The organism is Bacteroides sp. 214 (assembly GCF_010501015.1).
In the GTDB taxonomy this organism is placed as follows: domain Bacteria; phylum Bacteroidota; class Bacteroidia; order Bacteroidales; family Bacteroidaceae; genus Bacteroides.
On sequence record NZ_QVML01000019.1, the window covers coordinates 1 to 57,671 of the forward strand.

The following is a 57,671-nucleotide window of genomic DNA, read 5'->3' on the forward strand; positions in this document are numbered from 1 at the left end:
ACTTAAAAGTTTCACTGTAGCGATGTTGTACGGTTTTATGCATAAATAAGAAAATATTATGCAGCAAAAAGGTGACAACCAAATCCCGTATAAGACAAAATGACACAACAATGCAGTGACAATGCTTCTGCTTGCCACTGTAAAAATGTGAGTTTGAAACAGGCTTATTCGGTTTGTTCCTTGGGGTAATTCACTAAATAGAGCTTACCCGAGGCACGGGTAACGGCTGTATAGAGCCAGCGAAAGTAATCGGGGGTGAGGTATTCGTCTTTCATGTAGCCTTGATCCAGAAATACATTTTTCCATTGTCCGCCTTGCGCTTTATGGCAAGTGATGGCGTAGGCATACTTTACTTGAAGCGCGTTGAAGTAAGGGTCGCTCTTCATTTTCTTCATTCGCTCTCGTTTTTGTGGGATATCTTTGTAATCTTCGAGCACGTTATAGAAGAGTTTGTCGGCTGCTTCCTTGCCGAGGGCAGGAGAGTCGGAGTGCAATGTGTCGAGCAATAAGTTTACCTCTAGCTCCATGTCGTTATGATCGGGGAAAGAGAGGAGGACTTCTGCAAAACGAAATTCGTACATTTCTCTGCTTCGGCGCACACGACGCACCACGGCAATGTCTCCATTAGCAATAAAATCGAGTTCTTTTTCTTTCTCTGTCCAGAAATAATTGTTCTTGGCAATCATCAGAGTATCGCCCGTATTCAGTTCGTCTTCACGATAAAGAATGGCACTTCGTATGCCGGTGTTATACATGTTGGCGCGTTTGTTGGCACGGTTGATAACAATGGTTTCTTCCATTCCGTCGCGTTCGTAACACTCGGTCAATGTTTCGATAAGTTCGTTCCCGGGCAGTATCGCAATATCATTAAATCCGCTGGTTTTGATCTTGGGTAACGAGAAGCAATTACCCTCTGCGATAAGTTGCCTCAGGCGGGTCGCATTCCATAGAATGCCCGATTCTTGTTCTTGGCGGACTACCTGTGTCATACTCACCTCTGTTACGTGTAGACCATATCCTCTCAGAACTTCGGCATTAAGCGCAGGACTTTCTGCCTCGCCTACGGGTGGAAGCTGGGCTGTATCTCCCATCAAAAGTAACCGGCAACCCGTGCCCGAATAAACGTACTGAATCAGGTCGTCGAGCAATCTGCCTGTGCCAAAGACATTGCCGGAAAGCCCATTGTTGGCTATCATCGAGGCTTCGTCCACAATAAAAAGCGTGTGCGTATGCAGGTTTTCGTTCAGATTGAAATTAGTCAGTTCATTAGAGAAGGATTGTTGGCGATAAATCTTCTTGTGAATAGTAAAAGCGGGATGCTTGGCATATGCGCTGAATACCTTTGCTGCCCGTCCGGTTGGCGCAAGCAACATTGTCTTTTGCTTTAGTGTATCCAGTGTCTTTACCAATGCGCCGATAAGTGATGTTTTTCCTGTTCCGGCATATCCACAAAGCACAAAAATGGTATCAGCGTTAGGGTTGCTCAAGAACTCCGCAACTTTTTTTGTCGCTTTTTCCTGGTCAAAAGTTGGAGTGTAAGGGAAATTTTCCTTAATTTGGCGTTCCAAATAGTTATTTATCATTTTTTAAAAGAGAAAAAGTCTTTATAACTATCGCGTTTCAGATTAATTATTTTAATTTTGCGACAACGAATATAAACCAAAAAATAAATATATCTATCATGAAAACAGTTTTTAATGTGTTATTAGGTCTTATTTCTTGTTTGTTGATTTACATCTGCTATGCAAGTGTTATGGGTCCTATTAATTTTGACAAAGAAAAAAAGAACAGAGACAAAGAAGTTGTTGCACGTTTAATAGATATTCGTAAAGCACAGCAAGAGTATCGTATGTTGAACAAACAACAATATACAGCAAGTTTCGATACTTTAATTGACTTTGTGAAAAACGGAAAGATACCTTTCGTTGCAAAAGAAGGTGTTTTGAGCGACAAGCAATTAGAAGACGGAATGACCGAAAGAAAAGCAATGGCTTTGATCAATAAAGCAAAGAAAACAAATAACTGGAGAGATGTAGAGAAAGCTGGTTTGATGAACTTCAAACGTGATACTATGTGGGTATCTGTACTTGATACACTTTTCAATAGAAATTATCCTGCCGACTCAATGAGATATGTTCCTTACGGAGGTGGTGCTCAATTTGAAATGGGTACAAGAAATGACTCTACCGCTTCGGGTGCACCTATCTACTTGTTGGAAGTAAAAACTCCATATTCTGTTTATTTGAACGGATTGGATCCACAAGAAATTATTAACCTGATTGACGTTCAACAAAAACTGAACAGATATCCCGGTTTGATGATGGGTTCTTTGGATACACCTAATAACAACGCTGGTAACTGGGAATAATTCCTGCTTATGTCCGGAACTGTTGTTACTAATCGTATTGATTTTAGTAAATCGGAACAATATACTTTATCCATCCGTTTAGCCACGGATGGATTTTCTTTTTCCGTATACGACCCGATTACTGATTCTATCTTCTTTACAACAAAAGAGGTAGATCCTTTAATATCTTTTACAGCCAATTTGAAGCGGCAATATAAAGAGAATGATTTTCTTATCCATCGCTTCAAACGAACCAATGTGTTGCTGATAAATAAACGTTATACCTTTGTGCCACTCGAACTTTTTGAGGAAGAGCAAGCCGAGGTGTTGTTTTACTATAACCATCCGCGACATGAGAACGAGATAGTGCTCTATAATGTGTTGAAGAAAAACAACATAGTGGTACTCTTTGGTGTAGATAAAAGTGTACATACGTTACTCTCCGAGCGTTTTGAATCAGTTAAGTACTATTCGCAAACAAGTTCGCTTATTGAACACTTTGCGGCGAAAAGCAGATTGGGGAATTCCAAGAAAATGTATGCTTACATGCGTGAGGAGATGCTGGAGCTTTATTGCTTTGAACGAGGAACGCTTTTGCTTGCCAACTCTTTTATCTGTAAAAAGAACAGTGACCGTCTGTACTACTTGCTCTATGTGTGGAAACAATTACAGATGGATCAAGAGCGCGACGAACTGCATCTTGCCGGCTTCTTCGAAGAAAAAAATGCTTTTATGAATGAGCTGAAGAAATTTGTAAAGAAAGCATTTGTCATTAATACCAGTTCGGAATTGAACAACGCAACGGCAGAGAAGGTAGAAGAAATACCCTTGGATATGCAGTTGTTACTCTCAAAAGGATAAAAAATATGCGAATTATAGGCGGTATGTATAAGCGAAGAAGGTTTGATGTGCCACGCACGTTTAAGGCACGTCCTACAACCGACTTTGCAAAAGAAAATCTTTTTAATGTGCTTCAAGCCTATATGGATTTCTCCGAAGGTTTGACTGCGCTCGACCTCTTTGCCGGTACAGGTAGCATTACAGTGGAGTTACTCTCTCGTGGATGCGAACGCGTGGTAAGTATTGAAAAGGAGCCTGCCCACTTTGCCTTTATTAATAAGGTGCTTGCCGAGCTTAAAACAGATAAGTGCATCCCCATTCGTGGAGATGTGTTTAAGTATATCGGTAAGGGAGGCAAACAATTCGATTTTATTTTTGCCGATCCTCCTTACGATCTTAAAGGCATTGAAACTATCCCCGATCTCATTTTCGAACATAGTTTGCTTAATGAAGATGGTTTGTTGGTTTTAGAGCATGGAAAAACAAATACTTTTGAGGAACATCCGCGCTTTGTAGAGAAGCGTGTGTATGGGAGTGTGAATTTTTCCTTCTTTCAGTAGTTAGAGTAGCGGAGCAATAATCCGAACTATAGACTCAATGGCCTTTTGGTACAGTGGCCTTTTCTTCCATTTTTTTAATAAAATCTGTTGGCTCTCTTTCTGGTCTTGCAAGAATAGTTCTTTCAGTTGTTTTGCTGTATTGGCATTGTAGATAAACGCATTAACTTCGAAGTTGTGCTCAAAACTCCTGAAATCAATGTTCGTAGAACCTACTGACGAAAGCATGTCATCCGATACTAATAGCTTGGAGTGCAGAAACCCTTTTTGATAAAAATAAATCTTTACTCCTGCCAGCATCATATCTTTAAGGTAAGAGCGAGAGCCCCAATGAGTAATTCGGGTGTCGGCTCTTTCGGGAATCATAATGCGCACATCCACCCCCGACAAAGCAGCAGATTGTAATGCTATGGAGAGGGTGTCGGTAGGTAAAAAATAGGGTGTTTGTATATAGAAATACTTCTTGGCGTTAGTTATAGCAGTAGTGATTCCCTGCATGATTTCTTTCCATGGACCTACAGGATCGCTGGTAACAATCTGTGTGAGGTTGTGATCCGAACCATTCTCTATGCGCGGGAAGTAACTGGAACTGGTAATCAACGTTTGATCTACAAAGAACCAATCGAGCAAGAATGCTGTTTGTAATCCGTGAGCCGCTCGTCCTCTCAGTTTAATGTGTGTGTCGCGCCATGTGCCCCAAGAGAATCCTTTGAGGTATCTTTCGGCGATGTTCATGCCGCCAATAAAACCAACTTTGCCATCTATCACTACTATTTTGCGGTGGTTTCGGAAGTTTACCTGACTGGTGAAGAGTGGAAAACGAACCTTGAGGAAACTGCGTACCTCGATACCGGCATCGCGCATCTCTTCGAAGAAATTATTGGGAACCCTCCAGCAACCCACATCGTCATAGATAAGACGCACTTCTACTCCTTCGTGTGCTTTGTCAATCAGTAAATCGCGCAGCAAGCGACCCACCGAGTCATCTTTGAAAATGTAAAATTCAAGGTGTATATGATGACGCGCTTTCTTTATTTCTCGCATCAACGCTTGCAGCATGGAGTAACCCTCTGTGTAGGTTGTTACATCATTACCTTTGAAAGGAAAAGCCTGATTGGTGTTCCAGAAAAAACGAATAAGTCCTTCGTAGTCATAAGGAACCTCGGAAAGCTCCTGTGCCTGATACGCTGCCATAGGTTTTTTGAGGAGGCGGTCGTAACTTTTTCGTTCAATAATACGTTCTTTGCGGGTGCTTCGACCGAAGAAAATGTAGAATACTAGCCCAACGAAAGGTAGGAACATCAAGATAAGTACCCACGCCATAGTCTTCACAGGGTTGCGATTGTCGAGAATAATAACGACAATTGTACTTACAATGGCAGCCAAATAGACAAACCGTAAGATAATCCCTATGAGTTGAAGTGTATCCATTTGCTAAACAAATATAGGCAATTACTTTGAATATTAGATAGTTGACACAAAAAAAGGCGCTCTCAGCGCCTTTTTACAATATTGTTTATGTTATAGATTACCACATTCGGTGCCCTCCACCGCCGGGTCCTCCACCGCCACCTGGTCTTGGTCTTCTTTCGCCACCGCTAAATCCTTGTCCGCTGTTTGAGCGCGACTTGCCACCCAGTGTGTTCAGGCGATACACAAAGTGTACCATGAAGTAGCTACCCAATACATTTGATTCCGTATCGGTAATGGCACTTTGGCTGATGCTGCGCGATAGGTTGCTTTGTTGTTTCAGTATGTCGTATATCTTGAAGCGGATTGTACCGTTGTTCTTCTTAAAGATAGTTTTCGAAATCTGTGCATTCCAGATAACTTCATTGTTGTTCAACCCGCTGCTATATCCCTCTTTGATGCGGTAATCAACGTCGGTAGATAGATATAAGCTCCAAGGGAGTGTGATATTGGTGTTTCCGCCAATATAGTAATCGAATGTTTCTCTGTTACTATTTGTTTGTTTATTGTTGTCTGCTTTATTGTAGTTTACAGAACCTTTCAAGGATATGTCGAATTTATCGGTGCGATAGTTGGCTGTAAGCCGTTCGCTCAATGCAAGGTTGTGCGTGGTGTTTTTTTCGGACTCACTAGATTCGCTCGAACGGTCAACACTTGTATAACCAACTACATCGCTGATGTTTGCACCTGTATTCGATGATATCGTAAATTTCTTGTTCTTCAAGGGTGTGTTGAACGAGAAGAATCCGCGTGCACTCCAGTTACCATTGATATTTACTCTTCTATATACCGTAGTACCATTTAGGGAGTTGTACGATTGGTGATTGGTAATATCATTTTGTGTGTTGGTATAGAACAGGTTGAACGAATAACTTCGCATATACTTAGGGATGTAGTTGTTATAGTACATCATTAAGTTATGGGTAAACGAAGGCTTTAGATTAGGATTACCATAGTGAATGTTCAATGGGTCGGTTTGGTTAATAACCTCTTGCAAATCTTCAATATCGGGCTCGCTGCTTCTACCACGATAGCGAAGCATCAATACATGTTGTTTATTGAATCTGTAGCGAAGCATTACACTCGGCGCGTAATTGTTTACCCGCTGTGTGGGTAATTGGTTGCTGGTGTTTGGACCGATTGTTGTTTCGCTGCGCGATGATTGCGGTGTATAAGTTACTCCCGCGCTATACATCAACTTGGGATATATTCCTCGCAGCGATGCCTCAATGTTGTGTGTGTCGTAGAAGTTTTCTACGCGCGAACTTAGCGACTCTACGTATCCGTTTGGCATGATGGAATCGAGGTCTGATACCAATGATTCCGATAACCTTTTGCGATGCGCAAACTCGTAACGAAGTTGCAAGTAGTTATTCTTGAAAATGGGTTCAGTATATGAGGCATTTATGCTCCAGTTGCGATTGTCACCGTTTTTGTCAGTATGCCTCATCAATTCGGTGTTTTCTTCTTCTAAGAACTTTACAATAGATGTCTCCGAATCGCTATTTGTCTCGCTATCACTGTATCCAAAGTTGGCACCAATAGCAACATTTCTACCGTTGGTATTTAATCTGCGGAATGCTGTCAAGCGTCCATTGAATGAGAAATTGTTGCTTTTCCCATTTGAAAAGGCCTGTTTCTCGTTTACCAACTCGTGTGCATTGTTGAGCTCTGTAGAGTAAGAAACTCCATTTGATTTTGTGTTTGAATACGATGCATTGGGACGGAATATAATAGTGGTCATGCTATCCGGTCTCCATTCTAAACGAAAGTCTACACGCACATCGTGGCGTTGTCTTCCGGAGCTTGATTCGCTGTTGTTAAAAGAAGACTCTTCTCCACGAAACTTTTCCGAAGAAGTTCTTGACCAAGAGTCATTGTCCGAATAGCCATATTGCACATTACCTCCTACCTGTAGCTTCTTTGTATCTTTGGCAAAGTTCATACCCAGCGAGCGCGATGTTGTAATACCTCTTCTGCCTCCACGGTTACTCATACCTTGTCCGGCATCGCCAAACTCCGAGAATCCCTGATTGTTAGTATTGTTGGCATTTCCCACAAATGAGATACTGGCATCGTCCTTAAAGCGGCTGAGCATAGCACCCAACTCATGGCGGTCTTCACTACCATATCCGGCAATGAGATTTCCTATCCATCCTTGTTTCATTCCTTTCTTTACGGTAAGGTCGAGCACGGTCTCTTCATCTCCATCGTCAATACCTGTGATGCGGGCATTGTCACTTTTGCGGTCATACGCTTTTACGTTTTCTACCATATTAACGGGGAGGTTCTTCATTGAAACCGATGGGTCGTCCGAGAAAAATTCCTTCCCGTCCACCATAATCTTCTTAACCTCTTTTCCGTTGATAGTAATCTTTCCTTCTTCCGATACTTCTGCACCGGGTAGTTTCTTCACGAGTTCTTCGAGCATAGCACCTTCAGCGGTACGGTAAGCAGATGCTGCATACACAACGGTATCTTCTACCACTTGTACGGGAGGTGCCTCGGCGGTGATTACAGCTTCGGCAAGTAAGATGGCGTCTGCATCGAGTGCAATGGTACCAAGATTGCTGTTGGATTTCTTGTTGCTAAGTTTTAGCGGGATGTATTTAGTTTGGAAACCTATATACGTTATCTTCAATAAATAGTTTCCTTCGGTTACTTTAGGTAAACTGAATACGCCACGGGTATCCGACGCAATTCCAGTAACGAACGTACTGTCTGGTAATGTTAGCATCTGAACACTGGCTTGCAGAATAGCTTCTTTGCTTTCCGCTTCAATAATAGTACCCGATACGGTAATGTTTTTGTTTTGTGCATAGGTCGTAAGGGAGCATACAAACAATAGCATCCCACCTAAAAGGAATTTTTTCATCTGTGATTCTTTTGTTTTTTCGTTGGTTCTTTGACAACGAAGGCTCAAAAAGGTTTAATGTGTGTAGTGTTATCTTTTGAAAATTTTATCTACTAAATCTTTCTTTAACCCAAACTCCAAGCAGATTACATTGATTATTAGGAAGGTAAGGAAAGAAGCAGAGCTAATTAATTCTGCGTCTCGGGTAGCGACTTTTATCAACATATTGAAGAATATAAAGATAAATGTAACGAAAACAGCATTTCGCATCGCTTTGATACGTATCTTTTCTGTCTCGAATGTTTCGTCTTTAGTCAGTGCCAGCAGTATCATCAACGCGCCAATCATCATCAATAGCTTGATGCATTCTTTGTAAAACAGTAAATTGTTGTCGTTAATTATGCCCCACATAACAAATAGGAAAGGGAGGAACAAACAAATAATAAGTATCACATAGCCCATAGGGCGACAAAATATTGGAAGTAGTGCTTTCATTTTTCTCTGTTTTAATGCGCAAAGGTACTAATTCCAGTGATAAATATGTACTTTTGCGCTTGTATTAATGTGATAGAATCATGAATAAACAAGCCGTTGTACTTAGTACGTCTCTCGAGGAGACACTCAGAGAAGTTGTCAGCCAATATGTTTTCGATAAATTATTTATATTGACCGATACGCATACTGCTGCTCTTTGCTTGCCGCGTATTTCCATGCTACCTGCGCTATCGGGTTATACGGAAATCTCGATTGCTGCGGGCGATGTTCACAAAACTCTTGATACGCTTGCCACTGTGTGGCAAAAACTAAGCGACGGTGGTGCCACACGTCACTCTTTATTGATAAATCTAGGCGGTGGCATGGTAACCGATCTTGGAGGTTTTGCCGCGGCAACCTTTAAGCGGGGTATGCAGTACATCAACATCCCCACTACGCTTTTGGCTATGGTCGATGCTTCGGTAGGAGGTAAAACGGGTATTAACTTCAACGGTTTGAAGAATGAAGTTGGCGTGTTTGCACCAGCGAATACAGTGATTCTCTATGCTGGTTTTTTAGAGAGTTTAGATAGAGAAAACTTTTTTTCGGGTTATGCCGAAATGTTGAAACATGGCTTAATAAGTAACAACGAACACTTCAATGAATTGCTCTCTTTTGATGCAGATGCAATAAACTACACAGCATTGGGCAAACTGGTAGCTCATTCGGTACGAATAAAAGAAGAGGTTGTTAATCAAGATCCTTTTGAACGTGGCATCCGTAAGGCGCTGAACTTGGGACACACAGTGGGGCATGCGTTTGAAAGCCTTGCCTTAGCCGAGAATCGTGCGGTATTGCATGGCTATGCGGTAGCATGGGGATTGGTTTGCGAGCTATATTTGTCGTGTGTTAAAACGGGATTCCCTAAAGAAAAACTGCGTACAGTGGTTCAATTTGTCAAGGAAAGCTATGGCTTGTTCTATATTGAATGTGATCAATACGAACAGCTTTACACGTTTATGCAGCACGATAAGAAAAACAGGGCAGGGGTTGTTAACTTCACGTTACTAAAAGATGTAGGTAATATCGTGATAGACCAAACAGCAGATAAGCAACAGATATTTGAGATGTTTGATTTTTATAGAGAGTGTATGGGGATTTAGGATTAAATCTTTTGGCAGTTAAAAAACTTCCCTGTATATTTGCACCCGCAATTCGGGGTGTAGCTCAGCCCGGTTAGAGTACTCGTCTGGGGGGCGAGTGGTCGCTGGTTCGAATCCAGTCACCCCGACTTGAAAAGAAAGGAGTTAAGCAAATCGCTTAGCTTCTTTTCTTTTTTTGTGCCTGTTGAGCACTAAGAGAGTTCCTTTCCCAAAAAACGCCATCGGTATAACCTTGAATAGAATTGTCATTCTCTGCAAGTTGCAAACGCTTTTCGGCCCAAATGCAATACTCTTCATTCATCTCTACACCCACATACTGCCGCTTTAGTTTTTTAGCAACAACAGATGTTGTTCCAGAACCTAGGAAAGGATCAAAAACCACTCCTCCTTCCGGACAAGAAGCCAATATCAGTTTGGCAATAAGTTTCTCTGGCTTTTGAGTTGGATGGTCTGTGTTTTCCGGCATTGACCAATATGGAATGCTGATATCGTCCCAGAAGTTAGAGGGGTATGTCAACCTGAAGTTGCCCTCTTCAGTTTTTTCCCAGTCTTTAGGTTTTCCATCTACTTTGTAAGGAGCAATGACTTTTCTCTTCATTTTCACCGATTCGACATCAAAATAATAATTGTTTTTATCTTTTACGCCAAACCAGATGTCTTCCATCCCATTCTTCCAATTGCTTAATGCGCCTCTTCCTTTTTCTCTTTGCCATGTAATTCTATTCATCACAGTCAAGTTCTCCTCCATTACTTTCTGCAAAGCAGAAGTACATTTCCAATCTCCACAAAGATAGAGAGAACCATTTTCCTTCAATAAGGCAACAATTTTAGGAAACCATGATCTGAGGTACTCCAAATAGCTGCTGCTATCCGAAGACTTAAATTTGAAGCCATGAAAGTCTTTATCAAGATTATAAGGTGGGTCAATAATGATAAGATCGGCAAATCCTTTTGGTAGCTTTTCCAACGCATCAAACAAATCGGCATGTATTGTTTTGTTGATTACTTCATCAATAGCAAAACAATCATCACGTTCAATATTGCAAAGTTGTTCTATATATTGTTTTCGCTCTTCATCCGCAATAGTTAATGTTCTATTTCGTTCGGCTCTTTTCTTTTCTTTATTATCGCTCATGCTTTGATAAATTACTTTTTGTAATCCTGTAGAACCTACCCTTTTGAGGTGGTTATCTTACTATGTACAAAAGTAACATTTTTTTAGTGAGGAGTGGCAGTCTTATCTTTTAATCGTATCAACATATTGTTCTGTATTTGATGTATATGACGGTGTAAATATCATACAAAATAAGGAGGATGTGTGTTATAGGATGTTAATTCGCATTTGGATATTTAATCAGAAAACACTATCTTTCGTATAACAAAGATATACGGGAAGTATATACCAACAGGGGCGGAAATCCAATGGATTTCCGCCCCTGTTTTTTAGCCAATTAGCTAAAACCCGGTTACCACTAATGCACAAAGTGTTAACCATCGGGACCCTTTGTGGTTACCACTGATGCTTGTTCTGGTTACCACTGGCACTAAGAGTGGTTACCACTGCTGCAAAAATGGTTTGAAAAATAGCGATGTTTGTTTTGTTGTAGTTTTTATGATATTACCAAAATAAACAACCTGTTTTTTGCCAAAACAGAAAAGTTAATAGTGTATAAATTGATCAATCTGAGAAGTGTTGCAAATCGGTTATATATTTATACATTCAATCGTTATTGTTTTGTGTTCATTCTATCCATAACAACAGCCAGTAGAATAACGAAGCCTTTAACAACTTGCTGCCAGAAGGGTGAAATGTCCAATAACACTAAACCATTGTTTAGGGTTCCAATAATTAATGCACCGATAACAGTTCCCATAATTGTTCCTTTACCACCACTCAATGATGTGCCGCCGATAACAACAGCGGCAATTGAATCTAGTTCATATCCACTTCCTGCATTTGGCTGTGCAGAATCTAAGCGGGCAGTAACCAATAGTCCTGCTACAGCACACAACACTCCTGTTAATGTGTAAACCAATATTTTTACTTTATTGATATTAATACCCGAAAGTAGCGTTGCTTTTTCATTACCTCCAATGGCATAAATGTAACGCCCGGTCTTGCTTTTTCGAATGAAAAAAATGAATCCTAATATAATAATCAGGGCAATCCAAACAGGCATAGGCACACCTAAGAACCAACCGGTTCCCAGATAAGAGAACTTATCTCCAAGTCCGGTAATCGGATAACCGTTGGTGTAAAGCATGGTTAGCCCACGAGCGATAGTCAGCATAGCCAATGTAGCTACGAAAGGCGGTACTTTGAACTTTGTAACCATCAATCCATTAAAGAAACCGAGGGCACCACCAACCACTAATGCTGCCAATATACACCCCAGAAATGTAAACCCGATAAATGTATCAGTCCCTGGCAAACTAATTCCATTCCGCAAAAACCCGGCAGCAATGGCACCAGAGAAAGCAAGGATAGAACCAACGGAAAGATCTATTCCGCCAGTCAAAATAATCATGGTCATCCCTACGGATATGCACAGGTTAACCGAAACCTGACGAAGAACATTAAAAAGATTATCCGAAGTAGCAAAATTATCCGATAGGAAAGTCATGACCACTACCATAAGTAGCAGGGCGGCTAAAGGTCGTAATACGGCTATTTTTGCAGAAGTTTTAAGAGTGATATTCATAAGTTACTTGTTTTATTGTTATGATTGATGACAAGGTAAGGAGGCCTTTAGAATAGCCTCTTCTGTAAACTGGTCGCTAGTAAACTCTCCGGTAATGCAACCATTGCATATCGTTATAATCCGATCGGAAATAGCCATAATCTCGGGTAACTCGGAAGAAACTACGACAACAGCCAGAGAACGGGCAGCTAATTCATCAATAAGTTTATAAATTTCATTTTTAGCATTAATATCTATTCCACGAGTAGGTTCATCCAGTAGTAAGACCTTGGGGTTGGTGAGCAACCATTTCGATAACACAACCTTTTGTTGATTACCTCCACTCAAATTGCCTACGATTTGTCGGCATGAGTGCGACTTGATGGAGAGCTTTTCTCTAAACGATTCTGCTACTGCTTCTTCGGATGGGTAATGAAGAAAACCAAATTTGAGCACGTGCTTTATGGAAGCCAAACTAATGTTGCAGCCAATATCCATCCCCAACACCAATCCATCGTTCTTCCGGTCTTCGGGAATCAAAGCAATGCCATTTTTAATTGCATCTTTCGGACTTTTTATAGTTATATTCTTTCCAGATACGCGTATCTGTCCACTACATAATTGCTTATGTACGCCAAATATGGCTTCAAAAAGCTCGCTTCTTCCTGCTCCCATCAACCCGTAAATTCCCAGTACCTCACCGGCGGCAACATGTAGATTTACATCTTTAACCTTATATCTGTTTTTATTTTCGGTATCGCGCATTGAGAAGTTAATCAGCTCAAGTGCCTTTTCACCTTTTGGATGTTTCCGCTTTACAAAAAGATCTTTCCGGTCACGACCTACCATCAAACGAATGATTTCGTCAGTAGATACACCGTCTGCCTTGTATTCGCCGATGAATTTACCGTCGCGCAGAACAGTTACAAAGTTTGCCAGACGCCTCAATTCGTCCATCTTATGCGTTATATAAACAATGCCTACACCTTTGGAGGTAAGTTCTTCTATTTGTTCAAAAAGTATCTGGGTTTCATTTTCGGAGAGTGAAGAAGTAGGCTCATCCATGATAAGTACTTTTATGTCAAATGCTAGTGCTTTAGCTATTTCTACAATTTGTTGCTGACCTACGCGAAGTTCACTTACAAGCTTGTGCGTATCTTCGGTAAATTTGAAGCGATTAAGAATTAGTGCTGCATCAGCATGCATTTTCCGATAATCTATCAATCCTAATCTATTCACTGGCTCACGTCCCAGATAGATATTCTCGGCAATAGATAAATGCGGTACAAGATTCAGCTCCTGATGAATCATGGATATACCACAGCGTGCAGCTTCGGATGTATTGCGGAAACATACCTTCACGTCATCCAGCAACACATCACCTTCATATTCGGAATATGTGCCCGAAATGATATTCATTAAAGTAGATTTTCCGGCTCCATTTTCACCGACAATCGCATTTACCTTGCCGGCATAGATGTTAAAGTCTACCCCATCAAGCGCCACAACCCCAGGCCAACGTTTCGTTATGCGTCTGGCTTTTACTAATGGCTGAGGAGTAGAAGGGCAAGTATGAGGTCTTTCGGCTGACTGATTCATGGTTGCTTGATTTGAAGTTGTATGGGTATTATTTCAACAGCTTTCATAGGAAGCTGACGCGGGTTGACATCAGTTGCACCTACAAATTCAACCATAGCACCAGGTATGAACCGACCGTAGAGTGGAGTAATTATATCTTTTACTATGCGGTCATTGATCTCAATGGCAACTAAATTGAAATCCATTGTGGTTTCAAATTCATCAAGGTTAAAATGTCCCGACGCTTCACGTACGGTATTGCTGAAAATAGAGCCAATACGAATCTGATAACTAGTCCTACTATCAGATTGCAAAGTAACAATTTCATTCTCTACCTTTGCAATTATGGCCTCCCCTTTTATCAGTATGGAATAAGGTGCTCCAATACCCAATGTGTTACCATGTTTACCGATCAGCTCTGTTGGATTCAGAGAAAGCAGTTGGTCAAACTCCTGCATGTGAAGCGCTTTTTCCTGCAATTCTTCAACACCGGTCTCCCAAAAAGTGTCGATTGCCCGGGCCGGGTCAAATATCTGTGCTTTAATGGCTTCTTGTCGTTCCGATAAACTGGTTATGTAAACGGAGTTATAAAGAAGAAATGCCGCGACAACGAGACCTGCTCCCCATTGTATAATCTTTTTCATATTCATACTCGTCTATTTTAGATACTCCTTAACGTTGTCAATTGTAACCAGATTTACTGCGATAGGCATTTTCTGCGCGAAATCGGTATCGCCTTTTAAGTATCTGTCGGCAAGCTCGGCTGCATTTTGAGCCATAACAGCAGGCGATTGCATACCGGTAGCTACGATTTTGCCTTCACTAATGGCTTTTACAACATCCTCTTCGCCATCAAAGCCAAATACCGAAATCTGATTGGCTTTTCCAGCCGCCAGTATCGCCTGATAAGCCCCCATTGCCATAGCATCATTTCCGCAGAACACAGCAATAATGTCGGGATGTGCTTGCAGAATAGATTCCAGCACTTCCATTGCTTTATTGCGGTCGAAGTCGGCACTTTGTTGGGCTACCATTTCCAAACCGGGATAATTATCTACCACGGCATGAAAACCTTTTGAACGATTCCAGGTGTTATTGTCGCCAACAAGTCCAAGCAATTCCGCATATTTCCCTTTCTTTCCAACAGTAGCTACAAAATGCTGCCCTAGTTGCACGCAGCCACTAAAATTGTCGGAAAGGATTTGGCAAGTGGCCAGTCCTCGCACACTAATTTCCCTATCCATACAGAATACCGGAATATCGGCCTGCTTGGCAGCTCTTACATTAACAATAGAGCCATTGGCGTCTGTGGGGTTAAATAGAATAGCCCGAAAACCGGAAGCAATGATGTTATCAAAATGCTCAGTTTCTTTCGACGAGTTGTTTTGGGAGTCAAAAATAACGGCTTCATATCCCAGCTCTTGTGCACGGGCTTTAGCTGATTCGCCCAGTACAACAAACCATGGGTTGTTCAGGGTGGATATGACAATGGCTATTCTCTCTTTCTTCTCGCCGCCCCGGGATCCGCAGCCGGATAATAAAAGCAACGGACAGAGAAGGTAAATTAAATAAGATGTAACGTGTTTCATGATATTAAATAAATGCAAACATACATGTTTGTTAAATTCCATACCCGTTGTTTTTGTTAATAAAGTAGGATTTTCTGCCAAAAACAACCTTTTTTGACTCGTCGATGCCCATCGACGACCTAAACTTAGCTCGGTTTGCTCCGTCGTTGCTCATCGACGACGAGAACTTAGCTCGGTTTGCCCCGTCGTTGCCCATCGACGACGTGAACTTAGCTCGGTTTGCCTCGTCGATGTCCATCGACGACGTGAATTTACCTGCAAAACGACCTTTTCTGTGTGTTTACAAATGAAATAAATAAAAAATCCTATTCTTTTGTCAATCCTTCACAGTGCTACTTTTCCTTATCATGTTATATTTGCCCAAGGTATTATTTCCTGTACTTTTGATGAAAATTAAAACTTCATATTATCCATGAAAAAACAATTAATGAAGACGGGCATTACATGTATGCTTTTAGTCTTTCTATGCGTGGCTAATCTAAATGCCGAATCAATGCGTCCGCGTGTGCTTGTTCTCACTGATATTGAGAATGAACCAGACGATGCCATGTCCTTGGTGCGTTTCCTTACTTATTCCAATCAATGGGATGTTGAGGGGCTGATTGCCACCACTTCTATCCATCAAAAGCAAGAAATTGCCGCATGGCGCATCCGCGAAATTGTAGATGCGTATGCCGAAATAAGAGACAATTTGCTTATACATGAGCCTGGCTATCCATCTGCAGAGCATTTACGTTCTGTTATAAAGGAAGGACGTGGAGATTATGGGATGAATGCCGTTGGCGATGGGATGGATTCGGATGGGTCGGACTGGATTATACAATCAGTAGACCGTGACGAGCGTCCTCTTTGGGTGCTTGTTTGGGGTGGCCCAAACTGTTTGGCACAAGCACTGTGGAAAGTCAGCCAGACGCGTACTCCAGAAGAAGTAAAGACCTTCGTTTCTAAGCTCAGAGTGTACACCGTTTCGGATCAGGACGATAGTGGCCCTTGGATAAGGAAGCAGTTTAAGGAGCTGTTCTACATCGTCAGTCCCGGATTTCACCCCTATGGCGGCTATCATTACTGCACCTGGAGTGGCATCAGCGGCGATAAGTTTCATGGGCGTTTCACCGGTGCCGATTTTAGTCTTGTAGACAATCCTTGGCTGGATGAACATATTCGTAGTAAAGGACCTTTGGGTGTTCAATATCCTCACATGACTTTTTTGATGGAAGGCGATTCGCCTACATTCATGTACCTTATCAATAATGGCTTAGGTTCTTCCGAACACCCGGATTGGGGTAGCTGGGGAGGACGTTATGAGTATTACCAACCACGAACCGAAAGGTGGTTTCTCGAACCCGAAACTCGTTCGATATGGGGAGATGCACAAGATGAAGTACTCGGCATAGACGGTAATTGGCATACCAGCAACAAAGCCACCATCTGGCGTTGGCGTGAAGCATACCAGCATGATTTTGCCGCACGTATGGATTGGACCATCAAGCCTTATGAAGAAGCCAATCATCCTCCGCTTCCACAGTTAGGGCACGATTGGCTGATGACGGCTAAAGTAGGCGATCGTATAGAATTAAGTGCAACCGGTTCTACCGACCCCGACGGGGATGAGCTCTCTTACAGTTGGTTTTATTACCCGGAAGCAGGTTCTTATATCATATCTTCGGGCAGAACAGGAAATCCTCTTGAAATAAATGATGCAGATAAAATGAATGCCTGGTTCACCATTCCCAAAAGCTCAAGATTGGGAACTATGCACATCATATTGGCTGTTACAGATAATGGAACTCCCGCATTAACTCGCTACAAACGCGTGATAATACACGTAATTCAATAAACATTAAACACTAAAATCATGACCAAGGTAATTTTCTTTCTTTTTCTTTCTTTTTTTAATGTCGTTGCGTTGATGGCGCAAGCGCCTGTTCCGGTAAAACCCCGTATACTTATAAGTACAGACATAGGAGGCACAGACCCGGACGACAATCAGTCGATGGCTCATTTTTTAATGTACAGCAATCTGTTCGAGACCGAAGGTCTTGTCTCTTCACCTTCTTACGGAACCGGCAATGTGTCGGAGATATTGCGAATGATCGATCTGTATGAGAAAGACCTGCCTAAATTGAAAAAACACGCCAAAGGATTTCCGTCGCCCGCGTATCTACGCTCCATCAGCAAACAAGGAAGACTTGGAGCAGCTCCATACTGCGGGTATACAACACCTACCGAAGGCTCGGATTGGATAATTAAATGTGCTCGCAGAAAAAGCAAGCAGCCACTGTGGGTGCTGGTGTGGGGCGGCTTAGATGATCTAGCTCAGGCGTTGCATGACGCTCCCGATATTCAAGATAAAATCAGAATATATTGGATAGGTGGACCGAACAAAAAATGGAGTACCAATAGTTATGCCTACATTGTCGAAAACTTTCCTAACCTTTGGTTTATTGAAAACAATGCCTCTTACCGTGGATTCATTGCCAATTACAAACAGATGGATGAGTTTAACGGTAAATACTACGATACTTTTATCAATGGGGCTGGACATTTGGGCAAAGACTTTAAGAATTATCTGAATGGGAACACCAAACTGGGCGATACACCATCTTTGCTTTACATGATGGATGGCGACCCGAATGACCCCACAAAAGAATCATGGGGTGGTAGCTTTGTGAAGTTTACCCATAGCCCACAGATTGTGTTCGACCGACCAACGACAGCACAAGATACTGTTCAAATATACTCCATTATGGAGTTTCGTGTGAAAGGTCCTAAAGTAAACATTCCGTCAGACTCCATTTGTATGGTCATGACTATTAATAAACAAACGTGGGGAGGATTCTATTTAGGAGATGGTATTTACGCGGTAAGACATGCTACTTATGCGCTTGGTACCATGCCATATACCATTGTTTCTGATATTCCGGGCTTTCCGCAACAACAGGGCGAAATCACCATAGAGAATGTGTGGCCGGGCAGAACTCGCGCAACAGATTACAAACTGGGACGTAACTGGTTCACAGATAAAAGCGATGAAGACCTATTCGATAAAAATCTGCATGGCTTCAAAACCGTATCCAAATGGCGCATCGATGCAATGACAGATTGGGGTAAACGCTGGTCGTGGTTGAAAGATTAATATTCAGAATAGGGGTTTTAGTTCCTTAACTCAAAGGAATTATTTATTTTTGCAGCTATAAATCATAATAAGAATACGATGAAACAGATTTTTGTATGTGTTATTGCGTTGCTTGGAGTGTGCCTTGGTACCAAAGCAGCAGATGTGTCAACCCTGTCGTGGGGGCAAGTGTGTGCAGGTAATATGGGAGCCGAGTGGTATGGTTCGGCAGAGGCTCAAGCCATAGCCGACATTGTACTCGAAGTGCAGAAAACAAATGGTGGCTGGATGAAGAATGACCAGTTACATAAACTTACTGCGGGCGAATTATCTACGCTGAAAAATAGTCGTTATGAGCACTCTTGCCTTGATAACGTTGCCACTACGATGGAAATGCGTTTCCTTGCTAAGGTCTATCAGGGATGTAAGGTAGAGAAATATCGCGAGGCGTTCGGTAAAGCTCTCAACATGATTTTCAGTGCAGAGAAGGGTTGCGGCGGTTGGTCACAATACTGGCCTCTTTCCGGAAATGGCAGTTATCAGGACTATATAACTTTTAACGATGACCTGATGACTAACGTGTTGAAGTTACTGCGCGATATTTATAACAATAACGGAGACTTCAAAGATATTACAGACGAAGCAACTCGCCAACGTTGTATGACGTCGTTCAACAAAGGCATTGAAGTCATATTGAAATGTCAGATAGACGACAACGGCACAAAAGCTGCTTGGTGTGCACAGCACGATACAATTGATTTTCTGCCTGTAGAAGGTCGTCCTCATGAATTTCCTTCTGTTAGCGGTAGTGAATCAGCTTCGCTATTATCGTTCCTTATGACGGTTAAAGATCCTTCGGCAGAGTTGCAAGAGTCAATTACAGCGGCAGTGGCTTGGCTCGATGCTCATAAAATAGAAGGCAAGGCTATCGAGGACTACACCAATACCGCCGGAGAAGCCGATCGTAGAGTAGTAGATAGAGCAACTAGTGCTATTTGGGGACGATTCATCCAATTAGGAGGCGAGAAAGGCAAGCAGGTTTATGATAAGTTCTTCAAGAAGTTGTCTGATCGTGGCAAGAGTCGAAGCCATACCTATAATGGCCAAACTTATACCTACACAGAGTACGAAATAGCAAAAGCATCCTATCAAGAAGCCAAAGCTTATGAACCCATTTTTGGTATCTACTCTAATGATTATGGACACCTCTTTTACCGTTTCCTTTATAATTATGAAGATACTGACCCTGTTGTGGATGCTAAAGGACTTCCCATTGCTACATCGCTAATGTCGGGTAACCGCAGGAGCTACCAGTATCTGGGTAGTTGGTGTCAGAATGTTATCAAGGTTGAATATCCTGCTTGGAAACAGAAGATTGATGCCCAGAATGAAGCAGGTGAAGCTACGCTTTACGAACTTTCTAAAGTAACTTACGAGACGAGCGAGACTACTACGGCTACGGTATATAAATTTAATGATGGTTTCACTATCTCAAATTCGGGGGGGAAAGGTTATGGCGCAGGAACCTCTAATACGGTAAAATATTCGGCTAATGTAGAGTATACAATAGGTATACCCGAAGGCCTATCTGTAGTAAAAGTAACATTCTATGGTTATGACAACTACGATGTGGACGCGTACATCAGTAAACTGAACGGTGTAACTTACGGTTCTACAGATTATGTGTTTCCTGCAAAGGTAGATGGTACCGCAACATCCGTAGGTCATACTTTCGACCTTGCGTCGGCTCCCGTAACAGGTACGCTTCCCTTCACGATTGCCTCTAAGCAATGTTGTCTTGTTATTTCTCTCTATTGCACGAGCGCAACCGGTATAGAAGAGGTAATTGTCGTTAACCCGAACGCACCTGTTAAGCGGATACAAAACGGACAAGTTGTGATTGTTAAAGATGGTAGAACATACAATATGGCTGGGCAACTTATAAAGTAAACAAAACGGCAGCAGAAAAATCCGCCATAGGCGCACCGACCATGCGCCTATGGACAACGGAGCTTCAGCCATAAGCCGACGGGTCATGAAACTATGGCTGACTTTCCATCTGGTTTAAAGAGGACTTCTTCCTGCACTGACTGGGCGTTTCATTGTATTTAGCCTTAAATAGTCTTGTAAAATAAACAGGGTCGCTGAATCCTGTTCGATATGCGATTTCTGCAATAGTACTATTAGTCTTCTCAATATACATTTTAGCTTTCTTCATCCGGAAGTCCGAAACAAATTCAATGGGCGACATTTGAACCAATGCCTTTAACCGGTTGTAAAAAGTAGTCCGTCCCAATCCCGAAGAAGCTACCATATCCTCTATCCGCAAATCCGGATTGGTATAATTGTTCTCGAGCCACTCCAGCAAAGCGGAAATAAACTTATAATCATCGTCATCGCGAAATGCAATTTCGGAAGGACCTATTTTAAGTACTCTCAATTGATTGAGCATTCTTCGGCGACGGCGATATTGGAACCCCCAAAAACCGACGCATAGCAGAATTAGTAAACAAATATAAAGAACGTAAGCCTTTTGTGACTCCCAGGAGTAAAGAGGAACTTCAATCTGAAGGCTCTTCAATTCGTATACATCCGGCCGCTCGGGTAGAAAGGCTTTTATTTTAAACAAATAGTTTCCTGCAGGTACATTGACATAAGTTGCTTTTCTATCTAAATCTCCATCTTTCCAACTTTCATCAACACCTTCTAACATATACTGATAATGAATGCGGTGCTGAAGCGGATAATTTAATGACGCAAACCGTATACTAAAAACAGCATGTCTGTTTGGCAGGGTTACAAAACCAGATTCGGGTATATACTCTTCGAAACTGGCATTCAAACGGGGAGAAGTGTTTTCTTCGTTTATCTGAAAGTCGGTGATTTGCAGCTTAAATCCGCTATTACCCGTGCCAGATAGTTTCTGCTTATCAATGAGATAATAACCATTGATAGTGCCAAAGACTATGTTGCCATTGCTGGTAACGGCAGCAGCGCTCTCGGAGAACATTGTGTTGTCAACACCTTCTAACACAGAGAGTTTCGAGAATATACCTGTTGTTGGATTAAAGGAACAAATATTGTTTTCGGTAGTAAACCAAAGATTAGCGTCACGGTCTTCGGTTATACTCCTTATTTCATTCGAGGGCAAACGATCTTTTACCATATAGGAGATGAAATTGGCTTTTCCAGACGAAGATTTTCCAACATATTTGTTTAGCCCTCCACCAATAGTACCAAACCAAAGATTACCGTTACTGTCTTTATATCCACACAAAATATCGTTGCCGGAAAGTGATGTCGTTGAATTTTCTTCTTTTCGATAAACGGTGCTGCATATATCTTTCTTTGCTTCATCATAGCTGATAGACATGAGTCCTTCTGTGGTGCCTGCCCAAATTTGCCCTTCTTTATCCTCAAGTAGTGTCCTAACTTTATGAAGTGACGACATGGTTTTATATTCCTTGAAATAGTTATTGGCAGATAAAAAACTTATTTTCCCGTTTTTTTGCTCAACCAGATTGACTCCTCCGCCATACGTGGCAACCCATATACGTCCTTTTGAATCTACCAGAATATTGAAAATAGCATTCGCGCTAATGCTAAAGGAGTCGGTTGGGTTGTGTATATAATGTTCAAATCGCAACTCATCTTGTTTGTTCTTCGACATCTTAAATAAGCCATTACCTCTTGTTCCTAACCACAAATCACCATTATAATCTTGTGTGATTGCATACACCCGACCAATATTATTGCCTTTCTCGTCGTGTGTAATACGGTGTGTTACATTCATTTGCTTATCAAAGCCATAGATTACTCCCGATTTAGTACTCATCCACAACACACTGTCTTTGTCAAGAAATAGCGCCCTAATTTCATTATCCAACATTGAAGAAGCACTTTTTTTTAGCAACACCCGTTCTGTTTTTTTGTTGATAATAGACAATTTGTCCACCCCGCGTGTGTAAGTAGAGATCCAGACCATGTCTGGTGATGAGATCTCGGCTACTGATACTACATTCGACAAACTATTGGGGATGTCCGGGTTATTATGGAAATAGTCTATTTTATTCGTTTCCCTATTATAATATCCAAAACCTCCTTTGTTCATGCGTACCCAGATAGTTCCCGAATGTTCGTCAATGGTTCCTGCCGGATTGTATTCTTCCGGAATAGAAACTTTCTGTTTAAAGGTAGTGTATTTACTAGATTGAGGATTGTACATTCCAACTCCCGGCTGATTGGTATACATCCAAATTAACCCTTCACTATCTGTATACAGATAGTTTACATTCAGTAATTCGGGGATAATTTGCTTTATTCTTCCTGAATGAACATTATAACGAAATAAGCCTGACTGTTGCGTACCAATATAAAGTGCGGATTCTTTATCGTTGGAAGTGATGGATAAAATCTTTTCGCCCGCCTTTATAGTGTTTTGAATTAATAACCGATTGGTATAGTCGTATTTTATGAGGTTGCCATTGGCAGTTCCCCAATAAATACAGCTGTCTAGCTGGGTTGTAACTAATGCTTCTTCATTTTCTTCATGCTGTTTTATAGCTAATATATCAGATTTCATCACCCGGGCACCTCCTGATGTGGCAGCCCAGATAGTTGAAAAAGAATCTTCGTACAATTGATTTATTTTTATATCTGCAAGAGGATGAAAGCGAACCGCCATGCGGTTGGATAATGAGTCTGTTTCTATCTCTAAAGCACCCGTGTCTTGTATAATAGCCCAAACAGTGCCATCTGAAGCAAATAGAGGTCCTTCTATACGTGCATTTATACTGTTTGGAAAAGAACCGATCAAACTTTCAAACTTATCTGTTTTGCGGTTTAAACGGAAAAACTTTCCATCATACATCATCATCCATATATTACCGGATTTATCTTCATGAATACGGGAAATCCGGTTATGAAGGTATGGGATATTGCTGTCAGCTCCGGTTTTATAGTTTACAAAGTCGAATCCATCAAAACGGCTTAGCCCCTCCCATGTGGAAAACCACATGTACCCGCGGCTGTCTAATAAAATATCTGAAATAGCATTGCTTGGCAAACCATCTTTTCTCGAGTAATGCTCAACCTTAATTTCGGGCTGTGCAAATGGCTTTTCTATAAGAATAAAAAAAAACAGGAATAAAATTATTGTAATACGACCTCTCATAGTATACAAGGCAATCTATAACTCACCTAGATACAAAACTAAGAAAAATATCATATAAGCTCTTTCAAAAGTCAGGGAAAAATAGAATTATCGTTAACCCCATAAAAAATGAAGTGAGAAGAGATACGTTTCGGACTTCATTTTGAAGCAAAACAAAGCCCAAACGTATTCATTTGTAAGTTCATTTTTTTTATGGGGTTAAGTGCAAAATGTTCTAGCTATTGTACCGCTACCTCAATCACTTCACCCGGTTGCGTAGCTATATCATACATATAGTAGGGCAATAACTCAACACCTTTTAGTGGAGCGCGTTCGCTAATCATCGGTCGCAATACCTCTTGGTAGTTAAAGAAAGCATTATTGTTTTCTTCTTTAGCTTCTTTTACACTAGCCAATTGTGTGTGCGTGCGTAGCCTCAAGTTTCCACCGATGGTGGATTTAATTTGTGCCGATACCAACTTGCCGTTTGCCCATTTCATCTCCTCAATCTCGAAACCTCCGCGAGTTCTTAACCCTTTGATGCTTCCGTTTTTCCATTCGCTTGGCAGGGCGGGTAACAGATGCACCGCGCCGTCATGACTTTGCATTAACATCTCTGCGATGCCTGCTGTGCAACCGAAGTTTCCGTCAATCTGGAAAGGTGGATGTGCATCGAACAGATTGGGGTATGTTCCACCACCTTGTCCTTTCTGTATTTCGGGGCTTACGTATGTGAGCTGATTTTTAATTAACATATAAGCGTGGTCACCATCGAGCATTCGTGCCCAGAAGCAAACTTTCCAACCCATAGACCAGCCGGTAGAAGGGTCACCACGCTGTATCAATGTATTGCGGGCACCTTCAAAAAGAATCGGAGTACGATAAGGTGATATTTGATATCCGGGGTATAGGCCCCACAGGTGTGAGATGTGACGATGGTGGTCATTAGGGGTATCCCAATCAATAAACCATTCTTGCAGTTGCCCGTATTGTCCTACTTGCATGGGAGGTAGTCGGCGTCGCATGGTGGTTAGTGTATCGCTGAAAGCAGCATCAAGGTTTAATAGCTGAGCAGCTTTGGTAGTGTTCGAAAAGAGGTCGGTTACCAATTGGTTATCCATGGTAATACCAGCAAATAAATTTGCTTTTCCTTTCCATTGGCGTGGTGCATTCTCGGGCGAATTGGAGGGGGTTACCACCAAATAGCCGGTATTGGGATCTTCTACGAGGAAGTCTACAAAAAACTCCGAAGCGCTTTTCATAATAGGGTATGCCTTTGCCAGAAATGCTACGTCGCCCGAGTAAAGATAATGTTCCCATAGGTGTTGGCAGAGCCAGGCATTAGAGGTAGGCCACACGCCACAATACGCATAGTCTACTGCACCTGCCATGCGCCAAAGGTCACTGTTGTGATGCATCACCCAACCACGACATCCATACATCTCGCTTGCTGCAGCCCGTCCGCTTTCCGCCATTTCTTCTACCATCTTAAGAAAAGGTTCGTGTGTCTCGACTAAGTTGGTCAATTCTGCCGGCCAGTAGTTCATTTCGGCGTTGATGTTGGTCGTATAGTTCCCATTCCAGGGTGGGTTAGTGCGTGCGTTCCATATTCCTTGCAAGTTGGCAGGCTGTCCGCCCGGTTGTGAGCAGGAGATTAACAAATAACGACCAAACTGAAAGTAAAGTGCCACCAGATGCGGGTCGTACGAAGTAGCAAACTCTTTAATACGTACATCCATTGGCTTTTGCAGTTGTGGAGTTTCGCCAAGGTTCAACTCAACTCGGTCGTATAGTTTTTTATAAGCGGCTATGTGTGCTGCTTTGGCTTTCACATAGTTTTTGGAAGCGTTCTTTAAATATTCGTTGTTGCGCTTGTATGGGTTGGCGGAGATTTCTTTGTAGTTTACAAAATTGGTTGCCATCGATATGTACAGTGTTAGCGTATTGGCGTTTCTTACTTGTAGTAGAGTGTCGCTGGCAGCCGTAATTTGTCCGCCACTGTTGCTCACTTGTAAATCGGCGCAGTAGTGTACCTTGCCCGGAAAGAATTTAGAGTCGTGCGACATTCCTTCCAAGCGTAGTTTATTGCGTGCGCTACTGCTTCGCTTGGGGTCGCGCATAGGAGTGTTGAACGATAAATCGCAACTAATGGCATTGGAAGACGAAGCGGTTATTCGTACTACAACCAACTGATCGGTTAGTGAAGCAAAAGCCTCTTGTTGATATTCCACACCGTTTACTTTATAACGTGTAGTAGAGATGGCATTGTCTATATCCAAATCGCGATAATAATCGCTATATCCCTCGTGTTGTGGAAAGTGAATGTTGAGGCTTCCCACAGTTTGATAGGGCATTTCATTCCCTACCTGGGACATCATTTTTTTTCCTGCCAACTCTTGTGCTTCGGCATAATAACCTTCGAAAATCAACCGTCTTAATTCTGGTAGCGCGGCATAGGTGTCTTTATTATGGTTTTGATATGGAGATCCTGCCCACACGGTCTCTTCATTGAGTTGAATACGCTCATTAACAGGGTTCCCAAATACCATTCCACCAATACGTCCATTACCAATAGGCAATGCTTCTTCCCAGTATTCTGCCGGGGCGTCATACCATATTTTATAAGGTGTGCGTTGGGCTCCGGCTGTTACCCAACTTGTTAAAATCACCAACGTGATAACTAATTTACCGATTGCTTTCATTTACTTAATAGTGTTTTATGTTAATGGTTAATATGATTCCCAGTCGAATAATGGTAAAACTACCCCTTTTGCCTAGAATATTGTTTCACTTTTTAACCGAATACGTACACTATTTATCCACCCTATTGTTAGTTATATAAGAAAGGTTTATTTTTGTTGGAAGCATAAACATAAATACAAATAACATGAAGAAATTACTATTTACATTCGTGGCATTTTTTATTTTATCTGGTTGCCATGCACAAGTTTTGAGGGTTCATACCATTGGAGATTCCACTATGGCAGATTATATGGAGAATACAACTCGCACCCGTGGATGGGGCGAAATGCTACAAGAGTTCTTTTCGCCTGAGGTGCAAGTCATGAACTATGCCCGTGGTGGACGAAGCTCCCGCTCGTTTCATCATGAAGGGCGTTGGGATATGGTAAAAGAAAATCTTAAACCGGGTGATTATGTGTTCATTCAATTCGCTCACAACGACGAGCATGCTGGTGGAAAGGATGGCGCCGACTTTCGAGGAACCGAGCCATGGACTACTTATAAACGTTTTATCGAATTGTATGTGGACGAAACTCGTCAATTAGGTGGATATCCGATACTTATTACCCCTATCATTCGTCGTTATTTCGATGCGGATGGAAAAATATCACCTAAAGGCTGCCATGATATAGGCATCGCTCCTGATGACTCTACTCTTAATTACGTACGTGTAATGAAGCATATAGCACGCGAGAAGAAGGTAGCAATGGTAGATATTACTGCACTTACTAAGGCTTACGTAGAAGAACTGGGTGCGGAAAATACAATTAAACAGATCTATGTGCCCACCGATGGTACACATACTCAGGCCACTGGTGCCGCAATTTATGCCAAACTTGTAGCTGATGACTTGAAGCGACAAGGTATCCTTGCCAAGTATATTCTTGACCCTGCTATTGTACTAAATCCTACCTCGCTGAATTTTCAGACGGTATATGTAAATGATGATGCTACCATCTGTTTTGATCTTACTGCCTTAAAACTATCGCCCGAAAACGGGATCCTTCGCCTCCAAGCACCTGTGGGTATGTTTCTTTCGGATAGTCCAAAAGGTGAACATAAAACAGTTCTGGAGTTGCCTTATAGCAATGGTAAACTTTGGAACCAATGTTGCTACCTACATTTTACACCGGTCAAAGATGAAGTTGTAGATACTGCTATTCGCATAAGTTATGGAGATCAGATACGTTTGCTCCCTATACAGGCGATTTGTAAAACCATCTCTCAGAAGAAGGATGTGGAACTTACAAAAAATCGCGTAGCGATGCGCGGCTTAGTAAAAATCGATGGTGGTATCACACTGGAAACGGGCACGTGGGTAGCCGAAATTGATGAAGACGGAAATCGCTACGTAGAGTTGGTTGTGACAAACCACGAGAAGACGTTGGTTGTACAAGAACTTTCACTGACTCTTGTTGGCAAAGTGAGTTATCGCATTGCTTATGCATTTGGAAAGGATTTTTATCCTCGTACAGATATTGGCGAAGGAACACAAAGCGGCAATTTGGTGTTTCCGATAAATACAACACTTAACCCAGGAAAACAACTGCATATTCGTTTCTTCCCATGGAGCACTTCGGGAGGGGATGTTGTGTTTGAGTTGAAGAATTGCTCAATAAAAGGAATGGAAATAGAATAGCAGCTTGGGTTGATATTTACACAGATTTACAGCGACACGCAGAACAGATAAACTACCGCTGCGGGGATAGCAAGCATTGAACTATCAAAGCGGTCGAGTATACCACCATGACCGGGTAGGAGGGTGCCCGAATCTTTTACGCCAAGCTGACGTTTGAGCATGGATTCCACCAAGTCGCCCCATGTGCCGAATATCACCACCACTAATGCCAGTCCTATCCACTGCCAAAGCATTAGGAACGAAAAATAGTGCGCTAAGACAAACGAAGCTCCAACGGCTACTAAAGCACCACCGAAGAAACCTTCCCATGACTTCTTAGGCGAGATGCGCTCAAATAACCGGTGTTTGCCAAGTAGTGAACCGAAACAGTAAGCACCGGTATCACTTAACCACAGAAAGATAAAGACGGATAGTGGCAGGATGTTATTGAACTCAACCACTTCTGTTGCGGGGTTGTAGTGAAACGCTAATATATTGACCAATGCAAAAGGTAGTGCCACGTAGAGTTGAGCCAGCATGGAGTATGCCCAATTATTGAGCGGATGCGACTTTTTGAGGTATAGTTCACTGATAAGAAGGTAGAGCAATATGAAGATGTAGGGAATAAACACCTCGGAGCCTATCAGGTTACGGCAGAAAGTGTGGATAGCTAGAAACAATACAACAGCACCACTGGCATTGATAAACTTATTGATACTTACAGTTTCGGAATTTACTAATGAACCAAATTCCCATACAGCCAATGCGCTGATTGTTGCAAAAAGGACAACGAACGATAAAGGGTGGGATATCATTCCGCCTATCAATATGATGACAAACAAAACACCCGTTATCGCTCGCTGTATAAAGTTATTTTTCAAGGTGCGATTGTATTAGTTTTCTTCTGCTTTTATAGCAGCAGCTTTCGCTTCTGCCTCTTTTTGTTGTTTTTCGTTCTCCATAATCTCTTCCGAACGCGAAGCCCACGGACGTTTACCGAATATCTTCTCTACATCTTCGGCAAAGATTACTTCCTTTTCAATGAGCAGCTCAGTGAGCGTATTGTGCTGTTCTTTGTGTTTTAACAAAATATCCTTTGCACGGGCATATTGTTCGTTGACGATACGATTTACTTCTTCGTCAATAAGTTCAGCTGTTTTCTCACTATAAGGCTTGTTGAAAGAATATTCGTCGTTATTGTAGTAGCATAAGTTTGGCAGTTTTTCGCTCATACCGAGGTAGGCTGTCATGCCAAATGCTTGCTTTGTAACACGTTCCAAATCGTTCATGGCACCGGTGGAAATACGTCCAAGAAAGAGGTCTTCGGCAGCTCTACCACCTAATGTAGCACACATTTCGTCCAACATTTGTTCACGGGTAGTTATCTGTCGCTCTTCAGGAAGATACCATGCTGCACCAAGAGCGCGACCGCGGGGAACAATGGTTACCTTAATAAGTGGATTGGCATGTTCGAGTAGCCATGAAAGTCCTGCATGTCCTGCTTCGTGCGCAGCTATAGCGCGTCTTTCGGCCTCGGTGGTTATTTTGGTCTTCTTTTCTAGTCCTCCGATGATACGGTCTACCGCATCAAGAAAGTCTTGTTTACCAACAAACTTTTTGCCATGACGGGCAGCGATAAGTGCAGCCTCGTTGCATACATTGGCTATGTCGGCTCCCGAAAAACCAGGTGTTTGGCGTGCTAATAGGTCTACATCCACACTATCATCTATTTTAATGGGACGCAAATGCACACCGAATACTTCTTTACGCTCGTTAAGATCGGGCAGATCTACATGTATCTGCCTGTCAAAGCGACCGGCACGCAGCAAAGCTTTATCAAGAACATCTACACGATTTGTTGCTGCTAGGATGATGACACCACTATTAGAACCAAACCCATCCATTTCGGTCAATAATTGGTTGAGTGTATTTTCGCGTTCATCGTTTCCACCCATGCTTGGATTCTTACCTCGGGCGCGACCCACTGCGTCAATTTCGTCAATAAACACGATACAAGGAGCTTTTTCTTTAGCTTGCTTAAAGAGGTCACGTACACGAGAAGCTCCTACACCTACAAACATTTCTACAAAGTCTGACCCTGCCAACGAGAAAAATGGTACGTTTGCTTCACCTGCCACAGCTTTCGCCAGCAATGTCTTACCGGTTCCTGGAGGACCTACAAGTAATGCGCCTTTAGGTATTTTGCCTCCCAAATCAGTATATTTGTGTGGTTCTTTCAAGAACTCAACAATTTCTTCTACTTCTTGTTTTGCTTCTGCCAGCCCAGCCACATCCTTAAAGGTGATTTTAATAGAAGTCCCGCCCTTTTCAAAAAGTTGTGCTCTCGATTTTCCTACATTGAATACGCCACCGCCTGCACCGCCTCCGGCACTCATACGGCGGAAGAAGAAAATCCATAAGCCGATGATGAGTAGGAATGGGAGTGATTGCCAGAAGATAAGCATAAAGAGTTCTTTCTTCTTGTCGTACTTTACATTACCATCGAAGTGACCTTCTTGTCGTTCCTTTTCCAAGAAATTTGCCAAACTCTCGCGCGAGGGTGCCTCGGTTAGTACCAAGGGGTTTTTCCCAACTTTAGAAACCTCTTCCTTGAATACTTCTTTCACATGCTGCGGTTTGATAGATGCCTCTACTGAGCTATCATCGTAGCCAGTTACCTTGCTTACATATCCTTTTTGAACGAAACCTTGAAATTCGTCATACGACACTTCTTTATTACTGGAGCTACCTTCGTTAGTAAGTAGTAAGCCTACCAACATAACCGCGATAATCATATACATCCAATTCAGGTTGAATTTGGGTATGTTGGTTTTACCGGGTTTCTTTCCGCTATTGTTGTTATTATTATTTTCCATATTAATCAATGTCTGGGATGTTAGTTAATTGGGCATCTGCCCAAAGCGTTTCTAGATTATAGAATGTACGAACTTCGGGCAGGAAGATGTGTACCATTACATCGGCATAATCCATCGCCACCCACTCTGCATTTCGCAACCCCTCAATAGCGATGGGCTTTATGTTTGCACCTTCGCGTGTTGCCTCCCTAATGGAGTCTACGATAGCACCTATCTGGCTTGGTGAACTGCCTTGGCAGATAACGAAGTATTGACAAATGGTATCGCCTATTCGTGTGAGATCTGCTATAACGATGTCTTTTCCTTTTTTATCTTGAATACCTTCGGCTATTTTCGTTAGTAACAATTGACTTTCGTTCATCTATATTCTTGATGTTTTACTGTTTTTATTTCTAATAACAAGACTCCTTTTCTCTTTGTTCCTGAAAATTAAGGAATCAACTGGCAAATATACATTGAATTTGTTGCATCTTGTTATGGAGTTACCGAAAACTCTTCTTTTTTTGCTTTTTTTAGATAGATTATTTAACGCAATTTAAGATAGGTGTAATTTTCAATAGTTGTATATTTGCGGCAGATTTCAGTTTGGGCTATGGTGTAATGGTAACACTTCAGATTCTGGTCCTGACTTTCCAGGTTCGAATCCTGGTAGCCCAACAAAAATAAGCCCGGTTTGTGTAACACAAGCCGGGCTTATTTTTTTAGATATATAGGGATGCTGCTTTACGCTTCTTTTTCTTCCCGCATAGATTCATCAATTACTTTAATCTTCTGCGCAACCAGTTCTATCTCTCCCTTTAACTTATCTACCTTGCGGCTTATTTCAGTTAGAAGGTTGTTGCCTTTTTTAGATGAAGCAGTAAGGAAACCAATGTTATTTTCATAAGTTTGCAACTCACTTTTCAAGTTCTCGTATTGACGTACCAACTTTTCGCGCTCTTTGTATACGCTTTGTTGCCCTTTGCTCGCACTGATGTTTTCTTTGAAGTTGCTCAGTTTGCGTTTTGAATGGTTAAGATTGAGCATGGCGAATATCTTATCTACCGCAGCACGATAGCGCTTATAGATTTTATCCTTATCTCTGAACGGCACATGCCCGATAGTATTCCATTCGTTCATTAGTTCGCGTACCAATTCATCGGCTTCAGCACTATCCATGGTTTCATCTATCGCTTCGAGCTGTTCGATGATAGAACGTTTCTTTTTTAAGTTCTCCACCTCTCCGCTACGTTGCGAAGAAGTTGCTTTGTTCTTTTGGTCAAAGAAATAGTCGCAAGCAGCAATGAAACGTTCCCAAATAGCTTTAGATTGTTTGCGAGGCGTTAAACCAATCTCCCTCCATTCTTTTTGTATTTGGATAAATTTGTCGGATGCCACTTTCCAGTCTGTGCTATCCTTCAAAGCTTCTGCTTGTTCGCACAAAGCTTTTTTCTTCTCCAAATTCTCGCTCATGCTACCTTTAATCGTTTGGAAGAATTCGCCTTTTTTCTTGAAGAATTCATCACAGGCACCGCGGAAGCGTTCAAAAACTTTTAGGTTTATTTTCATTGGTGCAAAGCCTATCGTTTTCCATTTGGCTTGCAATGCAATTACTTCTTTGGTCTTGGCTTCCCAGTCGTTAATGGTTTTCAACTCTGTATAATCTATGGCTTCTACTATTTCGCAAATAACCGTCTTTTGATCAAGGTTGAGTTGTTCTGTCTCTTTGATGCCTTCGAAGTGATCTTGGTGGCGTTTGTTCACCACTGCTGATGCTTCTTTGAAACGATTCCACACTTCATCACGAAGGTCTTTGGCTACAGGGCCTGTTTCGCGATATTCTTGGTGTAGTTTCTGCAACTGATAGAACGCTGAAATTGGGTCGGCTACCTCTGCTAGTTTTTCGGCAGATTCGCACAAGCGGTTCTTTATTTCTAAGTTCTTCTTGAAGTCGTAATCTCTAAACTCGTTGTTCAGTTTCAATATATCGTAGAACTTCTCTACATAGAGTTGATAATTCTTCCACAATTCGTTTATCTTCCCTTGTGGAACGAGTTTTATCTCTTTCCATTGCTGTTGCAACTTCTTAAACTCGTTATATGATTTACTGGTATCTTCGGGTGACTCTACCAATGTTCTCAGTTGTTCAATGATGCGTTGTTTGATAAGCAAATTTTCTTCTTTCTGCTTTTCAAGTTGGGCTGCAAGTTGATTTCTCTTTTCTTTGATGCCTCCTAAAACTTGCTTGAATTCTTGTTCCAGTTCATCTACCGGAGGGAAAAAGTCTACTTCTTCGCCACCACCTTCCAAGAAAGCTTTCTTTGCAGCTTCAAACTGGGAATTATGTATTTTGTAGAAAGATTGTTTTAGTGTGTCGATAGCATGTTTGGTTACGTTTTCAGCATCTTCTGCCAATGTTTTTAGTTCTGCCAAAATGCTTTCTTTGGTTGGCTTAACCGGCTCTTTTACCTCTTTCTCTTCGGGTTGTACCTCTTCAATAGCTTTTGCCTCTTCAGCTTGCGTTTCTTCAACGATTGCGGATTTGACAGGCTCTTCGATCTGAGGTAGTTCGGCTGTTACGGGTGCTGCTGTTGTTTCAACAGAAGCCTGTTCTGTTGATTCTGTTGTTGGAATTACTTCTTGTTCAGGAATCGGAGCAGCTTCTGCCACCACTTTATTTTCTTCTAATTCTCCTTGTCCGATAGAATTATTAGTGTCATGGGAGTTCATCATTCATTCTTATTTAGGTGGTTAGGGAAACTCTACAACCACAATTTCTCACAAATTAATGAAATAAAAGTTTCACTTCATAGAATTTGCACGTATTTTTTTCTTTTTTCTTCGCTTTATGACAATAAAACAGTAATTCCCATATAAAGCATCATGCCGATGATATCGTTTGTGATAGCGATAAACGGGCCAGTGGCGATGGCGGGATCTATTTTGAATCGCTCTAATGTCATAGGAACAAATGTACCGAAAAGAGAAGCAAACATCACTACAGCAAACAGGCTGATGGAGACTGAATAAGTTACCGTAGCTGCCGCACCGTAGCGAACGAAATTATAGATATAGACCAGCAATGAAATAATAGTTGCATTGATAAGTGCCACTACGAGTTCCTTGCCTACTTGTTTGTACATATCTTTAGAGGCGATAGAGTTATTTGCCAATCCTTGCACCACAATTGCCGATGACTGCGTTCCTACATTTCCTCCGGTTCCTCCTATAAGCGGAATATAGAGTGCCATTTCGGGGTGAGCAGCAAAGGTGGTGTCAAAATTCCCAAGTATCATGGAGTTGCCTATTCCGCCAATCATTCCTATTAATAACCAAGGCAAACGCGCGGAGGTTTGCCGAAGTACACTATCGTCCGATTCTACATCTTTAGAAAGACCCGACGCTAATTGATAATCGCGTTCCGATTGCTCGCGCGCTTCTTCCATAACGTCGTCGAAGGTGATTTGACCAACCAGTCTTCCGATGCTATCGACAACAGGAATTGCAGCAATGTCGTACTTCTCAAAGTCTTGTACCACATCTTCGATGGGGGTGTCTACTCGTACTGAGATAGGGTCGCTCTCCATGACATGTTTTACCTTAGAAACAGAGGGCGAGGTTATCATCTTCTTTAGCGGGAAGATACCACGCAGGCGCTCATCATCGTCGATAACATATACGTAATATATCTCGTCCAATTCTTCGCCTTGCTGCCTCATCTCTTTCAAACATTCGGGCATACTCCAGTTTTCATTTACGACCACCATTTCCGTACCCATGTGTCCACCCGCAGTGTTTTCGTCGTACTTCAAGAGGTCTACGATATCGCCTGCTTGCTCAATGTCTTCAATGTGAGAAAGGATTTCCTCCTGCTTGTCTTCGTCGAAGTCGCGGATAAGTTCCACAGCATCGTCGGTGTCCATGTAATCGAGGAATCGCTTGGCTATAGTTTCGGAAGGTAGCAGGTCAAGAAACTCTTTCCGCTTGTCTTCGTCCATCTCCACCAGTGCGTCGGCAGCTGTTTCATTATCCAATTGCAGATAGATGAAACGCGCTTCGTCAAGACTTAGCTCATCAATTAATTCGGCTATATCGGCAGGGTGCAGTCCATGAAGCAAATTTTTGGTTTGCTCGGCATCCTTTTGCTCAATGAGCTGTTTTATTTTATCGATGAATACATCTTCCATCATCGGCTAAGCTCCTTTTCTACTTTATTGGTTAGCTCTACAAACTCCTGCACGGAGAGTTGTTCGGGGCGTTTGTTAAATATCTCTTCTTGCGTCAGCGCACAATCCTTTCCTAATATGGACTTAATAGAGTTGCGCAAGGTTTTACGACGCTGGTTAAAGGTTGCCTTTACCACTTGCTTAAACAGTTTTTCGTCGCACGCCAATGTTTGTGTATCATTCCGTGTCATACGAATAATGGCACTTTTTACTTTTGGGGGTGGGTCGAATACATGTTCGTCTACGGTAAATAGGTATTCTACATCGTAAAATGCTTGTATCAGCACGCTAATAATTCCATATGCTTTCTTGCCCGGCTTGGATGCGATACGTTCGGCAACCTCTTTTTGAATCATACCGGTGCAACAAGGTATAAAGTCTTTGTAGTCCAGCATTCTGAAGAATATCTGGCTGGATATATTATAAGGATAGTTACCGGTAAGTACAAACTGTTCTCCTTTGAATAGACGGTCGAGATGCATCTTGAGGAAATCATCCTCCACAATATCCTCTTCTAATGTTGGGAAATGTTGGCGCAGATAAGCAACCGACTCAAAGTCCAGCTCCACCACCTTCAACGGGCGTTCTTTCTTCAGAAGAAACTGAGTGAGCACACCCGTGCCCGGCCCTACCTCCAGTATGGGTAGTTGCGGACAGGCATCCACCGTATCGGCAATATTACTGGCTACCTGCATATCTTTTAGGAAGTGTTGTCCTAAAAACTTCTTGGGTTTTACTGTTCTCATTTCTGAATTCCGTTAATTTTCCTTATGTTTGCAGTTGGCAAAGGTAACTTTTTTGCCGAAGATTATTAAACGAATGATGAAGAAACTGGTTAAAAACACTTTTAAGATAATTCTTCCGTTGCTTTTAGGGGTTTGTATACTGATTTGGCTCTATCGGGATTTTGATTTTTCAAAGGCAGGCAAAGTGCTATTTCATGAAATGAACTGGTGGTGGTTATTGCTTTCTTTGGTGTTTGGTGTGTTTAGCCATGTATTACGTGGTTGGCGCTGGAAACTGGCATTGGCTCCACTCGATGCTTATCCTAAAACAACGAACTGCGTTAACTCTATTTTCTTTTCTTACTTTACCAACTTACTCTTACCTCGTGTAGGAGAAATTTCCCGTTGCGGAGTTCTATCAAAATATGATGCGGTACCTTTCTCTAAATCATTGGGCACAGTCGTTACCGAACGGTTGATAGACTCTTTTTGTGTAGGGGTTATAACCATTGTGGCATTGCTGAGTCAAATGTCAGTGTTCGAGAAATTCTTCGATGAAACAGGTACCAATTTTACTTCGCTGCTGAGCATCTTTACATCCATGCAATTCTATATTGTATTGGTGTGTACCATTGGTGTGGGAGTGCTTATTTACTACCTGCTTCGCGCGCTTTCGTTCTTTGAGAAAGTAAAAGGTATTGCGCTAAACGTGTGGGAAGGGATTGTCTCGTTGAAGAAAGTGAAAAATAAGTTCTTATTTGCTTTTTATACATTCCTCATTTGGCTCTTCTATTTCTTGCAATTCTATCTCACGTTTTATAGCTTTGGCTTCAGTGCTCATTTGGGCGTTATGGCGGGATTGGTACTCTTTGTAGGAGGTAGTATTGCTGTTGTTGTACCTACTCCCAATGGAGCCGGGCCGTGGCATTTTGCTATTATCTCCATGATGATGCTCTATGGCGTAGACGCTACCGATGCCGGAATATTTGCATTAATAGTGCATGGTATACAAACATTTTTAGTAATTTTGTTGGGTATCTATGCTACAATAGCATTACCTATTATAAATAAAAAATAAAGTCTATGAAATCAATTCAAACGTTAGAACCTCAGAAAGTGTGGGGACATTTCTACTCGCTAACTCAAATCCCTCGTCCATCCGGACACATGGAACCTGTTACAGCATTTCTTATTCGATTCGGTAAAGATCTTGGACTCGAATCATTTGTAGATGAAATTGGCAACGTAATTATTCGTAAGCCTGCTTCTGCTGGCATGGAAGATCGCAGAGGTGTAGTATTGCAGGCACACATGGATATGGTTCCACAAAAGAACAACGATGTGGAGTTTGACTTTAAGAAAGATCCTATTCAAACATATATTGACGGAGATTGGGTACGTGCAAAAGGTACTACGCTCGGAGCTGATAACGGATTGGGTGTAGCTGCTATCATGGCAGTGCTTGAAGATAATACACTTAAGCACGGTCCTATCGAAGCACTTATCACCACCGATGAAGAAACCGGTATGGTAGGAGCTTTTGGCTTGAAACCCGGAACTATTACCGGTGATATATTATTAAATCTCGACTCGGAAGATGAAGGTGAACTATACATTGGCTGTGCAGGTGGAATAGATATAACCGCTACCCTTCAATACAAAGAAGTTGCACCCGAAGAGGGAGACGTTGCTTTTAAGGTTACTGTAAAAGGACTAAGAGGTGGTCACTCGGGTTTGGAAATAAACGAAGGACGAGCCAATGCCAATAAATTGCTGGCTCGTGTGGCTTACGAAGCTGTAGTTGAAGAAGAAGCTCGCTTAGCTTCTTGGAACTGTGGAAATATGCGCAACGCTATTCCTCGCGAAGGCGATATCACTCTTTGTTTGCCCGAAGAGAACAAGGAGTCATTCCTTGAAATGATTAAAGAAATGGGCGAAACTTTCAACGAAGAGTACAATGCCGTTGAAACACCCATCACACTAACTGCCGAACCAGTAGATATGCCTGCGTTGATGGTTCCCGAAGAGGTACAAGACGCATTGCTTTGCGCCATATACGGATGTCAGAATGGTGTGTGCCGCATGATTCCTACTGTGCCCGATACAGTAGAAACTTCATCTAATCTTGCAATTATTACTATAGAAGGTGGCGATGCAGCCATTCGAATCTTGGCTCGTAGTAGTAGCGACAGTATGAAGGATTACCTTGCTAAAAGCCTCGAAACTGTATTCCTCATGGCGGGAATGAAAGTGGAGTTCAGCGGAGCTTATTCGGGATGGCAACCCAATGTGGATTCTCCTATTTTAGCAGCAATGAAGGAGGCATATACCCAACAGTTTGGTACAGAGCCTGCCATAAAAGTAATTCATGCCGGATTAGAATGTGGTATCATTGGTGCTAATCAACCGGGACTGGATATGATTTCGTTCGGACCAACTTTGCGCTCGCCACACTCACCAGACGAGAGAGTGTTGATTCCTACCGTAACGAAATTCTATGATTTCCTTACGGCAACACTTGCCAATACGCCAAAGAAATAATAAACGTTATTTGTTTTTTATTAATATAGTGTATCGCCCGGGCTTCTGTCCGGGCGATTTTTTTAACCCAATAGCTTTATATACCCTCCAAATGCCGTTTTACGAAATAGGCCTTCACATTCACATATCGCTGTAAGGTTATGGTGGTGAGTAAGTTACGTGTGAAGACCCCTTGTTTTATCCTTCACAGGATCTTCACAGGCAATTTTCGACTGTTTTTGTACCAAGAAAACAGTCAGAAACGAGGTGAAAACCAGTCAGAAGTGAAGCAAAAACCAGTCAGAAAAAGAGATTGCTTAAAAGTGTGTGTTGTCAGCCATAGTTTCATTGATTGTCAGCCTATGGCTCATGACCCGTCAACCATAGGCTCATGACCCGTCAGCCATAGGCGGATGGTTCGTCAGCTTATGGCTCGTGACCGGTCAGGCTATGGCAGAATTAATTTCGCTGTGGTTTTGTTTCCCAACCAAAAATACGACTAATTTAAGTGAGAGTCAAAAACTGTTTTTCTCATTTGTTATTACCATGTTGAGAATTTATTCTCAACATGGCGAGTATTCGTTCTCAACAAGGCGAGTATTTGTTCTCAACGTGGTGAGAATTAGCTTAGTATTTGGAAATTCGAGGAAAAGTTTGTATGTTAACGTTTTTAGTTGACTACTTTCAGTCTTATTAATAGAGTTGGTTGACTCGGTTTATACTTAGTTATAAATAGGGTTGACCTTTTTCATTGCTTATTGATGAATTCGGTTTCCCCTGATGATTAGTTAGTTCACAAAAATAATCAAGAAAACCATTTGCTCCAAACAAATTATAAAAAACGCCGTAGAGGCTTGTTATCCTTCTGGAGGTGTAAATTCTCCAAAAAGCTTTCCGGGGTGTTCAATCAACTGTGTGCAGCATTATTTTCTTTAGCAAGAATACTCATCGGTCGGGGAGCGCCCTAGCGGCAAGGGGCGGGACCACCCGTCCCGACGAGCGGCAAAATTACCGTCTGACTTTAAGCTATTAATCCCGGCTCCTGCTTCCTCTTGATGGCTCTCTCACGATAACTGATCCATCTTTTCTTGAGTTCTCCCTCACCCAGGGCTGCCTGTAAGGGCGTCATTCCATCCAAACTCCAGTGCGGGCGTTCGTTATTATAGAATTCCACAGCTGCTTTCAGGGCAGCCTTTAGATCTGAGATTCGATAAAACTCCATCTCCTTAAGCAACTCGTTCTTGATTGTGTTGTTCACACGCTCGGCTACTGCATTATCCTTGGGATTACCACACTCTGTCATGCTTATGCGGATTTTACAATCTTTCAAGCGGGCCGTATAGTCATAACTGGCATATTGCACCCCACGGTCGGAGTGATGGATAAGACCTGAAAGATCTTTGCCACCATAATGGCTGATAGCCATTTCCAATGCCTCCCGGGTATATTTGGCCTCCAGTGTTTCGGCTACACTATATCCGATGATTTCTTTGGTGTAATAGTCCGTAACTAAGGAGAGGTAACAAAATACATATTCGTTCGTTGAAGGACGTATTCTCAGGAGCATATAGGTTATATCACTAACCATCAACTGGCAAGGATGATCCGGGATCAAGTCCTTGACAAGGTTGGGGTAAGTAGGTAGACCATGCCTGGAATCAGTGGTTACAACACGCCGTTTGCGCTTGCGTACTTTTAGCTTATAACGCTCCAGAATGTCATAAAAACGATTGTAGCCTACGCTATTTTCAGGACCGAACCGGTTACGGTACATCAGCCAGAGCTTATTACCACCAATGCCGGGATCTTTATGACGGACGGATTTGACAAATTCAATAACAAAAGCTTCCAAAGAGAGCTTTGACATCAATGTATCTACATGCTTGTAGTAGGCTTGTTTGCTTACACCAAGTAGACGACACATAGGGACAATGCCATAAAGCTTATTGTCCCTATTGTGAAGCCTACAAGCTACTTGGTGCCAACTTTTTTTAAGTCGATACCATAAACGTCCTTGCCAAAGGAGACCATCTCTTGGTAAAAATCAGCACGTAAGCGCTCCTCTGAAAGCTTTTTCTTCAAAGAAGAAATTTCATCCAGAAGCTTTTGATAGTCTTCGGGCTTAATGTCTTTACTGTGCTTCTTCATCATTGAGGACTCTAAAGGATTACTAACCTCAAAGGTACTGATTGCACGGTAAATACTAGAACGACTTAGACCTATTTTTCGGACTAAATCAGAGACACAAACGCCTTCCATTACATGAAGACGATAAATCTCACGAATTTGCAAATGAAAAGCGTGAGCATCATTGGACTTCTTTTCTTTCATTAGTTGACTCCTTAAAGAGTCAACCATATCTACAAAAAGACAGTTTGTATAAATTTGTGCGACTTCATGGCATAAACCTACGAGGATCCCAACCATCGGTTGCTTTAATAATATGCTCGTATGTGTAGTTCTCTGCCTCTTCTTTCGTAATGGTGGCGCGTGATGTGCCGAACTCTTTCCCTTTGTCTCTTCCTTGGTATTCTGTTTTGCGTTGGCTCAAATCCAATATATTGCCTTCTTTATCGCGACTGTTATACTCGGCAAATAGTCCGGGAATTGTTCCCATATTTGTCCATCCCTCCTCCGCAATAGGTACAAGCATCGTGGTATTGATGAATACCGCTTTGGGTGAGTGATGCCAAGGACGTCCGAGTTTTATATTGCCATCGGCTGCTTCTTCGTTGCCATCTACAAAGCAATCGCGAAATACGTAGCCATATTTGGCATCTTCTTTTTGGCAAGGAGCCACGATAACCGATCCGCGACGTACGTTGTAGAGTGTGCAGTGTTCAAACAAAGCATCTCCGCTGGCGTATATGTAGTCTACAGCGCCTTCTATGTAGCAATCTTTGGCATAATGACGATGCTCGTCAGTGCGAGTGGTCATCCATGTATCTTGAAATGAAATGAATTTGCAGTTGTAGAATGCGATGCGGTCGCCTAAAGATTTCATGGCTAACGCTTGCGGACCCGATTGGAATTCTTTACCGAAATCGTTTATATACGAAATGTTTTCGCTGTAGAAATCGGATGCATTAATAGTTACTACACTGCCTTCCATTTTATAGACTTTGCCATCGGGGTTGTGCACGGAGTATTCCCAGAATCGCTTTCCTTCGGGTGTCTCATCTTCGGCAGGCTTTCCACCTACATTCAGGGCATAGTGAATAATGGTTTCTTCCTTGTCTTGACCAATCAAATGGATGAAAGGTTTGTGTTCGGGAACTATAACCTGCTCTTGATACGATCCGTTTTTAACAAAGATACGCCATGGCGAGGTTAGGCTATCGGGAGCGGCATCTATTGCCGACTGAACGGTAGTGTATGCTCCGCTTCCGTCTTGTGCTACGGTGGCATGATAAGTTGGCTGTTGACTGGTCTGATTCTTGCACGCGAACAGAAATAGCATTGCCGCACACAAGGTTAGTAATTTTACTGATTGTGACATATGAATTAATTTAAGAGGAAATGTAAATAAAATCCTCTCTCTGACCCCTCCGAAGGAGGATGACCAACGGAAACTTCCGGGTAGATCACCATGCGGTTGAGACAAACCATTAATCGAACCGCATGGCGCCCTCCTTTGAAGGGGTAGAGAGAGGATGTACTAAAAACTAAACTTTTTACCTAAAACAACTATCTATTAATTATTCCCACCATCTTGGGTCACCAACCTTGTTGGCTCCGGCAAAACGAACACCTTCTTTAATGTGGAAGTCGCCACCACGTGGGTCTACAAATAGCTCTTCGCCACTCATAGCAACCTCGGTGATGTTGGTGAACTCATAATTACCCCATGTCCATTCATTAGTTTTGTAGCAACTGGTGAAGTCCATGTAGTATTGAGTTCCATAAACGGAGTTCAACACGGCATCGTTGTTTGTTCCGGTGATGATGTTGTTCGTCAATTGCGACCCCCCCGGAGCATTACGCCATCTGATGAACTTAGGCAAACCAGTGGTATAGTTACAGAAAGTAACATGATCCATGATAAACATATCGTGAACTCCCTGGATATCACCTACCTGGTCGCCAATTTCTCTCATGGTTGTATTAGTGATGGAGAACTTCTTCAAGCTCATGTTCTTGTTACCGGTATTGTAGAAACCATATCCGCTTACTGCCACATTAAATATGATACAATCATCAATGATAACTTCGTTTACATCGATAGCAGCACTTAAACGTACCAAACTACGTGAGATGTTGTTGATTTCACAACTCAGGAATCTTACGTTTTTGAAGTAACGCTCTGCATTGTCCACATTAAAGAAATATGCGGTAGCGTTTGTACGAGCATTGATGTTAATACTACTGAAGGTTATATCCTCTACTACTCCGTTTAGTCTTACTGCATGTAGGAAGAGTTTCGGTAATTCCTTTTCGGTAGAAGAACCAGCGAAGTATAAACTTTCAATACCGTCGGGTATATTAATCTGACCGATTTCATAGATACCATCATTAGGTAATAATGGGAATGAAAGTGTGAGATTCTTATTACCTAGTGCAACTTGGGCTGTCAGCAATTCATTTATATTGGTAGTTTCTTCTACTTCAATTAGCGAGCTACCTGCTTTACCTAATGTTACCCCTTTGAGGGAACCTCTGTTTTGATCATCGAGCATCAGTAAAATGTTATACCTGGTCCCTGATTCCAAACCTGTTAAGGTGGCAATACCTGCAGCTTGTTCGGCGCTAGTCAATGTCCTTGTTTTATAAACATTTTCTTCACCTTTGTCAATGCCATACAGGAACTTATTGATCGGTCTTTTTGCATCCCATTGTATAGTAACGTCATTAATACCAAACCGATGCCATGTCATTACTTGTTCTGCCGGCGTAGCAAAAGATAACTGAACATATCCGGTCTCGCGGTTGCTCTTATCAATAGCCTTCATACGAACAGAATAACGGGTAGTCCCTTTGAGGTCTTCAAACAGGGTGCGGTATTCTCTCTTTGTAGGTGCTTTATTGTCACTATAAACAGTCAATGTATCTGCCAGAATATCTACTGTGCGAACAATATTGTTGAACAACAAACTGTCGCCCTCGCTAAATTCAAATACATATTTACTGGCATCGAGTACTCCTTTGTATGTGATATAAATAGAAGTAGCCGAACCTGTTTTTGCCTCAAATCCCGTAGAACGGAAGGGCGCGTCGTAACTGGGGTCTACCGGCCAGTCGTTCGCATCGTCACTGCATGATATTATACATGCCGGGATGATGGCACATAGTATTAAGGTATATAATTTATGTAATTTCATAATCTTATTTGTTTTAGTATCCATAAGAATTTTTCAAGAAGCCTTTTGACTTCGTAATATCCTCGTAATAGATAGCATACAAGTGCCGGTAGTTACAAACGCCATTACCGCCGCCTGAACCTACTTTGTAGTTCTCGTATCTACTCTTGATAAGGTTACCATACTTCAACTGACTAAACAGGGTGTCGTAATTGTAAGATGCTCTTAGTCCTGATGCACAGATCAATATTCTACAATAGTACTCTATGGCATTTGTATTTTCGTTCTCGTAATTGGCTTCTGTATGCCAATACGCTAGAGGGAACCATTCTTTCTCACGATAGATGTTCGGGTCGGGGTTTCCGCCTGCTATGTTGGTATAGAAGTTTGCCGAGGAACGGTCTATCAATCTTGCATTGTAAGTATCACCTAAATCGAGCGGTGGACGACCTTCAAAGTATGTTTCGTCAGTGTACTTGTAATATACTGTTGTTGGTAATTGGCCTGCTACATAGGTCTTATCGAATATTCTAAAATCATTTGTACCATCAAGCATTTTAACTAATGCTTCTTTCATGTCTTCAATCTTCTTGTCTAACATACCCCAACGCACTAAGTCGAGTTTGCGGATACCTTCGCAACCAAATTCCCAAGCACGTTCGTGCATAATAGCTTCCATGAAGTCCGAATCATAGTTGGTGATTTCGGGCGAACCGGCACCGAATGCTCTTTCGCGAACTTTTTCCAAAGCAGCTGCAGCGCTTAATCCGCATACACTGTTTACAGAACTCTTGTTTCCTTCCAGGTTGTAGCGAGCCTCGGCAAACATCAGGTAAATATCCGAGTAACGCATCAAAATCCAGTTGATACCGGTTGGTACACGGCTGGTAGCCGTAAGACAGATGGCTCTGTACTGGTCTGATGTCCAGAAGAAGTTCCACTTGGCAAAGTTCAAGCTCAACGGATTATTTGTAATGTACTCTTCAATTGTATTTCCGTTGTCGCTGTTCTTTCCGAATTTTGTCCATGTAACTGCCGTATCACGGCGTTTGTCGTTTTCGCTGAATGAGTAGAAATAGTAAGCGTTTGTACTTGCATACGAACCACCAAAGCTACCACGATTACCCCAACCAAGGTCGCCATCTTGTGGTGAACCCATCAATGTACCGATATCACCGTTTTGTCCTACACCATTAGCACACTCAAACAAGTTTTCACCATGTGGGTTAACGCCCAAGCCGCATACTGTTTTCCAGATGTTGCTAAAGTCAGGGTCAAGACCATGTGGATTCTCTGGGTCACTAAGCAATTCCGCACATTGTTGTTCGGCAATTTTATAGTAATCTTTCCAGTTTTTAGGACGACCTACATAGTATCCACCCATTGCTTCCATACCCGGCAAATTGCCCGAGTACTCTTCTACATTACTCTTATCAGGAAATTGGTTGCCATCGCGCAATGACCAACCACCAGCAAAAAGAGCGATACGCGCCAACAAACCTTTTGCAAATCCTTTGCTTACGCGCTCTACTGTATAGTCGGCTACAGAGCCAATGTATGGCAGATATTCAATCGCTTCTTCCATATCGGCAATGATAACATTGTAGATACTGTCGCGGCTTATTTTATTCATGTAGACATTTTTCAAGTCCGAAGAAGAGGTTTCGCTCCGGAAAGGAACATCACCCCAGCGGCGTGCTAACTCAAAATAAGCCAATGAACGCATGACTAAGGCTTCGCCTAAGTAACGTTTCATAACGGCAGGTTTTGTCTTAATCAAATTGGAGTTACGGATACCTTCTACAGCAGTACTACCCAGTTCGGCAAGTTTAAAAAGATCTGTCCAAACGGTAGTGGTATTGTTGGAATTATCCCAGAAATTCTGTGCGGGAGTATCACCGCTGGCAGTCTTTAATGCATCGGAACTGGCAAAACCACTGGCGAACTCTATATCCGAGTTACCTTGCCAGTTTACCGACATCTTTTGTCCGTAAACGTTTGTTACGTTCAATTGCGAGTATACGCCCATAATGGCAGAACGGGTCATTCCTTCGTTGTTGAAAACGGTTTCGGATGTTTGCTTTGACGGCGACTCTGTATCCAGAAAGTCGTCACAGGCAGTAAATATCATTAAGCCTGCTGCAAGTACGAAATATTTAATATTCTTTTTCATCGTTATAACTATTAGAATGTGAGATTAAGCCCGAATATAAAGGTGCGAGCTTTAGGATATGCAGACAAGTCGGTACCGGGACGAAGTACACTGCCCGATGTGTCAACTTCGGGGTCTTGACCGGAATAATTTGTCCACACGTAGAGGTTATTTACTGTACCATATACACGTAGATTTTGTATGCCCGCGCGTTGTGTTAATTGTTTAGGCAATGTATAACCTATGGTAAGGTTGCTGAAACGTAGGAATGAACCATCCTCTACCGCCCAGTCGGTGGTAGCAGCGCCATTTGCTATGGGATGCCATATTTTAGCGTTTTGGTTCAGTTCTTCCAGCCTTTCGGGGTTGGCGTATTTACCATGATAGATATTGAATCCGGTCACGGGGTCAATAGTCGTGAAACGATTATCCAGATTCATAATGGTTGTCATGTTTTGATAACGTTTTGAACCTGTAAACGAGCTGTAGTCTATCTTATTGGCATTGAGTACGTCATTGCCATACGAGAAGTTGAACATCGCTGCTACGTCAAATCCTTTCCACTGTCCGTTGAGGCTGAAACCTCCGGTGAATTTTGGCTGTGTGCGACCTATTATGGTACGATCGTTGTCGGCATCAATTTTACCGTCGGGAGTTCCGTTTGCACCACCCAGGTCTTTCAATTTAATGTGTCCCGGACCAAAATAGTCGCCCGATGAAGTGTAGACACCTCTACAATCTGTTACGCCTTCTTTTAATTCCCACTTCTTTGTTCCATGATTGAAGGTAAAGTCATCGAATGAGTAATATCCGTCGGTTTTATATCCATAAATCAAACCAATTTCATCACCTACGAAGGTGCGGTAATTGTCACGTCCAAAGTCATTACCGGTTATACTATTGGAAGAGCTAATCAGTGGAGTCTTTTCTTCATCGCCATAAAGGAAGTCTACATTGTTCTTATTAAAGGCAATATTAAAGTTCACACCGAGGTAGTAATCTTTTCCTTGCAATGGTGTAGCGTCGATTGTTAATTCAAATCCTTTGTTGGTCGTTTGTCCCACGTTTTGGTATTGGTTAGCATAACCCGATGTGGAAGGTAGCTGAATTTGCAGAATCAGGTCTTTGGTTACATCATGGTATATCTCGGGGCTGATGTTGAGGCGGCTGCCAAACAAACTTATATCCAAACCTATGTTGGTAGAATATTTGGTTTCCCACGTAAGTTTCTCATTACGGAGCGTGGTGCTGGGTTGCAAGCTACTTTGAGGACTCTCACCCATATAGTACAGACTTTTGGATGATGTAACAGGCGAATAAGTCTGGCGCCAGTATGATCCAACGCGACTATTACCCGCGAGACCGTAACCGCCACGCAATTTCAGGTTGTCGAGCCATCCTCTGAAAGGCTCCATGAATGCTTCTTCCGAAATGCGCCATGCTGCCGAAGCTGCCGGGAAGAATCCCCATTTGTTGCCGGGAGCAAATACGTTTGTTCCATCATAACGTGCTGTGGCATCAATGATGTAACGGTCGCTGAAGTTGTAAGTTAAACGAGTGAAATAAGATTGAGTGCGGCTTGGCTCATCAACCGTTGTATAGGTTGGTTGTGGAGAACCGTCATTCCACATAGACAATACATTATCTATCGAATAGTCTACGGGGTAATAGTCCGAACTGATGTCCATCTTGTTCCTTTCGAGCGAGTTGAACTCAAATCCTACCAATGCAATTATGCTGTGTTTCTCAGAGAACGTTTTGTTGTAGTTTGCTGTGGCGCGGTATGTATAGCGAAAACCGTCTTGATACATACGTTTGGAAACAGGCATACCACCTTTCCCTGAGGCTTCACCGGTTTTGTTCAGGAATATATTGTCGGTTTTGTTGAAGATATAGTTATATGTACCTTCACCGCGAAGAACAAGACCTTTGATGGGTTGCCATGTTAATCCTACGTTGTACGAGTTAGTAAATTGCATTTGTTTCTTGTGCTCGTTGACAATGTTGTAGTAAGGGTCGTTCAGGTTATATAGAGCTGACGGGTCATATTCGTCACCCATATCGCCTTCGGTCTGGCTGTCGAGTGTATCAACATTGGGGAAACGAATGGCATCGCGCAGTTTGCGTCCGCTTGAAATGCTGGCGCCATCAATAACGGTACGGGTTAGTTTACTTTGGAAATCCAATTTCAACGCTTTGTTGAGGTGGCGGGTAAACTTCGCATTGATGTTATCGCGTGTATAGTTAGAACCAATCATGATGTAATCTTCATTGTCGCGAATGTAGCTCAGATTGTATGTCATCTTTTCGTCACCACCCATGATGCTCAACGTGTAGTTTTGCTTCACACCGGTGCGTCCGAAAAGCTCGTCTTGCCAGTCGGTACCTTTTACCGATTTATAGATGTCCACATCTTCCCAGCGACCATAACGATCGAAAAAGCCCGCGTTCTCTGTTGGGTCAAGCTCTTTCTGCATATATACATATTCGTAAGGAGACATAACCGGATAGTGGTTGTACATCTTACTGAAACCAAAAGAGGTATCGAAACTGATTTTTATCTTACCTGCTTTACCTGTTTTGGTAGTGATGAGGATTACCCCGTTAGCACCTTTAGCACCGTAGATAGCAGTAGAAGAAGCATCTTTCAATACGTCAATGCTCTCAATATCGCCCGGAGGAACATCATTGATGCTACTTACTTCGAAGCCATCAACAATGTAAAGTGGGTCATTATCTTGTGTAATAGAACCACCCCCGCGCACGCGAATGTTGATTGAAGCATCGGGCGAACCTTGGGTGGTCACTACGCTTACCCCTGCCAAGCGTCCGCTAATAGCTGCTGCTGCCGATGTTACAGGAATATCCTTCAGTGTGTTTGCTCCAATCGAAGCTACCGAACCGGTAAGGTCACCTCTTCGGCGCGAGCTATAACCAATTACCACCACTTCATCGATGGCTCTGGCATCATCTTGCAGGGTGATGTTCAATATTTTCCCGGCTACGGCGGTTACTTCTTGGTCTTTCATACCAAGATACGAAATTTTCAACTTGCTGTTTTGTGGTACATTCACGGTGAATTCACCATCAACGTTGGTGATTGTCCCGTTTCCGGGGTTGTCTTTCTGAACAACAGATGCACCAATTACAGGGTCACCGAATGTGTCCTTTACAACACCCTTTACAGAGATCTGTTGTGCATAAACATTCCATGAACCCAACATCAAAAATGAGAGCAACAGTAAAATTGATCTACTCTTACTCATTTTGTCTTGTTTCTTTGTTTTCATTAATATTACGATTTGTTTGCTATTAGTATTCCAACTCTTTGTGGAGTCAAAAAAGTGTTTCTCACATGAGGCGTATTGTGGTTTTTAACCGATACGCCTTTTCGTTTTTTTTTTAGGAGGAGTTGTACGAATTGTTTCTCATAGGGTTAATGTTATAATTAGTGTTTTCGGGATAACATATATCGCTGTTATGCAGACAAAGGTAAATGGCTCAGCTGACTTTGTTTTGCACAAATTAACGTCTTACGTACACTTTTTGAGAAAGGATAAAAAAGTAACAGGTGGTCGAAAAATACACAAACGGGGAGAAAATTATACTTTTTGGTCGAAAACACAGGTAGAGAATTTCATAGGCACTTTGATTGATACTGTATTAAATTTATGCCTGTAGCTTGCTTTGATAAATCTTTTTACCGTTTTCGCTTTTCGCGGATTGATGAATTTATGTCAATAAGATAGCAGAATGTGCCAGTGTGTTCGTCAATACGCCTACGTTGCTTTCTTTTGCGATTCTCACCATCCGAAATCTGTTCTGTTCGAGCAATGCAAAAGTGCCTCTATAAGCCTTCTGGAAGGGGTGTGTTTGAAACAAAATGCGCCTATGGATCAACAGTCTTCTGCTTATGGCTCGAACTCCCTCATCCATAGTCTCATGCATCAAGAGCCATAGGCGGAGAGGGAAAAAAGCACTGGCTTGTGAGAGGTAATGAACTGAGTTTTGAATCTCTTTGGACTGTGTTTTGAATCAAAACTCAGTCCAAAAAAGATGCATTACAGGGCTTGTGGGTGGTGTTTTGCTGTTTTTGTCTCTTTCTGTGGTGTCTTTTAGCGCTTTTCCTTAATACGTTTTCCTTCGCTTTTTCTTGGGTACGTAGCTCTTTCCTCCGAATTCTCGCAAGGAAATGGAGTTTGACTAAATGATAGTTGTGATAAAAACTAAAACTTGCCGGTTGGTGAGTTTTTTTTATGAAGAGTCTACTTTTTACGCTTATACTCCTTGGGCGAACAATTCATCATTGACTTAAACACTTTACTAAAATATTGCGGACTGGCAAAACCACACATATAGGCAATTTCTGAGACCGAACTTCCACCTGCTTCTAATAATTGTATCGACCGCTTGATGCGCATGTTGCGCACAAAATCTACTGGCGATACTCCTACCATTGATTTGATCTTGCGATAGAAAACCGTGCGGCTCATATTTAATGTTTCGGCAAGGTCGTCGATGCGGAACTCCGGGTTTTGCATCTGCTCCTCAATGCTAGCGATGAGTGTACGAAGGAATTCGTCGTCAATATTGGTAACTTGTGGTGCCGAGGGGGTAAGTTGGCTCATTATAGACGGACTTTCTTGCACAGTTATTGCTTCCTTACTATCGACAGGGCGGTTGATGTAAAGCTTGTAAAGCACTTCGCGTTGTTTCAGTAGTGAGGTTACCCGTGCTTTGAGGTAAGTGGAGTTAAAGGGCTTACTGATGTAATCGTCGGCTCCATATTCCAGTCCCTGTACACGGTCTTCGATAGACGATTTGGCAGATAACAGGATAACCGGAATGTGACTGGTATCGCGATTTGCCTTCACGCTTTTAAGGAATTCAATACCATCCATTTCGGGCATCATGATGTCACTGATAATGATATCGGGTATTTCGTTGAGTGTTATTTCAAGACCCTGCTTCCCATCTACGGCTTCGAGTGTGCGATATTCTTTTCGTAAAATGTTAAGGATGAAGTGCCGCAGTTCATCGTTGTCTTCAACCACCAAGATAGTATCTCTATCGTCGTTGGAGCGTGTTGTTACTTCTGTTGCAGCTTCTTCTTTTTTGTCGGCTACCGTTGTGCCCTCTTTCTCGATGTTATCTTTTTGTAGTAACTCTACATTGTCATCTGCGGTATAGCTACTGAGCTTGCCGGGCAGGGTGATAGAAAATGTGCTTCCTTTGCCCGGTGCGCTGTCTACCAATATAGTCCCGTGCATCAGTACGAGCAGTTCATTGACGAGCGAAAGCCCGATTCCGGTAGAGAGTCCCAAATTGCGGTCGTTGTTCGTCTCAAAGCGGGCGAAAAGCCGGTTTACATGGTTTACGTTGAATCCCTTACCATCATCTTTTACGGTGGCGGTAAAGGAATCTTCGGTAATGGTGATGGTTAATACAATGGATTTATTGTTGGCTGTGTACTTAAAAGCGTTGGAAAGCAGGTTGTACACAATCTTCTCGAACTTATCTACATCGGTGTACATCAAGCAACTCTTTTCGGCGCTGACGAACTGGTAGTTGATGTTTCGCTGGTGGGCTACCGCTTTGAAGCTGCCAAACATATTGCGCGCAACTCCCACAATGTCTACCTCCTCAAGATAGATCTTCATCTTGTTGTTCTGTATCTTGCGGAAGTCAAGGATTTGATTAATGAGTTGTAACATGCGGTTGGCGTTCTTCTTGGCAACCTGCATATTTTCCAATCCTTCTTCCGAAAGGTGTTCGTTATTCATCACCTCTTCAATAGGGTTGACAATCAGTGTAAGTGGTGTACGCAATTCATGGCTGATGTCGGTGAAGAAGCGCAGTTTCAGGTTGGTTAGCTTCTGTTCCAGATTTACTTTGCCGCGCAGGGTAGCGATATATAACAAAATATAGACGATTGATATAATAAGAACAATCGTGATTAGTGCATAGAGTAGCATCGCCCAGATTGTTTCTTTGAACAACGGGCGAACCTTTACCGACATGGATGTGATGTTGTCTACCCATACGCCATCACCGTTGGTGGACTGTACCTGAAACTCGTAGTTGCCTGCCGCAAGGTTGGCAAAACCTGCCGAGCGGTTGTGTCCCACATGCATCCACTCGTCGCTCAGTCCTACCATGCGATAGGCGTATTTAATGCCGTCCGACGCGGTGTAGTCGAGTGCCGCGAAACTTATCATTACATTCCTTTCGGTGGCTGCCAACTCCAATACCCGTTCGCCGCTATAGAGCGACTGTTTGCGGTAGCTGCCGTCTACATATATCTCTACATCGGAAAACACAATAGAGGGGATGAATGAACTTTTTCGCATCTTCTCGGGGTCGATAGAGAGTGCTCCGTAGTTGGTGCCAAACACAAGCTTGCCCGATTGGCGTATCACTGGGAGTGCTTCGGATATCTTAAAGCGGGTCTTTAGCGAACGGCTGTTGTAGTTGTCGAAGCTGTTGTTGGCGGGGTTGAAGCGGGCAAATCCATTCTCGGATGCAATCCAAACATTCTTCTTCCGGTCTTCGATTGCCGATAACGAGAAGTCGGAATCTATTTCTTCATTCTTTTTGAAATGAGAAAAAGAGATATCGTTCGACAGCAAATTGTTGTCACTCGTTCGGTTGATACCGCCGCTTAGGGTAGAGACAAATAGTACTCCATCGGCTCCCTGGCAGATATTAAGCACGTCGCTATTGCTCAAACTTTCGGGATGTAGCCCGGCTGTGTTATGATAAAAGCGAATGGCTTCGGGTTGCTGAAACTCTAAAGAGAAACTTATCAGCCCTTGCGTACTGCCAATGAGAAGGGTGCCGTTTTGGGTTTCGTACATACAGCGTACTTTGTCGCACGTATGAATAGGGTAGTTGTTCAGTGAATTACCCGCATGGATGAAACGTAATTTCCCATCGGTGGCAACAGTATCAATCAGGTTTATGCCACCGGTAAAGGTTCCTATCCATATTCGCTTTTTAGAATCTTGCATAATGGAATAGACCGAACTGGAAGAAATGCTGTAGGGATCTGTCTCTTTGGGCAAGAACTGTGTAATGCGGTATCTGTTTTCATGGGTGGGTTGCAGACGAAACAAACCGGCTTGCCTGCTGCCCAGCCAGATGTTTTTTTCATGATCTTCGAAGATACTGTATATGTTTACACCAAACTTAACGTGCGGATCCTTCAGAATTTCTCCACTTCGGGAGAGGTTGCCCAGCCAGTTGTTTTGCGCGTCGTAAAGACAAACCTTACTATCGGAAATGAGAACAGCCGGTTTCTCCGAAACCCATAATCGCTCCTTGCTGTCTTCGCAAAGGGCGCGTACTTCCGCGTGTTTATTGTTGTAGATGTATTCAAAATTCTTCTCCGAGAAAGTAAGATGCACAAAGCCATCTCCAGTAGCTACCCAAATGTTTTTATGCGAATCGATTAAATAGGTGTATAGATTGAACGAACAGAATTCCTTCTTGTTATCTACAAGTGTATAGGCTTGCTCCATCCGTTCGTTGTGCGTATTGTAAAAGCATAGTTCGCCGTCTTGTGGTCTTATCCAGATGCAATGATATTCGTCTTCGTGAATGAAACATCCTTGTGGCCGGTCTTGTACCATTTCCCGAAGAGGATAATCCAGAAACTTCATTTCATCCTTTTCCATATCATAGCGAATGATGGATTTGCGTTTGCTCATCATCCATATAATGCCTTGACTGTCTTGATAGAAGTCTGTTACACCAATTACGTGGTTGCCATTAATGGTTGGTTTTACCTTCGAAGTGTTCGTTTGTGGGTCGTAGATAATTATGCCGTCGTTTTGCGCTATTAGTATTTGCCCGTTGTGTAGTTTCCACAATGCGTTGATGTGTTGCATCTTCATTTCGGGTGCGCAGGCTGTCACCTCTCCGTTGGGTAAGTACTTCACAAAGTAGCCTTTGCTAGTAGCCAGATAAATGCCGTCGGTAGTCTCGGCAAAGTAAACGAAAGGCATAGCATCCGACATTTTTTTCTTTCCGATAATGGTGACACCCTTGTCGCTCAATATCCATTCGTCACCATCTTTATCCAGTACTATATTATAAATAACATCGCCCAGCGAGTTGGAATTGGAATGGTCGTAAAGCCCTACAGCTCCTTTCTTCCAGTAATTAGCCTCGTCTATGCGATAGAGTTCACCCTTAAAACCTACACACCAAGTGATGCCGTTTGCCAGTACATAGACTTTGCGTATAGGATTTACCATGATGTTTTCGTGGTAACGGAAAACTTGTTCAAAACTGTTCTTGTGTGTATCAAACAGGTAGAGCTGTTCGTTGTAGGTTAGGCACCAGATGTTATTCAAGGCACTGTTTTCGATATACGTCAGGCGGTGGTTTGTCATGCGTATACTATCCGACGGGTAGGTTTTGAAGTTCTCGAAAGCATACCCATCGTAGCGCACTAAACCATTCCAGGTGCTCATCCAGATATATTCATTTGCATCCTGAATAAGGTTCAGAACGTTATTTTGTGTAAGTCCGTCATTGCTTGAATAGTGCTTCACATTGACAAGGCTTTGTGCCGAGACAAAAATTGAAAGCCCCAAAAGGATGATTAAAAAAGGTGTACGCATAGCAGTAAATAAAAAGTCGACTTAAAAGTAGGTAAAATAATTGAAAGTACAACTGGTTGGTTTATTACTGCACGTTTTTGGTCGAATAGTGTAAACGGGGGGGTAAAAGGAAAGGGTACATACCGTGCAAGTATGTACCCTCATCAAAAATAAGTTCAAATAGTTCTACTTATACCAATCTGTATTTGTTTTGCCGGAGCTCTTAGCCCAATCTGCGTATTTAGGATAGGTAACGTCTATGCGCACACCTTCTTCCGGCCAGTTGAATGTAGCTGCTTTTGATAAATGCAGTGCGAATGGGAAGTTATCGCTTGAAACGTAGTACAGCTTATCTTCCGGTCTGGACTCATCATGCTTCGTTCCAAAGAGATCCATGTCGGCCAATGCGGTAGGAGGATATTTTACCATGTGCACTTCGCGTCCTCTTCCTTCGTTGGTCTTTACGATAATGAAAGGATTGTATGGAGGTTGCATAAGCCTGTCGTAAACAGTATTAACTTCCGTAGTAACGGTAAATGTTTTACCAACAACTTCCTTTGCATTATCAAAGAGGATGATAGTCGGAGTGTTTTGTCCCGGCTCTCTGTCTTGGCCTTGCATAAACTTAGATACAATACCTTCGGCGTTTTCAATGGTGATTTTGTTGATTCTATCGTCGGCTAACGGGGTGGTTGTATTGGCACCATAGAACTGATAACCAAATCCGTTAATATAAGTAGCTCCATTGTTGAGTACTGTAAACTCATCTACAATTCTGCTTACATACGCAGGAGAAGTCATGTTTCTGTATACGCGGCTCTTGTATTTAATAACAAGGTCGTTCATGTCATAGTCTCCTTGTGTAGGCCAGTTGTCTTCGAATGCCAGAATGCCCGAATACTCTACATATACATCGTATGTGCTGGGAGGGTTAACAGGAGGAAGCACTGGAGGTGTTTCAATGGCGTCTTCTTCAACAATCTGAACGTAGAATGCTGCATCGTAGTAGTCGTTAGGATGTGATACTGTCATTCTGTCTTCAAAGGTCAATGAGATCATGTGTTTGGTAACCGGATCGTGTACAAGCGCTAAAGCTCTCGGTAAACCTTTATCAACAGTATTAAAGAAGCTCATTTTATCAGCATCTGTCGGGAGTCGGCGGAATTCATTGTCCGTAGAATAGAAGGTAGCTGTTTTTGCTAGGTTTTCAATAATATCGCCTTCGTTGTTCGTAAAGCCGTCCGATATAAGAAGCCAACCTATGCTTATACCAGCAGGGAATTTATCTTCAAAACTATCCGTTTCTTCATTCCAATATTTAAGTGATACATAGTCGCCACTGAATACAGGCGAAGATCGCAGAACAGAGGTAATCCGTGGAAATGCAATAATCGGGTTCTTAATATCATCGCGCGATTGCGGAGGGTTATTCGTGGGATAAGTATAATAACCAACTACATTATTATTAAAAGCGCCACTGCCAAGGAAGGCAAGATTGATGGCTGTTTCTTTTGTTACGCGTATATCAATGTTGCCCGGATTGTCAAAATATTGAGGATACATATCAGGAAATTCTGTACCATCCAGGTCACTGAACAATTTACGTATTGAATACAAGAATCCGGCAGGTATATCATTCATTCTTCCTTTCAGGTAAGAAGGCATACCGTTCTTGCTCCAATCTCCCAACGTTTTGTATCCATCGGGATATGTTCTACCACCATCTGTTTGTGCGCGGGTAATATTATTTCCCGATAGATACTCCGATTGGTTAAAGGTAACTTTACTGTCGTTAACCGGCAACTTCACACAAGGTAACACTCCAATATAATCAGAGTAGAGATACACTTCGGTTACAGAAGATGGAATTGTGATTTCGTGGCTAAACGTTCCGTCAGATGCAGTGATAGAGCGGTAAAGCGGTTCTTTCTCGGTAATAGTTGTTACTCCGTCGGCATCGGTAATTACCGGATTCTCATCATAAATTTCGAAGATAACCTGGTAGTTATTCAATCCATAATTCAGAGAGACAGTTACATCCGAGGTGGTTGTGAAGTTAAAATAATCTTCAACGTCTGGCACTTCGGGTTTTACATACAAATCTTTTTCGCTACATCCAATAACAGTCACTGTTAATAGTAGCCCAATACAAATCTTGGTTAGCTGATTGGCCATTTTTACAATAGTCATGCTTTAGGTTTTAATATTAATAATCGGGGCGCAAAAGTAGCGAATGGCTTCTTTATTGCAAAATAAAAAGAGGAAAAGGGTAGTTAATATACTAATTTATAGGAAATTTAGACAATATTACCTACCTAAGAGCAAGGCACTTACCTCTTATTTATCCTTCGCTTCGCTATCCGATTTGAAATTGTACGTTAATATCCGCTCACCATTAACGGCAGAGTTAATGCGTATTTTAAGCCCTTTGTAGCTGGTTGCCACCGAAGGTGCATATTCGCCCAAGTTGAAGGATACTCTACTGTAGCGTTCTATGCTTGAAGTAACGTCACCGTGGTTGTTGTAACGATACTCCAGGTAAATGTATCCATCGTCAGGATTCTCTACTGTGGTATTCTTTACCAAACTAACAAGTGCTTCCTTGTAAGCTGGTGGGTAATAGCCGAAGTAGACGTTCAGATAGTTTGCACCTACCCACATCTCGTAGATGTACACACCATCATCGCCATATTCGGCCTCGTTTTCAGCAGTAAGTTTTTCTACTTGCTTGGTAAGTACATCGTAGAGATAGTTTACGCGTATAGCATGGTCGTATCCGGCGTAGTTGTCTGCCAGTAAAGTAATATCTGCCCACACACGTTTACCGTCCACCGGAATATAATTCGGTATTTGTGAAGCTCCGGGATAGTAAGTGGTTCCTTCATCATCTACCAGGTAGTAATCATTACCGTTTATTACTTTTACAGTTGTCATTCTTTGCATAAAGTTGCCAAGGTCATAACCATCGTCATCAAGACATGATTGCGTTACAGACATTGTTATTAGCAACATTAAGGGGAAAAGGATTGATTTCTTCATTATTCAAAAAAATATCAGGTTAATAGTTCTTCTTAATCACTCATTGCCCTATAAACAAAGAAACCTGGCGT

At 42.2% G+C, this 57,671-nt stretch carries 35 protein-coding genes, 2 tRNA genes and 1 pseudogene; 12 read left to right on the top strand and 26 right to left on the bottom strand.

The features are described 5' to 3' along the window. Positions 1-164: 164 nt before the first annotated feature. Entirely contained in the window at positions 165-1,583 is a 1,419-nt protein-coding gene (locus D0T50_RS11940) for an ATP-dependent RecD-like DNA helicase (protein ID WP_163223762.1), read from the bottom strand. A 98-nt stretch (positions 1,584-1,681) separates the two neighbouring features. Between D0T50_RS11940 and D0T50_RS11945 the strand changes: the two genes are divergently transcribed. The 3 genes from D0T50_RS11945 to rsmD are packed head-to-tail and all read left to right on the top strand — an operon-like array spanning position 1,682 to position 3,747. After that, on the top strand, positions 1,682-2,368 hold the full coding sequence (locus D0T50_RS11945) for a hypothetical protein (protein ID WP_163223763.1): 687 nt from the start codon (positions 1,682-1,684) through the stop codon (positions 2,366-2,368). A 9-nt stretch (positions 2,369-2,377) separates the two neighbouring features. Beyond that, entirely contained in the window at positions 2,378-3,208 is an 831-nt protein-coding gene (locus D0T50_RS11950; protein ID WP_163223764.1) for a DUF3822 family protein, read from the top strand. A 5-nt stretch (positions 3,209-3,213) separates the two neighbouring features. Beyond that, positions 3,214-3,747 (top strand): 16S rRNA (guanine(966)-N(2))-methyltransferase RsmD, encoded by a 534-nt coding sequence (gene rsmD / locus D0T50_RS11955; protein WP_163223765.1) that lies wholly within the window; start codon positions 3,214-3,216, stop codon positions 3,745-3,747. On the opposite strand, the gene cls is transcribed toward rsmD, so the two are convergent. The 3 genes from cls to D0T50_RS11970 form a co-directional block, all read right to left on the bottom strand. Next, complete coding sequence (gene cls, locus D0T50_RS11960) at positions 3,748-5,175, bottom strand: cardiolipin synthase (protein WP_163223766.1); 1,428 nt, start codon at positions 5,173-5,175, stop codon at positions 3,748-3,750. A gap of 97 nt (positions 5,176-5,272) precedes the next feature. Continuing rightward, positions 5,273-8,089, bottom strand: a complete 2,817-nt coding sequence (locus tag D0T50_RS11965) for an outer membrane beta-barrel family protein (RefSeq protein ID WP_163223767.1) — start codon at positions 8,087-8,089, stop codon at positions 5,273-5,275. Positions 8,090-8,158: 69 nt separating this feature from the next. Continuing rightward, positions 8,159-8,563: a hypothetical protein gene (locus tag D0T50_RS11970; RefSeq protein WP_163223768.1), complete on the bottom strand. Its 405-nt coding sequence runs from the start codon at positions 8,561-8,563 to the stop codon at positions 8,159-8,161. Between the two features lie 80 nt (positions 8,564-8,643). On the opposite strand from D0T50_RS11970, the gene aroB reads away from it, so the two are divergent. Both aroB and D0T50_RS11980 read left to right on the top strand, forming a co-directional pair. Further along, the gene (gene aroB / locus D0T50_RS11975; protein ID WP_163223769.1) at positions 8,644-9,705 is read left to right on the top strand and encodes a 3-dehydroquinate synthase; all 1,062 of its coding nucleotides are present in this window, start codon (positions 8,644-8,646) and stop codon (positions 9,703-9,705) included. A 53-nt stretch (positions 9,706-9,758) separates the two neighbouring features. Then, positions 9,759-9,833 (top strand) — tRNA-Pro (locus tag D0T50_RS11980). Between the two features lie 29 nt (positions 9,834-9,862). Here D0T50_RS11980 and D0T50_RS11985 read toward each other — a convergent pair. The 5 genes from D0T50_RS11985 to D0T50_RS12005 form a co-directional block, all read right to left on the bottom strand. Next, on the bottom strand, positions 9,863-10,840 hold the full coding sequence (locus tag D0T50_RS11985) for a site-specific DNA-methyltransferase (RefSeq protein WP_163223770.1): 978 nt from the start codon (positions 10,838-10,840) through the stop codon (positions 9,863-9,865). Between the two features lie 592 nt (positions 10,841-11,432). After that, positions 11,433-12,407, bottom strand: coding sequence for an ABC transporter permease (locus tag D0T50_RS11990; protein WP_163223771.1), 975 nt, complete (start codon positions 12,405-12,407; stop codon positions 11,433-11,435). A gap of 18 nt (positions 12,408-12,425) precedes the next feature. After that, complete coding sequence (locus D0T50_RS11995) at positions 12,426-13,985, bottom strand: sugar ABC transporter ATP-binding protein (RefSeq protein WP_163223772.1); 1,560 nt, start codon at positions 13,983-13,985, stop codon at positions 12,426-12,428. Beyond that, positions 13,982-14,608 carry a DUF2291 family protein gene (locus D0T50_RS12000; protein ID WP_163223773.1) on the bottom strand — a complete coding sequence of 209 codons (627 nt, stop codon included), beginning with the start codon at positions 14,606-14,608 and terminating at the stop codon, positions 13,982-13,984. Before D0T50_RS12000 ends, D0T50_RS11995 begins: the two co-directional genes overlap by 4 nt. 12 nt (positions 14,609-14,620) lie before the next feature. After that, positions 14,621-15,595 (bottom strand): D-ribose ABC transporter substrate-binding protein, encoded by a 975-nt coding sequence (locus D0T50_RS12005; RefSeq protein ID WP_203558237.1) that lies wholly within the window; start codon positions 15,593-15,595, stop codon positions 14,621-14,623. A gap of 370 nt (positions 15,596-15,965) precedes the next feature. Between D0T50_RS12005 and D0T50_RS12010 the strand changes: the two genes are divergently transcribed. The 3 genes from D0T50_RS12010 (at position 15,966) to pelA (ending at position 20,618) form a co-directional block, all read left to right on the top strand. Then, complete coding sequence (locus D0T50_RS12010; RefSeq protein ID WP_203558238.1) at positions 15,966-17,390, top strand: nucleoside hydrolase-like domain-containing protein; 1,425 nt, start codon at positions 15,966-15,968, stop codon at positions 17,388-17,390. An 18-nt stretch (positions 17,391-17,408) separates the two neighbouring features. Then, positions 17,409-18,689 (top strand): nucleoside hydrolase-like domain-containing protein, encoded by a 1,281-nt coding sequence (locus D0T50_RS12015; protein WP_163223775.1) that lies wholly within the window; start codon positions 17,409-17,411, stop codon positions 18,687-18,689. A 78-nt stretch (positions 18,690-18,767) separates the two neighbouring features. Further along, positions 18,768-20,618, top strand: coding sequence for a pectate lyase (gene pelA, locus D0T50_RS12020; protein ID WP_163223776.1), 1,851 nt, complete (start codon positions 18,768-18,770; stop codon positions 20,616-20,618). 91 nt (positions 20,619-20,709) lie between these two features. On the opposite strand, the gene D0T50_RS12025 is transcribed toward pelA, so the two are convergent. Further along, complete coding sequence (locus D0T50_RS12025; RefSeq protein WP_163223777.1) at positions 20,710-23,841, bottom strand: AraC family transcriptional regulator; 3,132 nt, start codon at positions 23,839-23,841, stop codon at positions 20,710-20,712. Between the two features lie 218 nt (positions 23,842-24,059). Beyond that, positions 24,060-26,522: a glycoside hydrolase N-terminal domain-containing protein gene (locus D0T50_RS12030; RefSeq protein ID WP_163223778.1), complete on the bottom strand. Its 2,463-nt coding sequence runs from the start codon at positions 26,520-26,522 to the stop codon at positions 24,060-24,062. A 185-nt stretch (positions 26,523-26,707) separates the two neighbouring features. Here D0T50_RS12030 and D0T50_RS12035 point away from each other — a divergent pair, with 185 nt between their 5' ends. Next, entirely contained in the window at positions 26,708-28,201 is a 1,494-nt protein-coding gene (locus D0T50_RS12035) for a rhamnogalacturonan acetylesterase (protein ID WP_163223779.1), read from the top strand. Positions 28,202-28,227: 26 nt separating this feature from the next. On the opposite strand, the gene D0T50_RS12040 is transcribed toward D0T50_RS12035, so the two are convergent. The 3 genes from D0T50_RS12040 to rsfS are packed head-to-tail and all read right to left on the bottom strand — an operon-like array spanning position 28,228 to position 31,417. Next, positions 28,228-29,061, bottom strand: a complete 834-nt coding sequence (locus D0T50_RS12040) for a phosphatidate cytidylyltransferase (RefSeq protein ID WP_163223780.1) — start codon at positions 29,059-29,061, stop codon at positions 28,228-28,230. A gap of 12 nt (positions 29,062-29,073) precedes the next feature. Next, positions 29,074-31,056: an ATP-dependent zinc metalloprotease FtsH gene (gene ftsH / locus D0T50_RS12045; protein WP_163223781.1), complete on the bottom strand. Its 1,983-nt coding sequence runs from the start codon at positions 31,054-31,056 to the stop codon at positions 29,074-29,076. Between the two features lies 1 nt (position 31,057). Further along, positions 31,058-31,417 carry a ribosome silencing factor gene (gene rsfS, locus D0T50_RS12050; protein ID WP_163223782.1) on the bottom strand — a complete coding sequence of 120 codons (360 nt, stop codon included), beginning with the start codon at positions 31,415-31,417 and terminating at the stop codon, positions 31,058-31,060. Between the two features lie 225 nt (positions 31,418-31,642). Between rsfS and D0T50_RS12055 the strand changes: the two genes are divergently transcribed. After that, a tRNA-Gln gene (locus D0T50_RS12055) sits at positions 31,643-31,713 on the top strand. Positions 31,714-31,779: 66 nt separating this feature from the next. Here the strand turns inward: D0T50_RS12055 and D0T50_RS12060 are convergent. The 3 genes from D0T50_RS12060 to rsmA form a co-directional block, all read right to left on the bottom strand. Continuing rightward, on the bottom strand, positions 31,780-33,768 hold the full coding sequence (locus D0T50_RS12060) for a DUF349 domain-containing protein (protein ID WP_163223783.1): 1,989 nt from the start codon (positions 33,766-33,768) through the stop codon (positions 31,780-31,782). A 113-nt stretch (positions 33,769-33,881) separates the two neighbouring features. Next, positions 33,882-35,222: a magnesium transporter gene (gene mgtE / locus D0T50_RS12065; protein WP_163223842.1), complete on the bottom strand. Its 1,341-nt coding sequence runs from the start codon at positions 35,220-35,222 to the stop codon at positions 33,882-33,884. After that, entirely contained in the window at positions 35,222-36,007 is a 786-nt protein-coding gene (rsmA, locus tag D0T50_RS12070; RefSeq protein ID WP_163223784.1) for a 16S rRNA (adenine(1518)-N(6)/adenine(1519)-N(6))-dimethyltransferase RsmA, read from the bottom strand. The genes mgtE and rsmA overlap by 1 nt, the downstream gene beginning before the upstream one ends. A gap of 76 nt (positions 36,008-36,083) precedes the next feature. Here rsmA and D0T50_RS12075 point away from each other — a divergent pair, with 76 nt between their 5' ends. Beyond that, a complete protein-coding gene (locus D0T50_RS12075) occupies positions 36,084-37,064 on the top strand; it encodes a lysylphosphatidylglycerol synthase transmembrane domain-containing protein (protein ID WP_163223843.1) in 981 nt (326 codons plus the stop codon). Positions 37,065-37,069: 5 nt separating this feature from the next. Further along, positions 37,070-38,527, top strand: a complete 1,458-nt coding sequence (locus D0T50_RS12080) for an aminoacyl-histidine dipeptidase (protein ID WP_163223785.1) — start codon at positions 37,070-37,072, stop codon at positions 38,525-38,527. 1,000 nt (positions 38,528-39,527) lie between these two features. Here D0T50_RS12080 and D0T50_RS12085 read toward each other — a convergent pair. The 9 genes and pseudogenes from D0T50_RS12085 to D0T50_RS12125 form a co-directional block, all read right to left on the bottom strand. Next, a pseudogene (locus tag D0T50_RS12085) lies at positions 39,528-40,460 on the bottom strand (IS3 family transposase); the annotation flags it as partial. Positions 40,461-40,477: 17 nt separating this feature from the next. After that, positions 40,478-40,837: a hypothetical protein gene (locus D0T50_RS12090; RefSeq protein WP_163223786.1), complete on the bottom strand. Its 360-nt coding sequence runs from the start codon at positions 40,835-40,837 to the stop codon at positions 40,478-40,480. Positions 40,838-40,901: 64 nt separating this feature from the next. Next, positions 40,902-42,005, bottom strand: a complete 1,104-nt coding sequence (locus tag D0T50_RS12095) for a pectinesterase family protein (protein WP_370520910.1) — start codon at positions 42,003-42,005, stop codon at positions 40,902-40,904. Positions 42,006-42,204: 199 nt separating this feature from the next. Further along, positions 42,205-43,824 (bottom strand): DUF5123 domain-containing protein, encoded by a 1,620-nt coding sequence (locus tag D0T50_RS12100; RefSeq protein WP_163223787.1) that lies wholly within the window; start codon positions 43,822-43,824, stop codon positions 42,205-42,207. 13 nt (positions 43,825-43,837) lie between these two features. Then, positions 43,838-45,976 (bottom strand): RagB/SusD family nutrient uptake outer membrane protein, encoded by a 2,139-nt coding sequence (locus D0T50_RS12105; protein ID WP_163223788.1) that lies wholly within the window; start codon positions 45,974-45,976, stop codon positions 43,838-43,840. Positions 45,977-45,987: 11 nt separating this feature from the next. Continuing rightward, positions 45,988-49,245 carry a TonB-dependent receptor gene (locus tag D0T50_RS12110; RefSeq protein ID WP_163223789.1) on the bottom strand — a complete coding sequence of 1,086 codons (3,258 nt, stop codon included), beginning with the start codon at positions 49,243-49,245 and terminating at the stop codon, positions 45,988-45,990. Positions 49,246-50,220: 975 nt separating this feature from the next. Beyond that, the gene (locus tag D0T50_RS12115; protein ID WP_370520911.1) at positions 50,221-54,513 is read right to left on the bottom strand and encodes a two-component regulator propeller domain-containing protein; all 4,293 of its coding nucleotides are present in this window, start codon (positions 54,511-54,513) and stop codon (positions 50,221-50,223) included. Positions 54,514-54,747: 234 nt separating this feature from the next. Then, on the bottom strand, positions 54,748-56,751 hold the full coding sequence (locus tag D0T50_RS12120) for an LruC domain-containing protein (RefSeq protein WP_163223791.1): 2,004 nt from the start codon (positions 56,749-56,751) through the stop codon (positions 54,748-54,750). Positions 56,752-56,898: 147 nt separating this feature from the next. Continuing rightward, the gene (locus D0T50_RS12125) at positions 56,899-57,600 is read right to left on the bottom strand and encodes a NigD-like protein (RefSeq protein ID WP_163223792.1); all 702 of its coding nucleotides are present in this window, start codon (positions 57,598-57,600) and stop codon (positions 56,899-56,901) included. Positions 57,601-57,671: the final 71 nt, after the last annotated feature.

What these genes read in the sequence shown, in the direction of transcription:
- D0T50_RS12060 (WP_163223783.1), bottom strand. Translation starts at nt 33,768, where the DNA reads ATGATGAACTCCCATGACACTAATAATTCTATCGGACAAGGAGAATTA.
- D0T50_RS12080 (WP_163223785.1), top strand. Translation starts at nt 37,070, where the DNA reads ATGAAATCAATTCAAACGTTAGAACCTCAGAAAGTGTGGGGACATTTC.
- rsfS (WP_163223782.1), bottom strand. Translation starts at nt 31,417, where the DNA reads ATGAACGAAAGTCAATTGTTACTAACGAAAATAGCCGAAGGTATTCAA.
- D0T50_RS12110 (WP_163223789.1), bottom strand. Translation starts at nt 49,245, where the DNA reads ATGAAAACAAAGAAACAAGACAAAATGAGTAAGAGTAGATCAATTTTA.
- aroB (WP_163223769.1), top strand. Translation starts at nt 8,644, where the DNA reads ATGAATAAACAAGCCGTTGTACTTAGTACGTCTCTCGAGGAGACACTC.
- D0T50_RS12120 (WP_163223791.1), bottom strand. Translation starts at nt 56,751, where the DNA reads ATGACTATTGTAAAAATGGCCAATCAGCTAACCAAGATTTGTATTGGG.
- D0T50_RS12095 (WP_370520910.1), bottom strand. Translation starts at nt 42,005, where the DNA reads ATGTCACAATCAGTAAAATTACTAACCTTGTGTGCGGCAATGCTATTT.
- D0T50_RS11940 (WP_163223762.1), bottom strand. Translation starts at nt 1,583, where the DNA reads ATGATAAATAACTATTTGGAACGCCAAATTAAGGAAAATTTCCCTTAC.
- D0T50_RS12010 (WP_203558238.1), top strand. Translation starts at nt 15,966, where the DNA reads ATGAAAAAACAATTAATGAAGACGGGCATTACATGTATGCTTTTAGTC.
- D0T50_RS12105 (WP_163223788.1), bottom strand. Translation starts at nt 45,976, where the DNA reads ATGAAAAAGAATATTAAATATTTCGTACTTGCAGCAGGCTTAATGATA.
- D0T50_RS11990 (WP_163223771.1), bottom strand. Translation starts at nt 12,407, where the DNA reads ATGAATATCACTCTTAAAACTTCTGCAAAAATAGCCGTATTACGACCT.
- cls (WP_163223766.1), bottom strand. Translation starts at nt 5,175, where the DNA reads ATGGATACACTTCAACTCATAGGGATTATCTTACGGTTTGTCTATTTG.
- D0T50_RS12030 (WP_163223778.1), bottom strand. Translation starts at nt 26,522, where the DNA reads ATGAAAGCAATCGGTAAATTAGTTATCACGTTGGTGATTTTAACAAGT.
- D0T50_RS12005 (WP_203558237.1), bottom strand. Translation starts at nt 15,595, where the DNA reads ATGGAATTTAACAAACATGTATGTTTGCATTTATTTAATATCATGAAA.
- D0T50_RS12125 (WP_163223792.1), bottom strand. Translation starts at nt 57,600, where the DNA reads ATGAAGAAATCAATCCTTTTCCCCTTAATGTTGCTAATAACAATGTCT.
- mgtE (WP_163223842.1), bottom strand. Translation starts at nt 35,222, where the DNA reads ATGGAAGATGTATTCATCGATAAAATAAAACAGCTCATTGAGCAAAAG.
- D0T50_RS11965 (WP_163223767.1), bottom strand. Translation starts at nt 8,089, where the DNA reads ATGAAAAAATTCCTTTTAGGTGGGATGCTATTGTTTGTATGCTCCCTT.
- D0T50_RS12000 (WP_163223773.1), bottom strand. Translation starts at nt 14,608, where the DNA reads ATGAAAAAGATTATACAATGGGGAGCAGGTCTCGTTGTCGCGGCATTT.
- rsmD (WP_163223765.1), top strand. Translation starts at nt 3,214, where the DNA reads ATGCGAATTATAGGCGGTATGTATAAGCGAAGAAGGTTTGATGTGCCA.
- D0T50_RS12015 (WP_163223775.1), top strand. Translation starts at nt 17,409, where the DNA reads ATGACCAAGGTAATTTTCTTTCTTTTTCTTTCTTTTTTTAATGTCGTT.
- D0T50_RS11985 (WP_163223770.1), bottom strand. Translation starts at nt 10,840, where the DNA reads ATGAGCGATAATAAAGAAAAGAAAAGAGCCGAACGAAATAGAACATTA.
- pelA (WP_163223776.1), top strand. Translation starts at nt 18,768, where the DNA reads ATGAAACAGATTTTTGTATGTGTTATTGCGTTGCTTGGAGTGTGCCTT.
- ftsH (WP_163223781.1), bottom strand. Translation starts at nt 31,056, where the DNA reads ATGGAAAATAATAATAACAACAATAGCGGAAAGAAACCCGGTAAAACC.
- D0T50_RS11950 (WP_163223764.1), top strand. Translation starts at nt 2,378, where the DNA reads ATGTCCGGAACTGTTGTTACTAATCGTATTGATTTTAGTAAATCGGAA.
- D0T50_RS11995 (WP_163223772.1), bottom strand. Translation starts at nt 13,985, where the DNA reads ATGAATCAGTCAGCCGAAAGACCTCATACTTGCCCTTCTACTCCTCAG.
- rsmA (WP_163223784.1), bottom strand. Translation starts at nt 36,007, where the DNA reads ATGAGAACAGTAAAACCCAAGAAGTTTTTAGGACAACACTTCCTAAAA.
- D0T50_RS12035 (WP_163223779.1), top strand. Translation starts at nt 26,708, where the DNA reads ATGAAGAAATTACTATTTACATTCGTGGCATTTTTTATTTTATCTGGT.
- D0T50_RS11945 (WP_163223763.1), top strand. Translation starts at nt 1,682, where the DNA reads ATGAAAACAGTTTTTAATGTGTTATTAGGTCTTATTTCTTGTTTGTTG.
- D0T50_RS12090 (WP_163223786.1), bottom strand. Translation starts at nt 40,837, where the DNA reads ATGAAAGAAAAGAAGTCCAATGATGCTCACGCTTTTCATTTGCAAATT.
- D0T50_RS12025 (WP_163223777.1), bottom strand. Translation starts at nt 23,841, where the DNA reads ATGAGAGGTCGTATTACAATAATTTTATTCCTGTTTTTTTTTATTCTT.
- D0T50_RS12100 (WP_163223787.1), bottom strand. Translation starts at nt 43,824, where the DNA reads ATGAAATTACATAAATTATATACCTTAATACTATGTGCCATCATCCCG.
- D0T50_RS12075 (WP_163223843.1), top strand. Translation starts at nt 36,084, where the DNA reads ATGAAGAAACTGGTTAAAAACACTTTTAAGATAATTCTTCCGTTGCTT.
- D0T50_RS11970 (WP_163223768.1), bottom strand. Translation starts at nt 8,563, where the DNA reads ATGAAAGCACTACTTCCAATATTTTGTCGCCCTATGGGCTATGTGATA.